This window comes from Streptomyces sp. NPDC005878 (assembly GCF_040629815.1).
In the GTDB taxonomy this organism is placed as follows: domain Bacteria; phylum Actinomycetota; class Actinomycetes; order Streptomycetales; family Streptomycetaceae; genus Streptomyces.
Map to the genome: position 1 here is coordinate 1 of NZ_JBEXWK010000026.1, position 56,387 is coordinate 56,387.

Genomic DNA, 56,387 nt, shown 5'->3' on the forward strand with positions numbered 1-56,387 from the left:
ACTGCAGGGGGGACCCTGTGGGAGAGTAGGACGCCGCCGAACAAATTTTGGGAAAAGCCCCGTACCGGTCTCCGGTACGGGGCTTTTCTGCGTTTACCGGCGCTTAGGGTCGAACCATGCGCTATGACCTCGTCATCTTTGACAACGACGGTGTACTCGTCGACAGCGAACCGATCTCGAACACCATCCTCGCCGGGTACCTCACCGAACTCGGTCACCCGACCTCGTACGAGGACTCCATTCGCGACTACATGGGCTCCGCCATGCACCGCATCCACGATCTCGTCCAGGAGCGGACCGGGCAGGTGCTGCCGGCCGACTTCGACGACGTCTTCCACTCCCGCGTCTTCGCCGCCTTCGAGCGCGAGCTGAAGCCGGTGGCCGGGGCCACCGACGTCCTCGCGCACTTGGTGGCCGACGGTGTGCCGTACTGCGTCGCCTCCTCCGGCAGTCACGAGCGGATCCGGGTCGGACACCGTGCGACCGGGCTGGACGAGTGGTTCGAGGAGGAGTGGGTGTTCTCCTCGCAGGACGTCGGGCGCGGGAAGCCGGCGCCCGACCTCTTCCTGTACGCCGCCGAGCGCATGGGCTTCGCGCCCGAGCGGTGTGCCGTCGTCGAGGACAGTCCGCTCGGCGTGGAGGCCGCGCTGGCCGCCGGGATGGACGTGTACGGGTTCACCGCCATGACGCCCGAGGAGCGGCTCCAGGGCTGCACGGCCCTCTTCTCGGACATGGCACACCTGCGCGAACTGCTCAGGTGATTCATCTACCCAGGAGTAGGGCACGGCCCTAGGCTGTGCGGCCATGACGGACGCGGCCATGAGCGACCCCCGCCTGCGGCACGGGCGGGCGGCTCTCACCTTCAGTTTCTTCGTGCAAGGCGTGGCCTTCGCGCTCCTGGTGACCCGTATCCCCGCGATCCAGGACCGGTACGGGATATCCGACGGCCTGCTTCCCGCCTTTCTCGCCGGGGTGCCGATCCTGGCCGGGGTCGGGAGCGTGGCCACCGAGCACCTGGTGAAGCGGGTCGCGCCGAGCGTCGCCCTGAGATGGGTGCAGCCTGTCGTCATGCTTGCGCTGCTCGGAGTCGCCGCGGGGGACCAGCTGGGCCAGGCGGCTGCCTCGTTCGCGCTGTTCGGGCTCGCCATCGGCGGCCTCGACGCGTCCATGAACATGTTGGGGATCAGCCTTCAGCACGCGTACGGCCGCAGCATCATCCTGGGCTTCCACGCCTCCTTCAGCCTCGGCGGGATCGTCGGTTCCTCGCTGGCGTGGTCGGGTGCGCACTGGCATCTGTCGCTGCTGGTCCTGTACCTGCCGGCCGTCCTGGTGCTGGTGCCGCTGTGCCTGGCGGGCAGCCGGTGGTACGTGGACGCGCCGCGCGGTGGCGAGAAGGCGCCCACCGAGGCGGGCCCTGCGGGCGACGAACGCCGGCCCGTCGTCTTTCGGTTGCTGCTGCCCCTCTGTCTCGTCATGGCCTTCGCCTACATCGGCGAGTCGACGGTCGCCAACTGGAGCGCGAAGTACCTCCAGGACGTCCTCGGCAGCTCCGAGCAGCTGTCCACGGTCCCGTACAACGTCTATGTGGTCTCGGCGCTGCTCGGGCGGACCGTCGGGGATCGGGTGGTGCGGCGGTTCGGCCCGGTCACGGTGGTGCGGGCCGGCAGCGTGCTCGCGGGCGCCGGGTTCGCGGTGCTCGCGGTGGCACCGGGGCCGTGGGTGGGGATGCTGGGGTTGCCGCTGCTCGGGTTCGGGCTGTGCGTGATCGTGCCGCAGACCTTCGCGGCGGCCGGACGGCTCTTCCCGGGTGCCTCTGACGGCGCGATCGCGCGGATCAACATCTTCAACTACGTGGGGTATCTGGTCGGGGCGCCGCTCGTCGGTGGGCTCGGCGAGGCGTGGACCTATCGGGGCGCCATGCTGGTGCCGATGGTGCTGGTCCTGCTGACCCTCGTGTACGCCCGGTCGTTCGGGGCGGAGGGGGCCCGATACGGTGGCGGGCATGACCGGCCGCGCACTGTTGATGTGGGATGACGCCGTCACGGCGTACGACTTCGGACCGAGCCACCCTATGGACCCGGTGCGGCTCTCGCTGACCATGGGGTTGGTGCGGGCGTACGGCCTGGACAAGGCGGTGGACGTGGTGGCCGCGCCGGCGGCGGGGGACTCGACGCTGCGGCTCGTCCACCGGGAGGACTACGTGGCAGCCGTGCGGGCCGCTTCGGCGGACCCGGACCGCGCGGACCAGGCGTACGGGCTGGGGACGGTCGACGATCCCGCGTTCGCCGGGATGCACGAGGCGTCCGCGCTCATCGCGGGGCAGTCCGTGGGGGCCGCGGAGGCGGTGTGGCGCGGGGACGCGGCGCACGCGGTGAACTTCGCGGGCGGGCTGCACCATGCGATGCCGGGCGGGGCCTCGGGGTTCTGCGTCTACAACGACGCGGCGCTGGCGATCGCGCGGCTCCTCGAACTGGGGGCGGAGCGGGTCGCGTACGTGGATGTGGACGTGCATCACGGGGACGGGGTGCAGGCGGCGTTCTGGGACGACCCCCGGGTGCTGACGATCTCCCTGCATGAGCATCCGCGGCTGCTGTTCCCCGGGACGGGGTGGCCGGAGGAGACCGGGGGCGCGGAGGGGACGGCCGTCAACGTGGCGCTGCCGGCCGGGACCGGGGACGAGGGGTGGCTGCGGGCCTTCCACTCCGTGGTGCCGGAGCTCCTGGCCGAGTTCCGTCCCCAGGTGCTGGTGTCGCAGCACGGGGCCGACACGCACTTCGAGGACCCGCTGGCGCATCTGGCCGTCTCGCTCGACGCGCAGCGGGCGGTGCAGGAGGCCTGTCACGCGCTGGCGCACGAGCATGTGGCGGGTGGGAAGTGGGTGGCGCTCGGGGGCGGGGGGTACGCCGTGGTGGACGTCGTGCCCCGGTCCTGGACGCATCTGGTGGGGGTGGCCGCGCATGCGCCGGTGCCGCCGGAGTCGGTGATTCCCGCGTCGTGGCGGGACGAGGTGTTCGCTCGTACGCGGCAGGTGGGGCCGGGGCGGATGACGGATGGGCGGGGGGTGTTGTGGCGGGGGTGGGAGTCGGGGTATGACCCTGCGGATCGGCTGGATCAGGCGATTTTGGCTACGCGGCGGGCGGTTTATCCGTTGCGGGGGTTGTTGGCTTAGGGGGTTTTCCCCTACCCGCCCCTTCCCGTAACCCTCCGGGGGTGGGGGTGGTTGAGGTGGTCTGCCGGGGGCTGCGCCCCCGGGCCCCCGTGCGGGGCCTGCGGCCCCTGTGCCCCGCTGGGGGTGTTTGTCTGCGGGTGGGTGGGGGCTGGTCGCGCAGTTCCCCGCGCCCCTTGGGGCACGGGGCCTGCGGCCTCCTGTGCCCCGTTGGGTCGTGTTTGTCTGCGGGCGGTGGGGGCTGGTCGCGCAGTTCCCCGCGCCCCTTTGTGGCACGGGGCCTGCGGCCCCTGGGCCCCGTTGGGGGCGTGCCGTAGGTCTGCCCCGGGCCGCGTGTCGCGGGGGCGTTACGCCAACTGTGCGGTCTCCGGGGCGTTTTGGTCCACGGGTGTGGGCGGTGCGGGAGCATCGGGGGGTGTTGAGTACCGGGGCGCTGCGGGCGCATCTGTTGGCTGCTCGGTTGGCCGGGACCGTGGCCACCTCGCGGGAGGCGAGCCTGCGCAGTTATCGGCTCTTCGCCGCCCGGGATCCGCGCGTCACGCTCGGGCTCGATCCCGCGTGGGGGTGGGGCGAGCGGGACCTGCTGCGGCTGATGGCGGACAAGTGCGGGGTGAGCCCGGACCCGGAGCACGTGTCGGGGCCCGATGTGATCGACCCCGAGCGGACCCTCGCCGGGCTCGACGCGCTGGCCGCCAGGATCCGCGACGTGGCCGCGCGGCGCGGAGCCGTACTCTTCGGAACCGGGCATCCGCACCGGCTGCTGGCCTTCTACGCCGCTCTCGCGGACGCCTTGTCGGCGGCGGGATGTGATGTCCTCACCCCCGCGCAGGGGAGATGTGTCGACATAACGACCCGGTTCGGGGTACGCACGTACAACCTTGACTACGTACGAGGAGTCGCGCTGGTGCGGGAACCCGGCGCGCGGAGCGCCGGGAGTGCGACCGGCGCACATACCCATTCCCCGCTGCCCGTTCGGGTCGCTCTGGGGGCCGCCGCGACCCTCCGCGGGCGGCTGCCGGACCTGGTCGTGGGAGATCATGGATGGGTCTGCGGGGCAGGTCAGCTGGGTATCGAGGCGGTCGGTCTGGCCGATACGGATGACCCCGCGCTGTTCGTCGGGGAGGCCGAGGGGCGCGTGTCCGTAGCCGTTCCGCTTGATGACGCTGTGCGGTCTGATTACTACCGGCCGCTTACGCGCTATGTACTCAATCGGGCGTGTCTGTCCCGGTAGGCGGCCGTACGCAGCTCCTCTTCCCCACTCGCACCACCCGCCCCTAGTCTGGGGAGTGAGCGCACAACGACGAAGAGTCACCGGAGGGGAAGCCGGTGCGCGTCGGGTGCGGAAGGTACAGGTGGGTCATGGCTGCTGATCAGAGGCCTCTGAACGAGGTCGTGTTCCTGACCGTGGCGGAAGTCGCCGCGGTGATGCGCGTGTCCAAGATGACCGTGTACCGCTTGGTGCACAGCGGTCATCTGCCGGCGATCCGGGTGGGCAGGTCGTTCCGGGTCCCCGAACAGGCGGTGCAGGAGTACCTCCGAGAGTCCTTCGTGGGGGTGGAGACAGCCTGACGGATCCCTCGGTTACGACCTCTGCGCTCGGGCGGGTAGGCTAGCCCCTCGTAGGTCGTGTGGGCCCAGACGCCCCGCACCGAGTGAAGAGAAGTGAGCGAGGGTAGTCGTGGGCTCTGTTATCAAGAAGCGGCGCAAGCGGATGGCTAAGAAGAAGCACCGCAAGCTGCTCAAGCGCACCCGCGTTCAGCGTCGCAACAAGAAGTAAGCGACAGCTGTACGTGAACCCGCAGCCCTTCCGCCGTCCTGGTGGGAGGGCTGCGGTGCGTTTACCGGCCGCGTGTCCCGCGCCCTTTTCCGGTGGGCCGTACGCCCGTGCCTGGTGCTCTCCGGCGGGCTTTTCGCCCGGGCTTTCGCCGGGCTGTCCCGGCCATGGGCGACCACGCGGTCGTCCCTTCCCGACCTTCAGCCGCTACCGTGGCGCCCAGGGTGCAACTCAGGCCAAAGGAAGGCGCTGATCTTGGGGAAGGTCGTGCTCGTCACCGGAGTGGCCCGGCAGCTCGGAGGCCGTCTCGTACGGCGCATCCAGCGTGATCCGGAGGTGGACCGGGTGATCGGCGTGGACGCCGTGCCGCCCGGCCACCATCTCGGCGGAGCCGATTTCGTACGGGCGGACATACGGCAGCCCGCCATCGCGCGCGTGCTGGCCGAGCACGCCGTGGACACCGTGGTGCACATGGACGTCACCGGGACGCCGCTGGGGGCCGGCGGGCGGACGTCCGTGAAGGAGACGAACGTCATCGGCACCATGCAGCTGCTCGGCGCGTGCCAGAAGTCGCCGTCGGTGCGGCGGCTGGTGGTGAAGTCGAGCACCAGCGTGTACGGGTCGGCGCCGCGCGATCCGGCCGTCTTCACCGAGACGACGATGCCGAAGTCGCTGCCCAGCGGCGGCTTCGCGAAGGACGCCGTCGAGGTCGAGGGGTATGTGCGCGGCTTCGCCCGGCGCCGGCCCGACGTGGCGGTGTGCGTGCTGCGGTTCGCGAACATCCTGGGGCCGGGCGCGGACTCGCCGCTCGCCGAGTACTTCTCGCTGCCGGTGCTGCCGACCGTCCTCGGCTATGACCCCCGGCTCCAGTTCGTCCACGAGGACGACGTGATCGACGTCCTGCGCATCGCCGCGCACGAGCCCCGGCGCGGGACGCTCAACAGCGGCACCTTCAACGTGGCCGGCGACGGGGTGCTGCTGCTCTCGCAGTGCTCGCGGCGGCTGGGCAGACCGACCGTGCCGGTGCTGCTCCCGGCGGTGCGCTGGGTGGGTTCGGCGCTGCGCTCGGTCGGTGTGAGCGACTTCTCGCCCGAGCAGATCCGCCTGCTCACCCACGGCCGGGTGGTGAGCACCGCGCAGATGCGGGAGACCCTGGGGTTCGAGCCGAAGTACTCGACGGCGCAGACGTTCGCCGACTTCGCGCGCAGCCGGGGCCCCGGGCTGCTGCCGCCGGACGCGCTGGCGCGGGCCGTCGACGGGGTGGCGGCGCTGCCCTTCCGGCCGTTCGCCGGCGGCGCCCCCGCCCCTTCCCCCTTGTCCACTCCCGGCGCGGAATGAGGAGATCGACCACGATGGCGGACGCCAAGGTCATTCCGTTCGACGACGACCGCTCGCGCGGCGGCGCGCAGCGCCCGGCCCGCCGCCGCCCCGGCGGCCCGCGGGGTGCTGCCCCGGACGCGTCTCCCGCCCCGGTGAGCGCCCTCCCGGGCCAGCAGGCCGTCTCCCAGGGCCCGCGGGGCGGCCAGGACCCACAGCAGGGCCGCCAGGACGCGCAGGGGGCCGCTGAGGCCGCCGCGCCGCGTCCGGACGGCGCGGAGGTGCGGGAGCGGCCGGGGGCCCAGTGGGACCGCAGGATCGCGGGCGGGCTCGCCTTCCTGCGGCGGCGCATCACGGGCGAGTACGAGGTCGACGAGTTCGGCTACGACGAGGAGCTCACCGACCAGGTCCTGATGTCCCTGCTCCGCCCGTTCTACGAGAAGTACTTCCGGGTGGAGGTGAAGGGCGTCGAGAACATCCCGGCCGAGGGCGGGGCGCTGGTCGTCGCCAACCACTCCGGGACGCTGCCGCTGGACGGGCTGATGATGCAGGTGGCGGTCCACGACCACCATCCGGCGGGGCGGCATCTGCGGCTGCTCGCGGCGGACCTGGTGTTCATGCTGCCGGTCGTCAACGAGCTGGCCCGCAAGGCCGGGCACACGCTGGCCTGCGCGGAGGACGCCCAGGCGCTGCTGGAGCGCGGCGAGGTCGTCGGGGTGATGCCGGAGGGCTTCAAGGGCATCGGCAAGCCGTTCAGCGAGCGGTACAAGCTCCAGCGGTTCGGGCGGGGCGGGTTCGTGTCGACCGCGCTGCGGACGGGCACGCCGATCGTGCCCTGCTCGATCGTCGGGGCCGAGGAGATCTACCCGATGATCGGCAACGCCAAGACGCTGGCGCGGCTGCTGGGCTTTCCGTACTTCCCGATCACGCCCACGTTCCCGTGGCTGGGGCCGGCCGGTCTGGTGCCGCTGCCGACGAAGTGGACGATCCAGTTCGGTGAGCCGATCCCGACCGACGGCTATCCGCCGGAGGCGGCGGAGGATCCGATGCTGATGTTCAACCTGACGGACCAGGTGCGGGAGCAGATCCAGCACACGCTCTACAAGCTGCTGGTGCAGCGGCGGTCGGTGTTCTTCTAGCCGCTGGTCTCCGAGGCAGTCGCTGGTCGAGGTGGTCGCTGGTTCTACGGGTGTGGGGCGGTTCTACGGGTGTGGGGCGCGCCTTTCGCGAAGGCGCGCCCCACACCCGTGTCCGGCCGGGCTACTTCACTTCTTCGCCGTCGATGCCGAGGCCCGGGAGCAGGCCGGGGAGCAGCGGGGGCAGGGTGACGTCCGGGACCGGCGGTTTGGCCGGGGTGGTGCCGGAGGTCGGCGGGGCGCTCTTGGCGGGCGGGTCGAGCAGGCCGCCGGTGTTGCCGCCGATCAGGCCCTCGTCGGGCTTGGTGCCGGGGGTGGTGGGCTGCTGCGACTTGGTGCCGCCGCCGCTCGCCGTGCCATGCGTCGGGGACGAGGGGGTGGGGGCCGGACGGGCCGTGTGGCTCGCCTGGCCGGGGTGCGTCGTGTCCGTACGCCCATGGGTGCGGGTCTTGGGCGGGGGGAGCATCGAACGCAGGGGCTCGACCTCTTGGTCTATGGCGACGAAGACCGAGGTGACCTGGTCGCCCACGTCGGTGAGCTGGGCGGGCAGCTTGTCGCGCAGCCTGCTCCAGCTGTCGCGGTGCGCCGAGGCGAACGACGACAGGGCGGCGATGGCGCCGAGCGAGCCGTCCTTGGCATAGGCGGCGTGGAGGAGGCGGTGGCCTTCGGTCACGTCGTGCTGCATGCCGCTCAGGGCGCGGCGGACCTCGCTCAGCTGCTCGTGGTCGAGGTCGCCCGCGCGGCCGCGCTCCATCAGGCGGCGGGCCTCGCTGAGCCGGGTGGAGGCCTGGTCGAGGTAGATCCGGCCGCGGTCGGCGTCGTCGTCCGCCAGGTTGAGCTTGAGGTCCTCCATGCCGCGCTTCAGCCCGTAGAGCGAGTCACCGGGGAGGGCGTCGGAGCTGGCAGCGGCCACGCCGCTGAACGCGCCCGCGGCCACACCGATGCTGAGGCCGCCCGCGGCGATGCCCTTCGACCAGCGGGAGCGGGGGCGCAATTTCCGGAGCGGGGCCGCCCGGTGGGCGCCCCGGCCGGCCCGCTGCTCGGGCACCTGAGGGTCGGCGGCGCCGCCGGAAGCGAACATCTGCTCCATGGCGGCCACGAGCAGCGCCCGCTGCTCCACCTTCACCTGCGGGTCCAGTTCCGGTTTCGGCAGTTCGCCGAGGACGGTCGCCAGGGTCAACAGGTCGGCTTCCGCCGCCTGTTCGGCCTGGGCGGCCGGGGTGGCGGGTGGCTGCTGGGCCGCCGAGGCTTCTTCCAGGGCCTGGGCGAAGGCGTTCGCCCGCCGGTGCGCCGATACGTTCGCGATCACTGGCGGCACCTCCTCTCGTCATCACGGTCGACTCCCCAAGGGGCCTGGAAGGTTGCACGTCTTGAGCACATCCACACGATCGAGTGAGCGGCAGTGAACATGACGTGACCACAGGGAGCCTGCATCCGGCACAACGAGGGACGCGGCACTTGGGTTACGGACGAAGGATGATCGGACCACACTGTGACCGTGCAGCACTGAGCGCTCACCGACGGTGAGTTGAAGGGGCGCCCTGGAGCTGCGGTCCGGGGGTACCGGAGGCGCCGCTGCCCCGTGGGGACGGGGAGCGGCCCGGCGGGGCGGCGGGGGTGCGTCAGCGGGCGTCTTCGGGGAGGAGCCGGGCGAGAGTACGCACGGCGCGGTACTGGAGGGTCTTGATGGCGCCCTCGTTCTTGCCCATGACGCGGGCGGTCTCGGCGACCGAGAGGCCCTGGAGGAAGCGCAGGGTGACGCACTCCTGCTGCTGCGGGTTCAGTTTGCGCACGGCTTCGAGGAGCGCGGCGTTGGAGAGCGACTCCAGGACGGAGTCCTCGGGTGAGCGCTCCACTTCGTTGGCATCGAGCATTTCGCCTGTGGTCACTTCCAGGCGGAAACGGCTCGACTTGAAGTGGTCCGCGACCAGGTTGCGCGCGATCGTGACCAGCCACGCGCCGAAATCGCGCCCCTGCCAGGTGAAGGTGGAGATCCTGCGGAGCGCGCGCAGGAAGGTCTCGCTGGTGAGGTCCTCGGCGGTGGCCTTGCCGCCGACGCGGTAGTAGATGTACCGGTACACCGTGTCGCTGTACTGGTCGTACAGCCGGCCGAAGGCGTCGGCCTCGCCGGCCTGGGCGCGCTCGACGAGATCCATCATGCGGGCGCTGTCGCTGTCCGCGCTGGGGCGGCGGGCGGTCGGCGTCGCGGACGTGCCCGTGCTGCGGCCGCCGCTCCGTCTTCCGACCGCGGCACCGCCCTCGGCCAGCGCGTAGCAGGCACCGAGGGGTGAGGCGGTGGCGGTGGCGAAGGCGGGGGCGGTGGCGTACGCGGTGGGGACGAAGCCGCGCAGACGGTCGACGACCGCTGCGCGCAGCGTAGCCAGGCCCGAGGCGTCAACCCCGACGTGTGGGTACACGGGACTCCCAGAGGCAGAGCTTCCATCACGTGCAGTGCGGGACCGTTCACCCGCCGTGGCGATGTGTGGGTTCCGGTATGCGTCTGAGGAGAATAACGCTTCGTGCAGGGAGCGCTACACCCAGTTGCTCAAATCGTCGATTCCGTCGCTTCTGTTACCTCTATGGGGCGGAATGGGTAGCGGAGTGTGAGCGGGTGGGGGCGCGGTTGTGATCGATGTTGATCGGTTGGGGGGTGGGATGTGGCCGAGTGGGGGGTGGGGGACTGGTGGGGGGTGGGGGCGGGTATGTGGTCCCGGATCGGGGCCCCCGCCCCGCCCGATCCCTGAACCCTCCGGGGGTGGGGGCGCGGTTCACCCAGGGGGCTCCGCCCCCTGCACCCCTGGGCGGGGCTGCGTCCCGGGCCTGTTGGCTGCGGGTTGTCTGTGGCTGGTCGCGCAGTTCCCCGCGCCCCTGGGCAACTCCCCTTCCACGGGAAGGCGCACTGAACCCCGGCAGGCAAACGACGACAGGTACGACTGCCCGGCCCGGGACCCCCTGAAGGGCCCACCCAGAGGAAAGCCGGCCGCTACTCAAGTTCCGGGGCATACCCACCCCCCCCCAGGGGCGCGGGGAACTGCGCGACCAGCCACCCACCACCCGCAGACGAGCAAACCGCAGGCGGCCGCTACTCACGCCCTGGGCGCACCCGACCCCCCGGGGGCGCGGGGAACTGCGCGCTCAGCCACCCACCACCCGCAGACAGGCAACCCGCGGACAGGCAAAAACCAACCTCGGCCCGGCCTCGGCCCGGTGCGTTCTCAGCGCCTTCGGCGGTGGAGGGCGATCGCCGCCGCCGTGCCGCCCGCCAGGGCACCCACGCCGGCCGCCGCCGGGATCCCCACCTTCGCCGCCTTGCGGCCCGTGCGGTAGTCGCGCAGGCGCCACTCCCGCGCCCTCGCGTGCTTGCGCAGCTTCGCGTCGGGGTTGATCGCGTAGGGGTGGCCCACCAGGGACAGCATGGGGATGTCGTTGTGGGAGTCGCTGTACGCCGCGCAGCGCGAGAGGTCCAGGCCCTCCGCCGCCGCCAGCGCGCGTACCGCCTCCGCCTTGGCGGGGCCGTGCAGCGGCTCGCCCACCAGGCGGCCGGTGTACACGCCGTTCACCGACTCCGCGACCGTGCCCAGCGCGCCCGTCAGCCCCAGCCGGCGCGCGATGATCGTCGCGGTCTCCACCGGCGCCGCCGTCACCAGCCACACCTTCTGGCCCGCGTCCAGGTGCGCCTGGGCCAGCGCGCGCGTGCCGGGCCAGATGCGGTCCGCCATGTACTCGTCGTAGATCTCCTCGCCGATGGTCATCAGCTCGGAGACCCGGTGGCCCTTGACGATCGACAGGGCGCTCTCGCGGGCGTCCTGCATGTGCTCCGGGTCCTCGACCCCGGCCAGCCGGAACCATGCCTGCTGCCAGGCGAAGCGCACCAGGTCGCGGCGCTGGAAGAACTTCCGCTTGTACAGGCCCCGCCCGAAGTGGAAGATCGCCGCGCCCTGCATGACCGTGTTGTCGAGGTCGAAGAAGGCCGCCGCCAGGTCGTCCCCGACCACGGGGAAGTCCGGTTCGGCGGGGGAGGAGGGAGAAGAAGGGGAAGCGGAGGATGTCGGCTTCGCCTTCTCCCTGGCTTCCGCTTCCGCCAGTTCCGCCAGCTCCTGCTCGGACTTGCGGGCTGCCTCGGCTGCGGCCTCGCCGGCCAGCACGCTGCGTGCTGTCGCCGAGCGCCTGCGCGGGGTGAGCCATCCCAGTACGGCCATGCCGTGAGCATAGCCAGTCTGTTCGGTCCCGCCCGACACGCCGGGATGCCGGGGCGTGAACTCTGGGATACGGGGGCGGACAGCCGCCTTCACGTGGGCGGAGAATGGATGCATGAGTCCTCTCTTCCGGCGCGGGAAGTCCCCGCGCAGCGCCGACCCCTCCTCCCCGCCGCTCGTCACGCTCATCGGCAAGCCGGGCTGCCACCTCTGCGACGACGCCCGTGCGGTGATCGAGAGCGTCTGCGCCGAGACCGGTGCCGTGTGGGAGGAGAAGGACATCACTCAGGACGAGGCGCTGCACCGCGCGTACTGGGAGCAGATTCCGGTTGTGCTCGTCGACGGCGCGCAGCACACCTTCTGGCGGGTGGACCCCGCGCGGCTCAGGAGTGCCCTGGGCGCCTGAGGGGGGTGGGGCGCGCGTGCCCCGTCCCGTGGTCCCGGGGGCCGGTGATCGAGTGGGTGATCAGCGGTAGTTGTGGTTACCATCGAGGTCGTTTTGTCGCGTTCGGGGGTGACATCGTGGAGAGGTGTGTACGGTTTTGCCCCCTTCGGGTCTTCAACGGGTCGACTTCGCTGTCGGTTCCCGGAAATCGGCACCGGTTCGCGTGAGCCCGGTCACTTTGCTCGGACAAAGCGGACACCATCTTTGTGCACGCGTTCACAAAGACATAGCCTGCATTCGACGGGGCGGTCCTGGGACACATGGCCGCCTGCCTCGCTCATCCCGCAGGAGCACCGTGGCAACTGGCCGAACTCACCGACCGGCGACCCGTAGCCGAGGAATCCCCGAGGCCACCGTCGCCAGGCTTCCGCTGTATCTGCGTGCGCTGACCGGACTGTCGGAGCGCTCCGTACCCACGGTCTCCTCCGAGGAGCTGGCCGCGGCCGCGGGGGTCAACTCCGCCAAGCTGCGCAAGGACTTCTCGTACCTCGGCTCCTACGGGACCAGGGGTGTGGGCTACGACGTCGAGTACCTCGTCTACCAGATCTCCCGCGAGCTGGGCCTCACCCAGGACTGGCCCGTCGTCATCGTCGGCATCGGCAACCTCGGCGCGGCCCTCGCCAACTACGGCGGCTTCGCCTCCCGCGGCTTCCGGGTCGCCGCGCTGATCGACGCGGACCCCGCGATGGCGGGCAAGCCCGTCGCCGGGATCCCGGTGCAGCACTCCGACGACCTGGAGAAGATCATCAGCGACAACGGTGTCTCCATCGGCGTCATCGCGACGCCGGCGGGCGCCGCGCAGCCGGTCTGCGACCGCCTGGTCGCCGCCGGGGTCACCTCCATCCTGAACTTCGCGCCGACGGTCCTGTCGGTGCCCGAGGGCGTCGACGTACGCAAGGTCGACCTCTCCATCGAGCTCCAGATCCTCGCCTTCCACGAGCAGCGCAAGGCCGGTGAGGACGCCGCCGCCGCGGAGGCCGCGGACATGGTGGCGCCCGTGGCGCCCGTGGTGCGCGGCGGCGCGGCCGTGGACCGGAAGGGACCCGACGGGGACATGCCCGCCGTGATGCCGGCATGAGCCTCCTGGTCGTCGGCCTCAGCCACCGCAGCGCACCCGTCAGCATCCTGGAGCGGGCCTCGCTCCCCACGGACACGCAGGTCAAGCTCCTCCAGGACACCCTCGCCGCGGAGCCCGCGGCCGAGGCCGCGGTGCTCGCCACCTGCAACCGCATCGAGCTGTACGCGGACGTGGACAAGTTCCACGCGGGCGTCGCCGAGCTCTCCACGCTGCTCGCCCAGCACAGCGGCGTCGGTCTGGAGGAGCTCACTCCGTATCTCTATGTGCACTACGAGGACCGGGCCGTCCACCACCTCTTCTCGGTGGCGTGCGGGCTGGACTCGATGGTCGTGGGCGAGGGCCAGATCCTCGGCCAGATCAAGGACACCCTGGCGCAGGGGCAGGAGCTCCACACCGCCGGGCGCCTCCTCAACGACCTCTTCCAGCAGGCCCTGCGCGTCGGCAAGCGCGCCCACAGCGAGACCGGGATCGACCGGGCCGGGCAGTCCCTGGTCACCTTCGGCCTGGAGCAGCTCGCCCAGGGCACGCCGGTGGAGACCTGGGCCAAGGACAAGCGCGCCCTGGTGATCGGCGCCGGCTCGATGTCCTCGCTGGCCGCGGCCACCCTGGCGCGCGCCGGCGTGCGCGAGGTCGTCGTCGCCAACCGCACGTCCGCCCGCGCCGAGCGCCTGGTGGAGATCCTCACGGAGTCCGGCACGCCCGCCCGCGCGGTCGCGATGGCCGACGTGGCGCGCGAGCTGGCACGCGTCGACGTGGCCGTGTCCTGCACCGGCGCGACCGGTCTGGTCCTGGACGCCCAGACCGTCGGCGAGGCCGTCGGCGCCCAGGCCGCCCCCGCGAGCCAGGCGCCCGCCGTCTCCGGCGGCTGCCCCGCCGACTTCGCCGCGACGGCCGCCGCGGGTGCCTCGCTCGCCGCGTACAGCGCGGTCGCCGAGGCCGACGCCGCGACCGGACACGGCGATTCCGTCGACGCCGACTCCCTGGAGCTGCACGGCAGCTGGGCCGAGAACGCCACCGGCGCCCGGCCCGCCGCCCGCACCCGCATCCCCGCGCAGACCGGCCCCGTCCGGCTCGCGCTGCTCGACCTCGCCATGCCGCGCGACATCGACGCCGCCGTCCACCGCATCCCCGGGGTGCGGCTGGTCGACATCGAGTCGCTCGCCGAGGCCTCGGCCGACGCGCCGATGGCCGCCGACGTCGACCAGGTGCGGTCGATCGTCTCCGACGAGGTCGCCGCCTTCGGCGCCGCCCAGCGCGCCGCCCACATCACGCCGACCGTCGTCGCGCTGCGCGCGATGGCCGCCGACGTGGTGGCCGGCGAGGTGGCCCGGCTCGAGGGACGGCTGCCCGACCTGGACGAGCGCCAGCGCGCGGAGGTCACCCAGACCGTGCGCCGGGTCGTCGACAAGCTCCTGCACGCGCCGACCGTGCGGATCAAGCAGCTCGCGGCCGAGCCCGGCGGCGCCGGATACGCGGACGCGCTGCGCACTCTCTTCGACCTCGACCCGGAGACGGTCGCCGCCGTGTCACGGGCCGACCTGAACGACGTCGACGTCAAGAACCGAGACGCGAAGAACCGAGGGCGGTCATGACCCAGAAAGCACTGAGGCTGGGGACCAGGCGGAGCATGCTCGCCATGGCCCAGTCCGGCCAGGTGGCCGACGCCGTACGGAGGTTGACCGGGCGTCCGGTCGAGCTGGTGGAGATCACCACGTACGGCGACACCTCGCGCGAGCACCTGGCGCAGATCGGCGGTACGGGCGTCTTCGTGACCGCGCTGCGCGACGCGCTGCTGCGCGGCGACGTCGACTTCGCCGTCCACTCGCTCAAGGACCTGCCCACCGCGCAGCCCGACGACCTCGTCCTGGCCGCCGTACCGGTCCGCGAGGACCCGCGCGACGTGCTGGTGGCGCGCGACGGGCTCACCCTGACCGAGCTGGCCGCCGCCTGCGAGGGCCGTCCGGCCCGCATAGGCACCGGCTCGCCCCGGCGCATGGCCCAGCTGAACGCCTACGCGCGCAGCCACGGCCTCGCCGTCGAAACCGTGCCGATCCGGGGGAACATCGACACCCGGATCGGATTCGCGCACAGCGGGGAGCTCGACGCGGTGGTACTCGCCGCCGCCGGGCTCAGCCGCATCGGCAGGACCGGTGAGGTGACCGACTTCCTTCCGGTCGACACCATGCTGCCCGCCCCCGGCCAGGGGGCACTGGCGATCGAGTGCACGGCAGCCGATGCCGAGCTCGCCGCCGCGCTCGCCGAGCTCGACGACCCGTACACCCGGGTCGCCGTGACCGCCGAGCGGTCCCTGCTCGCCGCCCTGGAGGCCGGCTGTTCCGCACCCGTGGGTGCCTACGCCGACCTTCTGGCCGACGGACAGATTGTTCATGAGATGCGCCTGCGCGGCGTCGTCGGTACCACCGACGGCTCGACGCTGGTGCAGTTGTCCATCACCGGTCCCGTACCTGCGTCGCACGACGAAGCCGTGGCGCTCGGTCGCGAACTCGCGGTCGAGATGCTTGCCAAGGGTGCGGCCGGTCTTATGGGGGAGCGAGCACTTTGAACCCCACCACGTCCTCTAACCTTCCCGCCGTCTCCGCGCACGGGTGCGTCACCTTCCTCGGTGCCGGCCCCGGGGACCCGGGGCTGCTGACGCTGCGCGCCGTGGAAGCGCTGGCGTCGGCCGATGTCCTGATCGCCGAGCCGGCTGTGCTCGACGTGGTTCGCGCGCATGCGCGGGCAGGTGTGGACACGCCTCAGCTGACGGTTGTTGACGACACGTCAGCGACCGGCAGCACGTTCGATGTCCCCGTGTTGCGGGACGCGGCCAATCTTGTCATGGAGGCCGCGCGCTCCGGCAGGCGGGTCGTCCGTGCCGTCTCCGGTGACCCCGGGCTCGACGGCAGCGCGGGCGAGGAGATGCTCGCCTGCGCGGCGGCGGGCATCCCCTTCGAGGTCGTGCCCGGTGTGGCGACGGCGGTGGGCGTACCCGCGTACGCCGGTGTCCCGCTCAGCGACTCCGGCGGCGCCGACGTCCGCTTCGTCGACGCGCGCAGCGCGGGCGAGCGCTGCTGGACCGAGGTCGGCGCGAGCGACGGCACGGTCGTCGTCTCCGCGACCCTGGAGACGGTGGCGGCGGCGGCCGGTGAACTCGTCGCGGCGGGCCGCAAGCCCGACACCCCGATGACGGTCACCGTCGCCGGCACCACCACGCGCCAGCGCACCTGGAACGCCACCCTCGGCTCCCTCGCGCAGGTCCTCAAGCAGGCGAAGGTGCTGCCGTCCCCGGACGGGCACCAGCCCGTCATAGCCGTGGTCGGGGAGCGCACCGCCGCGGCCCAGCGCGACCGGCTGTCGTGGTTCGAGTCCAAGCCGCTGTTCGGCTGGCGGGTGCTCGTACCGCGGACGAAGGAGCAGGCCGCGTCCCTCTCCGACCAGCTGCGCTCCTACGGCGCGGTGCCGCACGAGGTGCCGACGATCGCCGTCGAACCGCCGCGCACCCCGCAGCAGATGGAGCGGGCGGTCAAGGGCCTGGTGACGGGCCGCTACGAGTGGATCGCCTTCACCTCGGTCAACGCCGTGAAGGCGGTGCGCGAGAAGTTCGAGGAGTACGGGCTCGACGCGCGGGCGTTCGCGGGGATCAAGGTCGCGGCGGTCGGTGAGCAGACCGCGGCGTCGCTGGTGGAGTTCGGCGTGAAGCCGGACCTCGTCCCGAGCGGCGAGCAGTCGGCGGCCGGCCTCCTGGAGGACTGGCCCCCCTACGACCCGGTCTTCGACCCGATCGACCGCGTCTTCCTGCCGCGCGCCGACATCGCCACCGAGACGCTGGTGGCGGGGCTGATCGAGCTGGGCTGGGAGGTGGACGACGTCACGGCGTACCGGACGGTACGGGCGTCGCCGCCGCCGGCGGACACGCGCGAGGCGATCAAGGGCGGCGGTTTCGACGCGGTGCTCTTCACCTCCTCGTCCACGGTCCGCAACCTGGTCGGGATCGCGGGCAAGCCGCACAACGTGACGGTGATCGCGTGCATCGGCCCGGCCACGGCGAAGACGGCCGAGGAGCACGGTCTGCGGGTGGACGTCATGGCTCCCGAGCCGTCGGTGCTGAAGCTGGCGGAGGCGCTGGCGCAGTTCGGGGCGGCGCGCCGCGATGCGGCGGTGGAGGCGGGGGAGCATGTGACCCGCCCGAGCGAGCGCCGCCCCGGGGCGCGCCGCCGCCGCACGACGTGAGGTCCCCCGCCCCGCCCCTTCCCTAAACCCTCCGGGGGGGTGGACTCTCCGGAGGCCGGGAGGGGGCGGAGGCGCCTTCCCCGGGGGATGTGCCCCCGGGCCCCCGTGCGGGGCTGGGCCCCGGGCCCCCGTGCGGGGATGTGCCCCCGGGCCCCCGTGCGGGGCTGAGCCCCCGGCCCCCGTGCGGGGCTGAGGCCCCGGGCCCGGTGCGGGCTGCGCCCCGCCCCCCTGCGGGGCTGCGCCCCCCGGCTCCGTTTTTGTCTGCGGATCGTGCCTGGCTGGTCGCGCAGTTCCCCGCGCCCCTTCGGGTACTTCGGAGTCAGCCGGATGGCCGTGCTCGGCCACTGCCCCTTTTCTTCGTCTGCGGACCGTGCTGGGTTGCTCGCGCAGTTCCCCGCGCCCCCAACTGCCTAGGGGCGCGGGGAACTGCGCGACCAGCCCTCCACCGGTCCGCAGGCGAAGTCCGGGCGGAAAAGGGGCGCGGGGAACTGCGCGATCAGCCCTCCACCGGTCCGCAGGCGAATCCCCGGTCGAACAGGGGCGCGGGGAACTGCGCGAGTGGCCCTCCTCCGGCTGCGGCCATCGGGCAGGTGCCCGTCGCAGGGGTTTCGGGGAGGGGCGGGGTGGGGCGAAAACAACCCCGTCCGGCGGCGTAGCGTGGGGGCATGAGCTACGGATCCTTCCCCGGCACCCGCCCCCGCCGGCTCCGCACCACGCCCGCCATGCGCCGCATGGTCGCCGAGTACCGGCTCCACCCGTCCGACCTGATCCTCCCCGCCTTCGTGCGCGAGGGCGTCGACCGGCCCGTACCCATCCAGGCCATGCCCGGTGTCGTCCAGCACACGCTCGACACCCTGCGCAAGGCCGCCGTGGAGGCCGTCGAGACCGGCGTCGCCGGGATCATGCTCTTCGGGGTGCCGGAGGACGAGAAGAAGGACGCCCTCGGGACCGCCGGGACGGACCCGGACGGGATCCTCCAGGTCGCCATCCGGGCCGTGAAGGAGGAGGTGGGCGACGACCTCGTCATCATGTCCGACCTCTGCCTCGACGAGTACACCGACCACGGCCACTGCGGCGTCCTCGACGACGAGGGCCGCGTCGACAACGACGCCACCCTGGAGCGGTACGCCGAGATGGCCCAGGTCCAGGCCGACGCCGGCGTCCACGTCGTCGGCCCCAGCGGCATGATGGACGGTCAGGTCGGCGTGGTCCGCGACGCGTTGGACCAGACCGGCCACGAGGACGTCTCCATCCTCGCCTACACCGCCAAGTACTCCTCCGCCTTCTACGGCCCGTTCCGGGAAGCCGTGGGCTCCTCCCTGCGCGGGGACCGCAAGACCTATCAGCAGGACCCCGCCAACGCCCGCGAGTCCCTGCGCGAGCTCGCCCTCGACCTGGAGGAGGGCGCCGACATGGTCATGGTGAAGCCGGCCGGACCGTACCTCGACATCCTCGCCAAGGTCGCCGAGTCCGTGGACGTGCCCGTCGCCGCCTACCAGATCAGCGGGGAGTACGCGATGGTCGAGGCCGCCGCCGAGAAGGGCTGGATCGACCGCGACCGGGCGATCCTCGAAACTCTGACGGGAATCAAGCGGGCCGGTGCGAACATGATCCTGACGTACTGGGCGACGGAGGTCGCCCGCGGGCTGTAGACGGCGACGACGGGGGCGGGCGATGGGTGAACAGGCTTTGGACGTACGGGACTTCGCCGATGTCACGGACTATCTCACCCCCGTCGACCACGTCTTCGTCCGCGCCCATCTCGGCGTGCCCGACGTGGACGCCGACTCCTGGAGCCTGTCCGTGGAAGGACTCGTCGAGCGGCCGCTGCGGCTGACCCTCGACGACGTCCTCGCGCTGCCCGCGCGCCGCTTCACCGCGTTCCACGAGTGCTTCGGCAACCCCTTCCGGCCGGACGTCCCGACCCGGGCGGTGGCCAACCTCCGCTGGACCGGGTTCGATCTGTCCGCCCTCCTCGACCGGGCCGTGCCGCTCGCCTCCGCGCGGCACGTCTGGTTCGAGGGCGTGGACACCGGCTCGTTCGCCGGTGAGGACGGGCTGTCGTACGTGAAGGACCTGCCTCTGGAGACCGCCCGGCGGGACGTCTTCCTCGCGTACGAGATGAACGGCGAGCCGCTCACCGCCCGGCACGGGCACCCGCTGCGGACCGTCGTGCCCCGGATGTTCGGCACCAACTCGGTGAAGTGGCTGACCCGGATCGTCCTGGCCGAGGAGCGGCCGGACCACATGTTCACCACGCGCTTCTACACCCGTGTCCACCCGGGCGAGTCCACGGCCCGTCCCGTACGCGCGGTGGACGTCGGCAGCAAGATCCTCAGCCCGGGGGACGGGGAACGGCTGCCCGGGGAGTACGTGGAGGTGGTGGGGCGGGCGTGGAGCGTCGGGGAGGTCGTCTCGCTCGACGTGAGCGTGGACGACGGGCCCTGGCGGCCCGCCGCGCTCGAACCCCTCGGGCCCGAACCCGCCTGGCAGCCCTTCACCCTCACCCTGCGGCTGCCGCCCGGCCCGCACCGGATCCGCGCCCGTGCCACCGACCGCGACGGGCGCGTCCAGCCGCCGCCCGGGGTGCGCAACTCGGTGCACGAGATCACCGTCACGGTCGGTGGCGCGGCAGCGGAAGCGTGACCGGGCGCCCCGCCGGACGGCCCGTGCGCGGGTCCAGCGCCGTCACGGCGAGCGTGACCGTGGCGGAGGCGTAGAGGTACGTGCCCCGGGGGTGCACCGCGACGCCCGTGCAGTGCGGGGCCGTGAGGCCCGGCAGCCGCTCGGGGCCGGCGTCCGGGTCGGGCAGGCCGTCGGGGGCGAGGGCGGCGCGGTGCAGCGCGCCCGTCTCGCGGTCCGCGAAGTAGAGGCAGGCCGCCGCCGGGTGGACCGCGAGCGGGCCCGGGGCGGACGGCACCTGGAGGGTGAGGGTGCGGGCCGGGCCGTCGGAGTCGGCTCGGCCGTCCGGGCGGAGCGCGACGACGTTCAGGGCGCGTTCATCCGGGTCGCTCACGTAGAGGCGGGTGCCGGCCGGGTGGACGGCGAGGCCTTGGTGGAGCGGGGCGGTGCCGCGTACCCGGAGGGCCGCCGTGCCCTCGTCGTCGGGTCGGCCGCCGTGGCCCAGGGGCAGGAGGGTGGCGGCCGACGTCCCCTCGCGGTCGGCGACGTAGAGGAGGGGGAGGAAGGGGTGGGCGGCGACCGCGGCGGCGGGGTCCGGGCCGGCGGGGGTGTACACCTGCCAGCCGACGCCGCGTACGGGGCGTCCTGCGGGGTCGAGGGCGTGCCACAGCAGGCGTCTGCCGGGCGGGTCGGTGACGTACAGGCAGGCGCCGGTCGCGTCCACGGCGAGCCCGTACGGGCGGATGCCGGGGGTCCACTCGGCGGGGGCCTCCGGGCGGCCGTCCGCGCCGAGGGGGATGCGGAGGATGCCGTGCGGTTCGCCGACGTACAGCCAGGTGGCGGCGGGGTGCACGGCCAACTCCGCCCGCACGGCTCCCTCGCCGTCCCCCCACGGATCCTCGTCCCGGTGCACAGCAACTCCTACGGTTGATCTTTTCCGGGATAACGAGGGGGGAGGGGGGTTGGGGGTGCGGCCTTTTGGGTCCGGTCTTTGTCCGCGGGCCGGTGGTGGGTCGCTCGCGCAGTTCCCCGCGCCCCTTCAGGGCCCGGTCTTTGTCTGCGGGTCGGCTTCGGTTGCTCGCGCAGTTCCCCGCGCCCCTAGGGGGGTTGCCCGCAGCCGGAACAGTTGGCTCAGCCACAGGCTTTCAGGGGCGCGGGGAACTGCGCGAGCAACCCGGCACGGTCCGCAGACGAAAGCGGGGTTGGGGGCGCGGGGAACTGCGCGAGTGAGCCTCCACGGTCCCGCAGACGAAGCGGGGTGGGGCGCATGGCCGTAAGGGGGTTACCAGGCGCTGATCGCGCTCAGGTCCGTCTGCCAGTACGTGGCCATCGCCTGCGCATCCACCACCCCCACCGGCTTCGGCAGCGACGCGTACGCCGAGCGGCCCACGGACTCCATGCCCGTCGCGCCCCGGAAGTACACGACGACCTGGCTCGTCATGTACGGGTCGGTGCCGTCGGGCTCCCCCTGCGTACGCACCATCGCGTACGCCGACCGGCCCGGCGCCAGCGAGACCACCGCCTGCGGGATGGTGTCCTTGTCGACCGCGATCGGCGACTGGGCGTTGGAGAACTTCACCGCCGGAGCGTCGTACGCGTCGCAGACCGTCTTGCCGATGTTGGTGGCCGTCAGCAGGACGTGGTTGATCGGGCGGGAGACCGGCGTCGCCGTCAGCTTCACGTTGGAGCCGGTGCAGGTGACGCGCTTGGACGAACCGGAACCGGAACCGGAGCCGGACGTACCGGACGTGGACTGGCCGCCCGTGTGCTTGCCGGTGGACTTGGCCGGCTTGGCCGTCCCCTGGCCGCCGCCCGTGGAGCCGGACCCGCCGGCCGAACCCGTACCACCGGTCCCGGCCGTCCCGGCCGACCCGGCCGCGTCCCCGCCGGTCGAAGAAGCCGGCGTGGAGGCGGGCGCCGAGGCCGTCGGCGTGGACGCCTTGTCCGCCGCCTTGGGCCCGGAGTCGCTGCCGCAGGCGGTGAGGGACAGTGCGGCGATCAGCGCGGTGGTCGCGGCGGCGGTGATGCGGAGGTTGGTGCGCATGGTGGATCGGCTCCCCGTTGCTAGGTGCGTGAGTCGTACGTGAGTGGTGCGTGGTGACGAGCGGTGTGTGGCCGCGGTCAGTTCTGGAGACTGAGGACCAGCGCGATCACCGTGGCCACCGAGGCGGCCAGCATCGCGGCGGCCATCGAGTCCGCCAGGTTGACCCGGATACGGAATCGCATTGCCTGCTCCCCCCGGTGGGCCGGTTTGGCTGGTTGCTGCACTCACCTTGCGGGCCGGTCGGCGCCGACCGCAATCAGCAAGGGACAATGGGGGAAGCTGGAACGCGGGAACACGCTCTGACCTGGGGAAACTGCCTTCCCCTGGAACGCGTTCCCGGGACGGACAGGGGAGGGAAACGGCTCGTGGCTACGGCTGAGTCCGAGGATTTCGCGGCATTGCTCAGGGAGTTGAAGGACCGTTCGGGACGGAGTTACGGCGTCCTCGCGGGCAAGCTCCACGTGAGCACGTCGACGCTCCACCGGTACTGCAACGGTGACGCCGTGCCCAACGAGTACGCCCCCGTCGACCGGCTCGCCCGGCTCTGCGGGGCCACCCGGGAGGAGTCGGTCGAGCTTCACCGCCGCTGGATCCTGGCCGACGAGGCCCGGCGCAAAGCACGCGGCGCGGCAGCGGCGGAGGCGGCTCGTCCGCCCGCGCCGGTGCCGGCGACCACACCCGAACCGGAATCGAAAACGGAACCGGAGGTAGAGGTTCCGGTCAAGCCCGCCGGGGCCGGCCCCGCCCTCGTGCCCGCCCCCGCGCCCGTCTCCGGGGCGGGCGGATCCGAGGCGGCCGAATCCGAGGTCCGTTCCTCCGAGTCCCCCCTCGTCCGCACGGTCACCGGCGCGTCCACCGCCCCGCTCCGCAAGCGGCTCACCAAGCGCACCCGGCTCGCGCTCATCGGGGCCGCCGCCGTCACGGCCCTCGCCGTCCCGGCCGTGGCCGTGGCGAACCTGTCCGGCGGCTCCGGGGACGACGACAAGGACACCAAGAGCGCGGCCGTCGCCGACGCACGGGAGACCAAAAGGCGCACCACGCCGAGCGTCACACCCCCCACGTCCGGTTCCCCGAGCCCGAAGGCCTCCTCGCCGAGCCCGTCGGGCCGCGCCACCCGCTCCGGCAGCCCCACCCCGTCGGCGCCGGCCGTCCGCAAGCCCGTTCCGGCGGCCCAGGCCCCGGTCGGCGTCGGCATCAGCTCGTACCAGTGGGACGGGCCGTGCGGGAAGTTCTATCTGATGGACCAGAAGCCGAACGCGGTGCCGAAGCCGCCCGATCCGTACGAGAGCCGTCCCTGGGCCTCGGTGCTCGGCGGGGTCGACGGCGGGCATCTCACCCTCCAGCTCACCGCGACCGGCAAGACCCGTGAGTCGGTCGTCATCAACGCCGTGAACGTGAAGGTCGTCGAGCGCGACGCGCCGCTCGACTGGACCGCGTACTCGATGGGTTCGGGGTGCGGCGGCGCGGTTACCCCGGGCTTCTTCGACATCGACCTGGACAAGGCGCAGCCGCGCACCAGGCCGGTCGGCGGCACGCAGGGCGAGAACCACGTGCCCGCCACGGACTTCCCGTACAAGGTGTCCACGACGGACCCGCAGGTGCTCAACCTCGATGTGCACACCGACGCGCACGAGGTGACCTGGTACCTGGAGGTGGAGTGGAGCAGCGGCGACCGCTTCGGGAAGATCCCGGTCTACGACGAGAGCGGCAGGCCGTTCCACAGCAGTGCCGTCAAGGGCCGTCCGGCGTACGAGTACCGGGGGGACACCAACGTGTGGGAGCGGCTCACCACGTGAGCCGCTCCCCGCACGGGGCCGGTCAGAGGCGCTCGGGCGTCCGGATGCCGAGCAGGGCCATGCCCTGGTGGAGCGTCCGGGCGGTCAGGTCGCACAGGAACAGGCGGTTCTCCACCAGCTCGGGCGACTCGGCCTTGAGGACCGGGCACTGGTCGTAGAACGTCGTGTACAGCGACGCCAGCTGGTACAGGTACGCGGCCAGCTTGTGCGGCGCGTAGTCCGCCGTCGCCTCCGCCAGCAGCTCCCCGAACGCGTCCAGGTGCAGACCGAGGGCCCGCTCCGCCGGGGCGAGTTCCAGCTCCGGGTGGGCGGCGGGCTTCTTGTCGTCGGCCTTGCGCAGGATCGACCTGATCCGGGCGTAGGCGTACTGGAGGTAGACGGACGTGTCGCCGTTGAGCGACACCATCTGGTCCAGGTCGAACTTGTAGTCACGGTTGGCCGAGGTCGACAGGTCCGCGTACTTCACGGCGCCGATGCCGACGTACCGGCCGTTCTCGACGATCTCCTCCTCGGTCAGGCCCACCTTCTCGGCCTTCTCGCGCACGACCGCGGTGGCCCGCTCGACGGCCTCGTCGAGGAGGTCCTCCAGCTTGACCGTCTCGCCCTCACGGGTCTTGAACGGCTTGCCGTCCGCGCCGAGCACCGTGCCGTAGCCCATGTTGTGCGCGGTGACGTCGTCGGTCAGCCAGCCCGCGCGCCGCGCGGCCTCGAAGACCATCTTGAAGTGCAGCGACTGGCGTACGTCCACGACGTAGATCAGTGAGGTCGCGTGCAGGTCCGCGACGCGGTTGCGGATCGCGGTCAGGTCGGAGGCCGCGTAGCCGAAGCCGCCGTCGGCCTTCTGGACGATCAGCGGGACGGGCTGGTCGTCCTTGCCGCGGATCTCGTCGAAGAACACCACGAGCGCGCCCTCGGAGCGCACCGCGACGCCCATCTCCTCCAGGAGGCGGGCGGTCTCGGGCATGCCCTCGTTGTACGCGGACTCGCCGACGATCTCGTCGTCGCGGATCTCCATGTCGAGCTTCTCGAAGACCGAGTAGAAGTAGACCTTCGACTCGTCGACGAACCGCTGCCACAGCTCCAGCGTCTCCTTGTCACCGGACTGGAGGTCCACGACCCGCCGGCGGGCGCGCTCCTTGAACTCCTCGTCGGTGTCGAAGACCGCGCGGGAGGCCTTGTAGACCCGGTTCAGGTTGGACATGGCCTGCTCGCCGTCGACCTCGTCCGCGGGGGCGAGCGCGTCCGGGTGCTCGATCAGGTACTGGATGAGCATGCCGAACTGGGTGCCCCAGTCGCCGATGTGGTGGCGGCCGATCGTCTTCTCGCCGGTGAAGTCGAGCATGCCGCGCAGCGCGTCGCCGATGACCGCCGAGCGCAGATGGCCGACGTGCATCTCCTTCGCCACGTTCGGCTGGGCGTAGTCGACGACCGTGATGCCCGGGTTCTCCTTCAGCGGCACGCCGAGCCGGTCGTCGCCGGCGCGCGCGGCCAGCGTCCTCGTGATCGCCGCGTCGGTGAGCGTGATGTTGAGGAAGCCGGGGCCCGAGACCTCGACGTCCTTCAGGAGGTCGCCGGAGTCCAGCGCGCCGGTGACCTTCGCCGCCAGCTCACGCGGGTTGCCCTTGAGCTTCTTGGCGAGCGCCAGGATGCCGTTGGCCTGGAAGTCGGCCCGGTCGCTTCGTCGCAGCAGCGGGTCGGTGGAGCCGGCCTCCGGCAGGGCTGCCGAGAGGGCGTCCGCCAGGCGCTGCTGGACAGTGGAAGCGAGGGAAGGGACCGAAGCCATGGGTTCCGTTTCCTGTCGGTCGGCCGCCCGCGAAAGGGTTTGCGGACGGGATGTGTACAGGGGGATTCTCCCATGGGAGCGTCTCCCGCTTCTCCGGGAATACGCGCAACCCCGGAGGGGGTGGTTCCGTCTGGGACAATGGGCGGGCCAAGCCCTTCAAGGCGTACGAGAAAGAAGGACGTGCCGACCGTGGCTCAGAGCAGCACCGAGACCGACTGGGTCTCCCGTTTCGCGGACGAGGTCATTGCCGACTCGGAGCGTCGTGCGCCTGGCAAACCGGTCGTCGTCGCGTCCGGCCTGTCCCCGTCCGGCCCCATCCACCTGGGCAACCTCCGCGAGGTCATGACCCCGCACCTGGTCGCGGACGAGATCCGCCGGCGCGGGTACGAGGTGCGCCACCTGATCTCCTGGGACGACTACGACCGGTACCGCAAGGTGCCGGGCGGCGTCCCCGGGGTCGACGAGTCGTGGGCCGAGCACATCGGCCGCCCGCTCACCTCGGTCCCGGCCCCGGCCGGCTCGGCGTACCCGAACTGGGCCGAGCACTTCAAGGCCGCGATGACCGAGGCCCTGGCCGACCTCGGCGTCGAGTACGACGGGATCAGCCAGACCGAGCAGTACACCTCGGGCGCCTACCGCGAGCAGGTCCTGCACGCGATGCGCCACCGCGGCGACATCGACGCCATCCTGGAGCAGTACCGCACCAAGAAGGCGCCCGCCAAGAAGCAGCAGGGCCAGAAGCCGGTGGACGAGGCCGAGCTGGAGGCCGCCGAGGGCTCCGGCGCCGCCGCCGAGGACGACGGCACCGGCTCCGCCGGCTACTTCCCGTACAAGCCCTACTGCGGCGGCTGCAACAAGGACCTCACGGTCGTCTCGGCCTACGACGACGACACCACCGAGCTCACCTACACCTGCTCGGCGTGCGGCTTCTCCGAGACGGTCCGGCTGAGCGAGTTCAACCGCGGCAAGCTGGTCTGGAAGGTCGACTGGCCGATGCGCTGGGCGTACGAGGGCGTGATCTTCGAGCCGTCCGGCGTCGACCACTCGTCCCCGGGCTCCTCGTTCCAGGTCGGCGGCCAGATCGTGTCGATCTTCGGCGGCGAGCAGCCGATCGGCCCGATGTACGCGTTCGTCGGCATCAGCGGCATGGCCAAGATGTCCTCGTCCAAGGGCGGCGTGCCGACCCCCGGTGACGCGCTGAAGATCATGGAGCCGCAACTGCTGCGCTGGCTGTACGCGCGCCGCAGGCCCAACCAGTCCTTCAAGATCGCCTTCGACCAGGAGATCCAGCGGCTCTACGACGAGTGGGACAAGCTGGAGGCCAAGGTCGCCGACGGCAGCGCGCTGCCCGCCGACGCCGCGGCCCACGCGCGCGCCGCCCGCACCGCCGCCGGTGAACTGCCGCGCACCCCGCGCCCCATGGCGTACCGCACGCTCGCCTCGGTCGCCGACATCACCGCCGGCCACGACGAGCAGACCCTGCGCATCCTGAGCGACCTGGACCCGGCGAACCCGCTGTCCTCCCTGGACGAGGTGCGCCCCCGGCTCGACCGGGCCGAGGCCTGGATCAACACCCAGGTCCCCGCCGACCAGCGGACCGTGGTGCGCGAGGAGCCCGACACCGAGCTGCTCGCCACGCTCGACGACCAGGCCCGCGAGTCGCTGCGCCTGCTCGTGGACGGCCTCGACGACCACTGGTCGCTCGACGGTCTGACCCACCTGGTCTACGGCGTGCCGAAGGTCCAGGCCGGGTTCTCGGCGGACGCCACGCCCAAGGAGCTGCCGCCGGAGATCAAGACGGCTCAGCGGACGTTCTTCGCGCTCCTGTACCACCTGCTGGTGGGGCGTGACACGGGCCCGCGTCTGCCCACGCTGCTGCTCGCCGTGGGCGCGGACCGAGTCCGCAAACTCCTGGCGGCGTAGCCGCCACGCCGAGGGGGCCCGGGGCTTTCGCCCTGGGCCCCTTTTGGCGTGGCGTGGGGCCCCCCTTATTGGCCCGGTCTTTGTCTGCGGGCCGGTGGTGGGCCGGCTGCGCAGTTCCCCGCGCCCCTTATCGGGCCGGTTTTTGTCTGCGGGTGGGTGGTGGGCTGGTCGCGCAGTTCCCCGCGCCCCTAAAAGCTTCGTGGCTGAGCTGATTCTCTGGCTGCGGCGCAGTACCTAGGGGCGCGGGGAACTGCGCGATCAGCCCCCACCGGCCCGCAGGTGAGGTCAGGCCCGATAAGGGGCGCGGGGAACTGCGCGGCGAGCCCGCCACCGGCCCGCAGGTGAGGTCAGGCCCGATAAGGGGCGCGGGGAACTGCGCGAGCAACCCGCCACCGGCCCGCAGGTGAAGTCAGGCCCTCCAGGGGCGCGGGGAACTGCGCGGCCAGTCCGCCACCGGCCCACGCGAAACAACCGCCCCCGGCGGAGCCCTACGCGATGTGGTCCGCCTCCAGCTCCGCGTGGTAGCGCTGCTTGAACTCCGGCATCAGCCGCCGCAGCAGCCCCGCCCCGCGCGGGTGCGACACGCCCTGCCCGTCCGCGAGGTGTATCTCCAGCGCCTCGACCGTCGGATAGTCGCTGCGCTCGTTCACGTACTCGACGAAGACCTTGTACGCCATGTCCGCGAACGCCACGTCCTCCGGCGTCGCCTCCTCCGCGTACACCGGCGCCTGCTGCTCCGGCGCGCTGCCCAGCGGCCGGGTACGGCCCGGACCCGCCGGGACCATCACCGGGGTGGGCTCCAGACCCTCGACGTACTGGGGGTCGTACGTGCCCTCGTACGCCTCCTGGGACAGCTGCTGCGCCGCGAACCAGGGGCTCTCCACCGGAACGACCTCTTCCGGAACGACCTCTTCCGGAGCCGGAGCCGGAGCCGCACCCGAAGCGGGCTGGGCCTGCTGCTCCGGGGCGTACCCCTGCTGCGGCCCGGGCGCGGGCCCGCCCTGGGCCTGGGCCTGGGCCCGTGCCTGAGCCGGTACCTGGCTCTGGGCCGGGGCCGGGGCCGGGCCCTGCGGGCCCGCAGGCAGCTCGACCGGCTGCGGCGTCGCGCTCACCACCGGCGTCACCGGCGGCGCCGTCGGCAGCAGCGTCGGCTCGATCCCGGCGGCGGCGAGCCCCGCAGGTCCCGTCTCGGCCAGCGGGACGCCGAAGCGGGCGAGCCGCAGCGGCATCAGCGACTCCACGGGCGCCTTGCGGCGCCACCCGCGGCCGTACCGTGCCTGGAGCCGGGCACGGTAGACGAGCCGGTCCTGCTCCAGCTTGATGACCTGCTCGTACGAGCGCAGCTCCCACAGCTTCATCCGGCGCCACAGACGGAACGTCGGTACGGGCGAGAGCAGCCAGCGCGTGAGGCGCACGCCCTCCATGTGCTTGTCGGCGGTGATGTCCGCGATCCGCCCGACCGCGTGGCGGGCCGCCTCGACGGCGACGACGAACAGCACCGGGATCACCGCGTGCATCCCGACGCCGAGCGGGTCGGGCCAGGCGGCGGCGCCGTTGAAGGCGATCGTGGCGGCGGTGAGCAGCCACGCCGTCTGCCGCAGCAGCGGGAACGGGATGCGGATCCAGGTCAGCAGCAGGTCGAGCGCGAGGAGTACACAGATCCCCGCGTCGATGCCGATCGGGAAGACGAGGGAGAAGTTCCCGAAACCTTTCTTCTCCGCGAGGGCGCGCACCGCCGCGTAAGAACCCGCGAACCCGATCCCGGCAATGACCACCGCACCCGCGACCACCACCCCGATGAGTATGCGATGCGTGCGCGTCAGCTCCGTCGCGGCCACCCGCGATCCCCCTCCGTTGTCGACAACCGGCGCGCAAAGCCTGGCACATGGATACGGAGTCCCACCCACAGGGGAGGGCAGGACTCCGTATCGAGCCCGGCTCGTTACCGGCCGCTTCCGCTCTGGCGGTCGCTCCTGGCAGTCCCTACCAACGGTTGTTACCGGCGGTTTCCGCCAGCAGTTTCACCGGCGGTTGCCATCGGCAGTTTCCACCGGCGGTCGTTACCGGCCCGCGCCGTTGGCGGTGGCGACCGACGCCACCGCCTCCTTGGCCGCGCTCTGCGCGTCCTTCATCAGATCATCGGCGTCCGGCGCGTCCGCGCCCTGGTAGCCCGCGCCGTTGTAGTCGAGCACGACCGCCACGTTCGCCGTCCGCACCACGACCACCGCGTACTTGAAGTCCTCGTCGGTCTTGTGCAGGTCGTAGCTGACGGCCGTCGCCTCGTCGCCGATACCGCTGACCGGCGCGGCCTTCACGTTCTTGGCGCCGTCCGTCGCCTTCGTCGAGGCCAGCAGCCGGGCGTACTCCTTCGCCGCGCGCTGGTCGCCGCTGCCGATCGCCGCGTCCGAGCCGTACCGCTTGAAGGAGACGTCCAGCCAGCGGTACTGCGAGCCCTTCACGCCCTTGTCGTCCAGGCCGTTCCACGAGCAGGTGCCCTGCGAGGTCGCATCCGTCGACTTGCCCGCCGTGCCCGACTTCGACTTCGCCTTCGGCACCAGGTTGTCGATGGTCTTTTCCGACAGTGCCTTGCACGGGTCGGGCAGCTTGGCGTACTTGGCCGGGGCCACCGACGGCGACGCGGACTGCTTGCCGCTCGGCGTCGCCGCCGAGGACGAGGCCCCCGCGTCCTTCTTCTTCCCGTCGCCGGAGTCCGAGGAGCAGCCGACGGCGACGAGCATCACGGGGACGGCGGCGCAGGCGAGCACACGGGCGAGCCGCGTGCGCGGGGCGGTGGCGGGGGCGGGTCGGTGCATGGTTCTACGCGTTCCTTCGCTGGTCGCTGCTGGCTGGTCGCTGCTGGCTGTTCGCATGTCGGGGCCGCTCGGGCGGCCCTGCGGCTCACTCGCCGAAGAGCTCGGCGAGCTTGGCGGCCAGGGCCTGGGTCTTCTCCTGGAGTTCCTGGCTGTCGGGGAGGTCGGCGTTCGAGCCGGTGGGCTGTTCCGTGTACTCGACAGTCACGATCACATTGGACGTACGGAAGACGACGGTGACGGTACGGCGCTGGACGGCCGACCCGCTCGCCGTCAGCGCGTCGTCCAGATACGCGGCGTCGCCGAGCCCGGTGAGGATACGCGGCTGGAGCCCGGCGGGGGTGGAGGCGGGCGGGGTGGCGGAGGCCGACGGGCCGGACGAGGCCGGCGGGGTGGCGGGGGAGGCGGCCTGGTTCTGGACGCGCAGCCCGGCGGAGGGCTGGGTGGAGGGCTTGGCCGAAGGGCTCCCCGGCGCGGTTCCTCCCGGTGTGTTCCCTCCCGGCGTCGCCCCCGGCTTGGTCTGCGGCTTGCCGGCACCGGAACCGGAACCGGAACCGGAACTGGAACCGGACCCGGGGCTCGTGCTGCCGCCGGCGCCGCCGGGACGGCCGGCGTCCCTGCCGCCGTCCCTCGGGCCGGTGAGCTTGGCGGCCGACTCCTTCTTCCCGTAGACGGCCTTCGCGCGGTCGTCGTCGCTGACGGCCGGGTCGTACGACACGACCCGCTCGAAGTCGACGTACAGCCGGTGCACCCCTTCGGACGCCTCGTCCTTCCAGCGGCAGCCCACCCGCCGGTCCGTGTCGTACGTGAGCTCCGCCGCCCCGGCGTACGCCTTCGCCCGCAGATCGTCCGGCAGCTCGGCGGCGCCCGGCAGCATGTCCTTCAGGAGGCTCTTGTTCACGGCCCGGCACGGTTCGGGCAGCGTGCGGTAGCGCCCCGGCGGCGCGGCGGCCGCCTTGGGCACGCCCGCCTTGGAGTCCGTGGTGGTGCCGTCGGTGCCGGAGCCCGAGGAGCAGCCCGCGACCAGCGCCACGAGGAGCGCCACACCGGGCACGTACGCCTTTCGCTGCACGGTTCCCAGGCTCCTTTCGGGAGAAAAGCGTTTGCCGCCGCAGTGCGGCGGCTGGACACAATGTCTATCGCACGCGCTGCCGTGAACGCCGGTCCACTGTCCTGTTTGTGGTCTTTGGCGACGGTTTTTGCGCACCAGGCGCATGATGGCGCAAAGAGATGTTTCGGGGAAACCGGTCAAATCGCTCAACGTGGGTGCCTGTGGAGACACGGGAGTCACGCGAGACACGGGAGATACGGGAGACTCGGGGGAACGAGGAATCATGTCGTACGTAGAGGTACCGGGCGCGCAGGTCCCGATCCGGATGTGGGCGGACCCGGCGGCGGTCGACCAGGGCGCGATGCAGCAGCTGCGCAACACCGCCACGCTGCCCTGGATCAAGGGTCTGGCCGTGATGCCGGACGTCCACTACGGCAAGGGTGCGACGGTCGGCTCGGTCATCGCGATGCACGGGGCGGTCTGCCCGGCCGCGGTCGGCGTCGACATCGGCTGCGGGATGTCCGCGGTCAAGACGTCCCTGACCGCGAACGACCTCCCGGGCGACCTCTCCCGCCTGCGCTCCAAGGTCGAGGCGGCGATCCCGGTCGGCCGCGCGATGCACGACGACGCGGTGGACCCCACCCGCCTCCATGGCTTCGCCACGGCGGGCTGGGACGACTTCTGGCGCCGGTTCGGAGGCGTGGCGGACGCGGTGAAGTTCCGGGAGGAGCGGGCGGTCAAGCAGATGGGAACGCTTGGCTCGGGCAACCACTATGTCGAAATCCTGCTCGATTCAGAGGGGTCGGTGTGGCTCACGCTGCACTCCGGATCGCGGAACATCGGCAAGGAGCTGGCGGAGCACCACATCGGTGTGGCGCAGACGCTCGCGCACAACCAGGGCCTGGTCGATCGCGACCTCGCGGTCTTCGTGAGCCAGACCCCGCAGATGGCGGCCTACCGCAACGATCTCTTCTGGGCCCAGGAGTACGCGAAGTACAACCGCGCGATCATGATGGCGCTCCTGATGGATGTGGTGCGCAAGGAATTCAGGAAGGCCAAGCCGACCTTCGAGCCGGAGATCTCCTGCCACCACAACTACGTGGCGGAGGAGCGGTACGAGGGCATGGACCTACTGGTCACCCGCAAGGGCGCGATCCGCGCGGGCGCCGGCGAGTACGGGATCATTCCTGGCTCCATGGGGACGAGTTCCTACATCGTGAAGGGGCTGGGCAACGAGCTGGCCTTCAATTCGGCTTCGCACGGAGCGGGTCGGCGCATGAGCCGTAACGCGGCGAAGCGCCGTTTCACCGCCAAGGACCTGGAAGAGCAGACACGGGGCGTGGAGTGCCGCAAGGACTCCGGCGTCGTGGACGAGATCCCGGCCGCCTACAAGCCGATCGAACAGGTCATCGACCAGCAGCGGGACCTCGTGGAGGTCGTGGCGAAGCTGAAGCAGGTCGTCTGCGTGAAGGGCTGAAGGGTGCCCGGGGGCAGGGCAGGGCAGGGGCAGCGGCGGGTCGGGCGGCGCCCACCTCTCGACCCGCCTGACCCGCCTGACCCGCCTGACCGTCCCTCGGCCCCTGGCCCCTCGGCCCTGACCTCGCGGGCTACAGCTCGCGGTGGACCTTCGTGTTGGAGGCCTGGGCGCGGGGGCGGACCACCAGGAGGTCGATGTTGACGTGCGGCGGGCGGGTGACCGCCCAGGTGATCGTCTCCGCCACGTCGTCGGCCGTCAGGGGCTCGGCCACGCCCGCGTAGACCTTCGCCGCCTTCTCGGTGTCACCGCCGAAGCGGGTCGTGGCGAACTCCTCCGTCTTCACCATCCCGGGCGCGATCTCGATCACCCGGACCGGGCGGCCCACGATCTCCAGGCGCAGGGTCTCGGCGATGACCCGGGCGCCGTTCTTCGCGGCGACATAGCCCGCGCCGCCCTCGTACGTGCCGTGGCCGGCGGTGGAGGACAGGACGACCACCGTGCCGTCGCCGGACGCGTCGAGGGCGGGGAGCAGGGCCTGGGTGACGTTGAGCGTGCCGATGACGTTCGTCTCGTACATCTGGCGCCAGTCGGCCGGGTCGCCGGTGGCGACGGGGTCGGCGCCGAGTGCGCCGCCCGCGTTGTTGACGAGGACGCCGATGGTGCGGAAGGCGCCCGCGAAGGCGTCGACGGCCGCGCGGTCGGTGACGTCGAGGGCGTACGCCGTGGCCTGGTGGCCGGCCTCGTTGATCTCGGCGGCCAGCGCCTCGATGCGGTCCTTGCGGCGCGCGGTGAGCACCACGCGGTAGCCGGCGGCGGCGAGCTGCCGCGCGGTGGCGGCGCCGATACCGCTGCTCGCGCCCGTGACGACGGCGATGGGGGTCCCGGTGGCGGTCATGGCGTACTCCTCGCGCGAATGATCGGAATGCGGTCAGGATAGGCGGGACGGGGTGCGGGGCCGGGTGCCGGGGCCCGGGCGGCGGACGGCCGGGCGTGCTGCCGCGTCGGCCGTGGCGGTGGCCGTGGCGCGGGCCGTGGCGCGGGTGTCGCGTGGGTCGCGTGGGTTGTCCGGCAGGTCGTCCTGGTGGCCGTTCGCTCGGTCTCAGCGGCCGCGCGGGGCGTACATGATGACCGCCATCCCGGCCAGGCAGACCAGCGCGCCGATGATGTCCCAGCGGTCCGGCCGGTAGCCGTCGGCGACCGCGCCCCAGGCCAGGGAGCCCGCGACGAACACCCCGCCGTACGCGGCCAGCACCCGTCCGAACTCGGCGTCCGGCTGGAGCGTCGCCACGAAGCCGTACACGCCGAGCGCGAGGACCCCCGCGCCGATCCAGAGCCAGCCCCGGTGTTCCTTGACGCCTTGCCAGACGAGCCAGGCTCCGCCGATCTCAAGGAGGGCGGCGAGGAGGAACAGGAGTACGGAGCGGGCGACGAGCATGCGGACAGCGTCGCACGCCTCGGGGTGGCAACCCGGGAACATAAGCCGCTAAAGGTATCTTCCGGTCATGGCTGCGATGCGTAGGGGGTTCAAGCGGTTCGGCGGGTTCGGTATGCCCCGCGGGTTCGGTGGGGTGTCGGCGGGGGGCGGCGCCTTGCTGGTGGCGGCCGTGTGCGGGCTGTCGCTGTCGGCGGGAGTGGCGCATGGCGGGGTGGCCCAGGGAGGCGTGGGCGATCCCGTGGCCCGCCCGGGCGCCGGGGTCGCGCCCACCGGCCCGAGGGTTGCGGCGGGTTCGGGGGTGGCCACGGGGTCGGTGGCCGCGCGGGCCACTCCCGGCTCCTCGGCTCCAGGCGGGGCGGCGGGATCGACGAGTTCACCGGGCTCGCCGGGATCTCCGGGCTCGGCGGGATCGGCGGCTCCGGCCGCTCTGGACCCGGGCGCCGTCGCCCCGGCCGCGTCCGGTGCCGAGGCCGATATCTCGTACCACGGGCACATCTCCCTCTGGTCCGGGCGCGTCGGCGTCTGGGTCGAGCCGTCGAACCACGGGCCGACCGCCGTCCCGGACGCCACGCTCCGGCTGCGGTTCTCCTCGCCGCTCGCCGGCGCCGAGCCGCTGCCGCCGGGGTGTCTGCGCGGCAGTACGGAGACGGTGCTGTGCTCCACGGGTGCGATGCGGGCGGCCGGGGCGGGGCGGCCGATCGCGCTGGACCTGCGGATCGCGGGCAGTCCGGCCGAGGTCGTGGTGAACATCAACACCTCCTGGAGCGGCGGGGTGGGCGACCGCAACCCGGGCAACAACACCCACCGGGTCCTGGCACCCGCCACCGGGGACAAGTACGCGTACTGAACAGGGCTCCGCGTCCGCCTCACGGGCGGGCGCCGCGTCCGCCTCACGGGCGGGGCTCCGCGTTCGACTCATGGCGTGCCGTGGCGCGGGCGGGACGTGGCTCGGGCGGGCCGTCGCGTCGGCGTACTGGTTACGCCCGGCGCGCCGTCAGCGGCCCCGCGGCGTGCCCTCGCGCCCGGCGCACCGGTTACGCCTGGCGTGCCCCCACCGGCTCCCGCTCGCCCGTCCAGCGGTACAGCGCCTCGGCGAGCGCGGCCGGGGACGGGTTCTCGTCCGCCCAGGCCACGTAGCCGTCGGGGCGGACCAGGAGCGTGGTGCGGCGGTCGCCGCGCCAGTGCGCCCGTATGAGCCGTCGCGCGGGCGCCGGATCCGCCGCGAGCGTCTTCGCTCCCCGCGCGTCCGCGAACGTCTTCGCTCCCCGCGCGTCCTCGGGCGTCACCAGCACGAACTCGCCCTCGCGCAGCAGCTCGTACAGTCGGGCCTCCGTCAGCGCCAGGTCCGGGACGCGCGTCCCCGTGAGGCGGTGGGCGCCGGGCCCCGCCGGGTAGGCGATCCCGATGCCGCTGATCCGCCCCATGGCCTTGTCCCGTGCGGGGCGGACCGCGTTCAGGAGGCGGGTCACGAGGGAACGGGCCGCGTGCTGGACGGGGGTGTGGGCCATGGCGAGGCGGACGATCGCGCCGCTGGTGCGCAGCACCGCCGCGCCGACCGGGTGCCGCTCCTCGTGGTAGCTGTCGAGCACCGCCTCGGGGTCGGGGGCGTCGCCGCGCAATACGCGGGCGAGCTTCCAGGAGAGGTTGGCGGCGTCCTGGATGCCGGTGTTGAGGCCCTGTCCGCCCGCGGGCGAGTGGACGTGTGCGGCGTCGCCCGCGAGGAAGACGCGGCCCGTCCGGTACCGGGGGACCTGGCGTTCGTCGCTGTGGAAGCGGGAGAGCCATCGGGCGTCGTGCATGCCCAGATCCGTACCGAGGGCCTGGCGGGTGATCTCGCGGACGTCCTCGAGGCCTATCGGGGCGCTGTCGGGGACCTGGTGCTTCCGGTTCCACCCCATCACCCGGTAATAGCCGTCGCCGAAGGGGACGACGAAGGCGAACGCCTCGTCCGAGCCCGCCACGCTGAGCGATCCGCTCGGCTTCTCGGCGAGCTTCACATCGGCCAGCACGATGGAGCGGATGACCGAGGTGCCGGGGAAGGGCAGGCCGAGGGCGTGGCGCACCGCGCTGCGGACGCCGTCGGCGCCGACGAGGTAGCGGGCGCGCAGGGTGAGGTCCGGCCCGGTGCCGCCCGCTCCCTCCTCGGCCCCCGCTCCCGCTCCCGCCCCGGCCCCCGTCCCCGTTTCGTCCCCCGTGCCGACCGGCCCGACGTGGGCGGTGACCCCGTGCTCGTCCTGTCGCAGGCCGCGCAGCTCCGTCCCGTGGCGGAAGTCCACCCCGGCCTCGCGCGCCCGGCGTTCGAGGAGGCGCTCCACCTCGTACTGCGGGGTTACCAGGAGGTACGGGAAGCGTGAGCGCAGCCGGTTCAGGTCCAGGGAGAGGCGGCGGAACAGGCTCATCGTCCCGACCGTCGTGCCGGTGGCGACCAGTTCGTCCGCCAGGCCGCGGGCGTCGAGCAGCTCCAGGGTGCGGGCGTGGACGCCGAAGGCGCGCGTCATCGTGCTCGTACCTCGCGGGCGGCGGTCCACGACAGTCACGCGCAGGCCCGCCGCCGCGAGGTCCCCCGAGAGCAGCAGCCCGGTCGGGCCCGCGCCCACGACGAGGACATCGGCGGTGCGGGTGATCTCGGCGGAGCCGGAGCCGGAGCCGGAGCCGGAGCCGGAGCCGGTGTCGGTGGTGCTGTTCATGGCGACCTCCTCGATGCCAACGCTTGTTGGTCAACGCTTGTTGGCAAATGTAGGGCCGCCGGGTCTGGCGTGTCAACACCTGTTGGCCTACAGTTGTTGGCATGACGACCGACGCCCCCGCCGCCGGACCCCGCCGCTCCGACGCCACCAAGGCCGCGATCCTCGAAGCCGCCCGCGAGCGCTTCGCGGCGGACGGCTACGAGCGCGCCACCATCCGCGCCATAGCCCGTGACGCGGGCATCGACCCGTCGATGGTGATGCGCTACTACGGGAACAAGGAGGGCCTGTTCGCCGCCGCCTCCGAACTCGACCTGCGCTTCCCGGACCTGGGCGCACTGCCCGGCAAGCACATCGGCGCCGTGCTCGTCACCCACTTCCTCGACCGGTGGGAGGGCGACGACGTGCTGACCGCCATGCTGCGCGTCGGCGTCACCAACGCCGCCGGGGCCGAGCGGCTGCGGTCCGTCCTCGCCGAGCAGCTGGGACCGATCGCGGTCGGCCTCTGCCCCGACCCCGCCGCCGCGCCCCGCCGCGCCGCGCTGGTCGCCTCGCAGATTCTCGGAATGGCGCTCGCGCGGTACGTGCTGAAGTTCCCGCCCGCCGTGGAGATGACCCGGGAGGAGGTGATCGCCTGGCTGGCGCCCACCGTGCAGCGCTACCTCACGGCCGAGACGCCCTGACGCCGCGCCGCGGCCCGCGCCCCCGCGCGCGAGCCATCCCGTGAACCCGGCGCCTACAGGCCCTCCGGGGCGACGCCTCTGCGTCGTACAATTGCTGCATGCCGCAGAAGAACGAGGACCGGGCCCGCCTCATGGCCGAGCTCGGTGTCGCGTCACGCCGATACATGGCCTCGTACGCCCTGTTCAACCAGGCTCTCGCGGACCATCTGGGCCTGCACCCCACCGATCTCCAGTGCCTCAACCTGCTGGGTCTGGAGCCCGGGCCCGTCACCACGGGGCGGATCGCGGAGCTGACCGGGCTGACCACCGGTTCGGCCACCCGGCTCGTCGACCGGCTGGAGCGGGCCGGATACGTCACGCGGCGCCGCGACACCGAGGACCGGCGCAAGGTGCTGGTCGAGGCGGTGCCCGAGCGGATGGCGGAGTTCGGGGCGGTGTGGGGCAAGCTGAACGGCGCGTGGTTCGAGATGTTCGACGCGTACCAGGACAGCGAGATCCGGCTGCTCATCGCCCATATGCGGCGGACGGTCGAGCTCTCCGGGGCGCAGATCGAGCGGCTCCGGGGCGGCCGTCTCTGAACGGCCGTACGCCACAAGCTCTCTGACGGAACGAACGGGACGGGACTGGACGGGACTGGACGGGACTGGACTGGACTCGACGTCCGGCCGGGCGCCTGACCGGACGTCCGGCGGGTGTCAGGGGCCGGGGGTCGTCGCCGCCCCGCCGAACTCCGCCATCGCCTCCTCGACGATCGCCTCCAGCCGGGCGTGGTGGGCGCCGCGCCAGTACACGCGCTCGCACGCCGTGCACTGCGCGAAGGCGTCGTACGCGCTGCGCGTGCCGTGCTCCAGGAGTTCGCGCACGGAGTCCTTGTCCGCTTCCCGCAGGGGCGCGTTGCAGGCGGTGCAGCGGGTCCACGGGGCGAGTACGGGAGCGAACCGCTCCAGTACGTCGCGGAGTTGGTCCTCGGGGCGGTGGCTGTAGACGTACGCGCCGGCCCACAGTTCGCGGCGCCGCAGCAGCCCCCGGTCCCGGGAGAGCAGCACCCGCTGTTCGGTCGCGGAGAGCGTGGCGAGCGCGGGGTCGCCGATGTCCTCGCTCTCGTACGCCGCGTCGACGCCGAGGAGCCGCAACCGGCGGGCCAGCGTGCCGAGATGGACGTCGAGGAGGAAGCGGAGCGGGGCGCCGGACACCTGCTGGGGGCGGTCGACGGCGCACACCTCGACGCTCTCGCCCGCGCGCGGGACGTGGGAGACCGGCGCCTCGTGGCCGTCCACGAGCAGCCGTCCGACCTCGGTCAGCGGGACGCCGAGCGACTCCACGACGTGGCCGAGCGTGGAGGAGCCGTCCGTGACCACGGCCGTACGCCCGGCGCGGCGCGGCGCCGGGACGAAGAGGTGCAGCTCGGCGGCGAATCGACAGTGGATCTCCGGTCCGTTCACGAGGTCAGGATGCCATCGGGGGGAGGGCCGGAGCCACGTATTTGGCCGGGCCGGGCGGGGCCGGGCTGCCCGAGCCTCTTGGTCCCGGGTTCAGCCCCACATGTCCCTCGGCGTGGCCCCCCGCTCTACGGCCGGAACGCCTCGGCGTTCTCCTCCGCCCAGCTCGCGAACGTACGGGCCGGGCGGGCCGTCAGCTCCTCGACGCCGCGCGTGACGGTGTCGGGGCGCCCGTCGTGGGCGGCGAAGTAGGCGAGCAGCGCGTCGGCGACGGCGCCGTCCATGTATGCGGCCATCGACTCCTTCCACGCCTCGGGACTCACCGTCCCGACGGTGATCTCGCGGCCGGTCGCGGTGGAGATCAGGGCGATCTGTTCGGCGGCGCTGAGGGAGTCCGGGCCGGTCAGGTGGTACGCGGCGCCGCGCAGCCGGGGCTCGGCGAGCACCGCGTGGGCGGCGTCGGCCACGTCCGCCTCGTGGATGGGGCTGGCCTGGGTGCCGGGGTAGGGGAGGGCGACGGTGCCGGTGGCCTTGACCGACCAGGCCCAGCCCATCGCGTTCCCCGCGAAGGCGCCCGGCCGCAGCAGCGTGGCGTCGATGCCCGAGGCCTTCAGCGCCTGTTCGACGGCGAGGTGGCGGAGCGCGATCGGGTTGTCCCGCGCGCCCGCGTACAGCACGGAGCTGGAGGAGAGCAGCACGATGTGCTCGACTCCGGCGGCCCTGGCCTCCTCCAGGAAGGCGTCGATGTGGGCGGGGTTGGCGTAGAGGAAGACCTGGGTGGCCCCGGCGAGTGCGGCCCGGAAGGTGGCGGGGTCGTCGAGATCGAGTCGTACGGTCGCGATGTCCGGGGGCAGATCGAGCTTTTCGGGGGCGGCGGAGGCGGCGCGCACGGGGGTGCCGGCGGCGTGGAGGAGGGAGACGAGGGCGGAGCCGACGGTGCCGCGGCTGCCGGTGACGAGGACGGTCATGGGGTTCTCCTTCGAGGGCGCTGGTGGGGAGGCCGTGTGGTGAGGGGTGGGGAGGCCTTGCGGGGTGGGGTGGGGTGGGGAGGCCCTGCGGGGCGGGGTGGTCCGTGACGGCGGAGGGCGGACGCCATGGGATGAGCTGCGTCCCGCAATCTCTGCGCTACGCAGATAAATATCCGTGAAGAAGGCCCACCGGTCAAGTGCGTTCCGGTGGGCCCTTCGTGGCCGTCTACGCGGTGTGGTGGTCGTCCGGGTGCTCCACGACCCGGAAGTGCGTCATGATCCGTCGGTCCTCGTCGAGGAAGTGGAAGGCGACGCCGGGCGGCGAGACGATGTTGACCAGCCCTTCGCCGGCCTCCCACGGCATCCGCAGGGTCGACGTCACACCCGGCGCGATGAGCAGGGGCAGCCCGGCGAAGGTGGTCGCGCCGGAGGTGTGGGCGTGGCCGACGAGGAGGGCGGGGACGGGGGGCGCGGCAGGTGTGGCGGGCGCGTCGTCGTGGGCTCGGGTGTGCCCCGCCAGGAGCTCGGCCAGCCGGTCCGCGTTGCCGAGGTTGATCGAGTCCAGGTACTCGTGGTGGATCACGGTCGGCGGGTGGTGGAAGGCGATCAGCGCCGGGGTGTCGCCGAGCCCGTCGAGCGTCCGGGCGATCCACTCCAGGGTGGTGTCCTCCAGGACGCCCCCGTCCTCGCCGGGGATCGTCGAGTCGCACATCAGGATCGCGTAACCGCCCACCCGGTGCAGACGGTTGACCGGCGCGTACGGGTCCTGGGTCGTGCCGCCCGGTCCGCCCGGCAGGTCGAGCAGGCCCTTGCGGTACGCGGCGCGGTCGTCGTGGTTGCCGGGGCAGGTCAGGACCGGCGCTTCGATACGGGCGAGCAGCTCGGCCGCCTCGGCGTACTCGGCCGCGGTGCCGTGGTCCGCGATGTCGCCGGTGACGAGGACGGCGTCCGGACGGCGTGCCATCGCGTTGATGTACGTGACGACCCGCGCGGCGCGCTCCGCGGCTCGCGCGCCCCCGTCGAGATGCAGATCGCTGATCTGGGCAAGCAGCACGGAATCCCCCTGGACTGGCCGGTGTTCGACTCTTGGCTGTGCGTACGGATCCCCTGAGGCCGCTAGGACTCTAGGACGTGCCGGGCGGCGGGGACAAGAGCCGATCATGGGTGCGTGGCCCGGTCGCCGACGACTCCGTGCGGGCGCCCCGGGCGGCGTCGGCCGCCCGGGCAGCCGGGGTGCCTACAGTGCCCTGATGGAGATCATCGACCTTGAGCCCGGCGATCCGCGCCTGACGGACGACCTGCTGCCGGTCCTGCGTGAACTGCGCCCGCACCTCACGGAGGACCTGTTCCGCGAGATCTACGCCGAGGGGTACGGGCAGGGGCTGCGCTTCTCCGCCGCGTACTCCCCGGCGAACGGCGAGGACAAGGGCAGGAGCGAGGGCGGGGTGTGCGTGGGCGCGGCCGGATGGCGGATCGTCGCCACCACGGTCGCGGTGCGCAAGCTGTACGTGGACGACCTCGTGACGGCCGAGGCGGCGCGCTCACAGGGGGTCGGCCACGCGCTCCTCGCCCATCTGGAGGCGATCGCGCGCGCCGCCGGCTGCACGTCCCTGAACCTGGACTCCGGGACGCACCGGACGGACGCGCACCGCTTCTACTTCCGGGAGCGGATGGCGGTCACGGCGTTCAACTTCGACAAGAAGCTGGGCTGAGGGACGCGCGGCGCTGCTCCGTGCGCGCGGCGCTGCTCCGTGCACGGGGCGCCGCTTCACGCGCGCGGAGTGGCTTACGCGCGCGGCGTCGCTTTACGCGTTACGCGCGCGGTGTCGCAGTACGCCCGGGGCGTCGTTCTACGCGCGGGGCGCCGCCAGGTCCAGGCACCAGTCCTGGGACCTCATCAGGTGGCCCGGCGGGTACTCGAACTCGACCTCCCCCAGGAGATGGAAGCCCGCCCTGCGCAGGACGCCGTTCGAGGCGGCGTTGTCGACGGAGGGGTACGCGTGCAGCTCCCTCGGGCCGCCGGCCTCGCGGGCGGCCTGGGCCACGGCCACCAGGGCGGCCAGGGCGAGCCCGCGCCCCTGGAACTCGGGCAGGATCCCGTACCCCGTCTCGTAGACCTCCTTGCCCTGCCACGCGCGCGGCCAGTAGCCGATGGACCCGACCGCCTCGCCGCTCTCCTTGAGCGAGATCCGGAACATGCGGCCCTCGGTGGCGTCGCGCGCGCTGAGCGCGACGTACCGCTGCTGGCGGGCCGTCAGCTTCTCCTCGTCCTCCGGGCCGCCGGTGTGGGCGGTCATGGCGGGGGAGTTGGAGTGGTGGAGGAGGGGGAGGTCGTCGGGGGACCAGGGGGTGAGGGTGATGGGGGAGAGGGGGGTGTCCATGAAACGACTGTAGGTGGTGGGTCCGACAGGGGGTCGGGGGTGCCTTGTCCTGGGGCCCGGGGGCAGGCGGCCTGTCCAGGGGCGGCCACTGACACCGCCGCTGAGCCGGGCCGGGGCCCTGCCGTCCGCGGGCTAGAGCGGGACGAGGGTGACCTCGGTCGCCTTCACGCTCGACCAGACCGCCACGCCCTCCGCCAGCCGCAGCTCGGCCGCCGCCTGCGGGGTGATCTCCGCGACCAGGTCGGGGGCCTCCGGCGAGCCGATCAGGACGCGCAGCCGGCTGCCGGACGCGGTGATCTCGCGGACCGTGCCGGGCCAGGTGTTGCGGGGGCTGCCGCTCGGCCGGTCGCGGTGGACCGAGACCGACTCCGGAGCGATGATCGCCAACGCGCGGCTGCCGGCGGGCAGCTGCTCGGCCGCCACGATCCGGCCGCCGCCGGGCAGCGTGAGACCGTCCGCCCCGGCCTCGCCCGGCCAGGCGTTGCGGCCCAGCATCCGTGCCACCCACGGCGAGCGGGGATGGCGGGTCACCTCGGCGGGCGGCGCGTCCTGGAGGGCGCGGCCGGCCTCCAGGACGAGGACGCGGTCCGCCAACGACACCGCCTCGACCGGATCGTGGGTGACGATCAGACAGACCCCGCCGAAGCCGTCGAGATGGGTGCGCAGGGTGTGCCGGACGTGGGCGCGGGTCGTCTGGTCGAGGGCCGCGAGCGGCTCGTCGAGCAGGAGCAGGCGGGGCCGGGCCGCTAGTGCGCGGGCCAACGCGACCCGCTGGGCCTGGCCCCCGGAGAGCTGGCCCGGCCTGCGGTGGGCGAGGCGGCCCACACCGAGCCGGTCGAGCCACGCCTGCGCCTGCCGCCGGGCCTCGGCGCGCGCGACGCCCTGGGCGCGCAGCCCGTACGCCGTGTTGGCGAGGGCCGTCAGGTGCGGGAACAGCGCCCCGTCCTGCGGCACCCAGGCGACCCCGCGCCGGTGCGGGGGGAGGCCGGTGACGTCCTGGTCGCCCAGGCGCAGTGCGGCACGCGCGCGTGGCGTCAGGCCGAGCAGGGCGCGCAGGAGGGTGGTCTTGCCCGCGCCGTTCTCGCCGACGACGGCGATGGTGGTGCCGGGCGCGGCGTCCAGGGTCAGCGCGGTGAACCCGGTGATCTCGGCGTGCAGCGGCCACGTCGCCGAGGGGCCCGGGGACGCGGGGGCGGCGGCGGTCACGGGCTGCTCGGGCTCGTACGCGTAGGGGTCAGCATCCGCCCGGTCCCCGTCGCCACTCCGTACGGAGGCGGGAGGCACGGAAGCGGAGGGGACGCCGACGGAACGGACGGCCCCGGAACGGGTCCCCCCGCCCGTCCAGCGGCCCCGCAGCGCGACCAGTACCGCCATCGCGATCGCGAGGAGCAGCAGGGAGACGGAGGTCGCGGCCTCGGGGGAGTTCTGGAGCAGCAGATACACCTGGAGGGGCAGGGTCTGGGTGGTGCCGGGGAGGTTGCCCGCGAAGGTGATCGTGGCGCCGAACTCGCCCAGCGCGCGCGCCCACGTCAGCGCGGCTCCGGCCGCCAGACCGGGCGCGACCATCGGCAGGGTGACGGTGAGGAAGACCCGGAACGGGGAGGCGCCGAGCGAGGCCGCCGTCTCCTCGTAGCCGGGGCGGAGGCCGACGAGCGCGCCCTCCAGGCTGATGACGAGGAACGGCATGGCCACGAAGGTGGCGGCCACCACCGCGCCGGAGGTGTGGAAGGGCAGCGTGATGCCGAACGTGTCCTCCAGCCATGGCCCGAGCAGCCCGCGCCGCCCGAAGGAGAGCAGCAGCGCCACCCCGCCGACGGTCGGCGGCAGCACCATCGGCAGCAGCACCAGCGAGCGCACCAGCGACTTGCCGGGGAAGTCCACGCGCGCGAGGAGCCACGCGAGCGGCACCCCGAGCACGAGGGACAGGCCGAGCGCCCAGAACGAGACGAGCAGCGACAGCCGCAGCGCCTCGGTGACGCCCGGGCTGCCCAGATGCGTACCGAGGTCGCTCCAGGAGGTACGGGCCAGGACGCCGACGAGCGGCAGCAGCAGGAACGCCACGGCGAGCAGCGCGGGCACCAGGAGCGTCACGGGGGCGCGCAGCCCGCCGGGGCGGGCGCCTCTGCTCCAGCGGTGCGGCCGGCTGCTGCTCTTCATGGCGATGGCGGATTCCTGGGTTCGGGGGCGGGGCCGGGGGTGGTGCGGGGCCGCGCGTCGCGCCCCCCGCGCGCGACGGGCTGCCCCGGCGCGGGCGTCACGGCTTCTGGAAGCCCGCGTCCCCAAGGATCTTCCGCGCCTCCGGGCCGCTGAGCCACCGCACGAAGGCGTCTGCCGCGGTGGCGTTCCGGGTGGACTTCAAGGTGGCGGCCGGGTACTGGGCGACCGCGTTCTGGGCGTCCGGGATCTCCACGGCGTCGACCTTGCCGGAGGCCGAGGCGGAGACCGCGTCCGTGCGGTAGACGATGCCCGCGTCGGCCTCGCCGAGCTCGACCTTGGTCAGGACGGCCCGGACGTTCGGCTCCTGCGAGACCGGCCTGACCGTGATCCTCTGTGCCTTCAGGACCTTCTCGCTGTAGCGCCCGACCGGCACCTCGGGCGCCGCGAGCACGACCTTCAGCCCGGTGTCGGCCAGGTCTTTCAGCGCGCCGATCTTCTTCGGGTTGCCCTTGCCGGTCGCGATCACGAGCCGGTTCCTGGCGATGACGGTCGGGGCGCCGGTGTCCGCCTTGAGGCCGTCCATGGTCCTGGTGTCGGCGGTGACCAGGGCGTCGGCGGGGGCGCCCTGCCTGACCTGGGCGGCGAGCTCCTGCGACCCGGCGAAGGAGAAGGTCACGCGGGTGCCCGGGTGCTCCTTCTCGTACGCGGCGCCCGCCTGCTTGAACACGTCGGTGAGCGAGGCGGCGGTGAGGACGGTCAGCTTCACCGCGGACGTCTCGGCGGCGCCGGAATCACTCTTGCCGTCGTCCTTGCCGCAGGCGGCGAGGGGGACGAGCAGGGCGGCGGCGAGGACGGCGGCCGCGGCCCGGCGGCGGGTGCGGAAGGGGGCCATGGGACGAACTCCTTCGGTGTCGAGCCGCGCCGGTGACGGCGACGCCGCTGGGAGACGGACGTGCGGGGATTTCGGCGGATGTGCACGGACGCGCGGGCGCGTACGAGCGGGTGGCTAGACGCGGTCGATGTGCACGCTGGTCGACTTCACGCGGGCGGTGGCCTCCACGCCGACCTCCAGCCCCAGCTCCTCGACGGCCTCCCGGGTGAGCAGCGAGACCAGCCGGTGGGGCCCGGCCTGGATCTCGACCTGGGCGGCGACGTCGCCGAGCTTCACGGCGGTGACGATGCCGGGGAAGGCGTTGCGGGCGGAGGTGTACGGGGCGTCGTCCTCGTCGGTGCCGCTCTGGGCGACCTCGACGGAGAACGCGGCCAGGTCGCGGCCGTCGATGAGCCGGCGACCGCTCTCGTCGCGGTGGGTGGCGAGGCGCCCGGCGTCCGCCCAGCGCCGGGCGGTGTCGGGACTGACCCCGAGCAGACGGGCGGCCCGGCCGATCGTGTAGGACTGCATGTGCGACAAGATAGGCCAGTTCAGGCCGCGGATACAGGGGCTTTGGGGCTACCTACGGCGCAGATGCGGCCACGGGTGGAGGAAGCTCCAGGGGAGTCTCCGGGGCATGCGGAAGCGGTGCGCGCACGGCGCCCGGCGCCGTACGGCATGCGAAAGAGGGACTAGCGGGGGCCGGCGGTGCCGCTCACGGCCACACCAGGCAATAAGGCTGATGCCCCGCCTCATGGAGCCGTACCGAGAAGTCCTGCCACTCGTGGAGCAGCTGGTAGACGTTGAAGGCGTCGCGTGGGCCGCCGCGGTCGGGGACCGTGGACCAGATGAAGGCCGCCGCGCCCACCGTCTCCTCGCCGACGCCCCGCAGCGGGTCCACCACCGTCATCGGGAGCTTGACCACCGCGTAGTCGGGGTGGAGGACGACGAGTTCCAGCGGGGGGACCTTGTGCAGCGGTATGCCCTGGATGCCCGTGAGGACCATCGCCGCCACCGTCTCCGGCTTGATCTTGGTGAACATGCCGCCCATGCCGAGCTCGTCGCCGCCGAGCTCCTCGGGGCGCATCGAGATGGGCACCCGGGCCGCGGTGGCTCCGTCGGGCGCGCCGAAGTACTTGTAGGTCACCCCCACTCGGCCACTCCCGTTTCCCGGAACCGTGACGCGGTCGATGCGTTCGATCCGTTCGACCCGTTCCTCCGCGTCGCGCCGGTGCCGTCCCCGCCGACGGGCGCGGTCGGGACCCCGGTCATCGGTCCCCTCGCCCAGTCCGCCACCGCGATGCATATCTTTCACCCGATTGCTTGTAGCCCGACTGCTTTGTAGACGGCGCGACCCCCGCCGCGCAACCCGATCATCGTGTCAGTGACCTCCCCCACCGGGGTGCGGTGAAACACCTGTCCGCAAGAACGTCCGGGCCTCTGCCACCATGGCTGTGTGAGCTATCCGTACGAATACGACGCCCCAGTTTCGCAGACGCTATTCGACCGCGCGTCCCTTGTGACGCCCGGCGGCGTGAACTCCCCCGTCCGTGCCTTCCGCGCCGTGGGCGGTACGCCCCGGTTCATGGTGTCGGGTACGGGGCCCTATCTGACCGACGCCGACGGGCGCGAGTACGTCGACCTGGTGTGTTCGTGGGGTCCGATGATCCTCGGCCACGCGCACCCCGAGGTGGTCGGGGCCGTGCAGGCCGCGGTCGCGCGCGGCACCTCCTTCGGTACGCCGGGGGAGGGCGAGGTCGCGCTCGCCGAGGAGATCGTCGAGCGGATCGAGCCCGTCGAGCAGGTCCGCCTGGTGTCGTCCGGCACCGAGGCGACCATGTCCGCGATCCGGCTCGCCCGCGGCTTCACCGGCCGCGCCAAGGTGATCAAGTTCGCCGGTTGCTACCACGGTCATGTCGACGCGCTGCTGGCCGCCGCCGGTTCCGGTCTGGCCACGTTCGCCCTGCCGGACACCCCGGGCGTCACCGGCGCCCAGGCCGGCGACACGATCGTCCTGCCCTACAACGACCTGGACGCGGTGCACGCGGCCTTCCACGCCCACCCGGGCGAGATCGCCTGTGTGATCACCGAGGCATCGCCCGGCAACATGGGCGTCGTCCCGCCCGCCGAGGGCTTCAACGCGGGGCTCAAGGCAGCCTGTGCCAAGAACGGCGCGCTCTACATCTCCGACGAGGTGATGACCGGCTTCCGCACCAGCAGGGCGGGCTGGTACGGCGTCGACGGCGTGAAGCCGGACCTGATGACCTTCGGCAAGGTCATGGGCGGCGGCTTCCCGGCCGCGGCCTTCGGCGGGCGCGCGGACGTGATGGCCCACCTCGCCCCGGCCGGCCCCGTCTACCAGGCGGGCACCCTCTCCGGGAACCCGGTCGCCACCGCCGCGGGCCTCGCCCAGCTGCGGCTGCTCGACGACGCCGCGTACGAGAAGGTCGACGCGGTGTCGAAGGAGATCCAGGGACTGGTGACGGACGCGCTCACCAAGGAGGGCGTCGCCCACCGGCTCCAGACGGCGAGCAACATGTTCTCCGTCTTCTTCACCCCCGACGAGGTCCGCGACTACGAGGACGCGAAGAAGCAGGAAGCGTTCCGCTTCACCGCGTTCTTCCACGCGATGCTGGCGAACGGCGTCTACCTGCCGCCGTCCGCCTTCGAGTCCTGGTTCGTCTCGACCGCCCACGACGAGCGCGCGATCGAGCGCGTCGCGGCCGCGCTGCCCGCCGCCGCCCGTGCCGCCGCGGAGGCCACCGCATGAGTGACAGCACCCACGACAGCGAGTTCACCGTCGTCCACCTGATGCGCCACGGCGAGGTGCACAACCCCGACGGCGTGCTCTACGGCCGCCGCTCCGGTTTCCACCTCTCCGAGCTCGGCCGGCAGATGGCCGACCGGGTCGCGGAGCACCTGGCGGCGCGGGACATCACGCACGTCGCGGCGTCCCCGCTGGAGCGCGCCCAGGAGACGGCCACCCCGATCGCCAAGGCGCACGGGCTCGACCTCGGCACGGACGCGCGGCTGATCGAGGCGGGCAACGTCTTCGAGGGCAAGACGTTCGGCGTCGGCGACGGCGCCCTGCGCAAGCCCGCGAACTGGAAGCACCTCACCAACCCGTTCCGCCCGTCCTGGGGTGAGCCGTACGTCGAGCAGGTCGTGCGGATGATGGGCGCCCTGGACGCGGCCCGCGACGCGGCCCGCGGCCACGAGGCGGTGCTGGTGAGCCATCAGCTGCCGATCTGGACCGTGCGCTCGTTCGTGGAGCGGCGGCGGCTGTGGCACGACCCGCGCAAGCGGCAGTGCACGCTCGCCTCGCTCACCTCGTTCACGTACCGCGGCGACAAGATCGTCTCGGTGGGCTACAGCGAGCCCGCCCGCGACCTGGTCCCGGCGCACCTGCTGGCGGGTGCCAAGCCGGCGAAGGGGAAGTCGAAGGGGTTCGGGGCGTAGGGCTTCGGCCCGGGGGCTGTTTTCTGGCTGCGGGGCCGGTGGGGGCTGGTCGCGCGGTTCCCCGCGCCCCTGGGTATCCGGGGGCGCGGGGGGACGGCTGACGGGCGGGAGCAACGTCGCTTTCCCGCCCCGCCCTCTCGTCGCGCTGCGTGCAGCAGAATTGACGAAGCGTACGATTTGCGAAGTTTTGTGCGACTGTACGGAACCATCGTGGGTCCCCGGGCATCTCATCTGATGTCCACAGGGGCTGTGGCCGGTGTGGACACCGGGGACGACGATGCGATGGGGACGAACGGTATGCGTGGGATCAGTCGAAGGGGAATGCTCGGGCTGGGACTGGGGGCCGCGGCCGCGGTCGGTGTGGCCGGTTGCGGTGGCGGTGACGGCTCGGACAGCGGCAAGGCCGGCACCGGGAACGGCAACGGCACCCAGGGCTCCGGCAAGAAGCCGGACGTCAAGCTCATCGGCGACGGCTCCACCGCCGACACCGGCAAGCAGCCGCACCAGCCCCCCAAGCCCGTCCCCCTCGAACCCGGTCAGACCCCGCCGCAGTTCGTGGTCTTCTCCTGGGACGGCGCCGGCGAGGTCGGCAACGGCCTCTTCCCGCGCTTCCTCGACCTCGCCAAGGACCACGGCGCGTCGATGACCTTCTTCCTCTCCGGGCTGTATCTGCTGCCCGAGTCCAAGAAGCGGCTCTACCACCCGCCGAACAACAAGGTCGGCGCCTCGGACATCGGCTACCTCAGCGACGACCACGTCAAGGCGACGCTGACCAACGTGCGCCGGGCCTGGAACGAGGGCCACGAGATAGGCACGCACTTCAACGGGCACTTCTGCTCCGGCCGCGGCGACGTCGCCAACTGGACCCCGGCCCAGTGGCAGAGCGAGACCGACCAGGCCATGTCGTTCGTCACCAACTGGAAGACGAACACCGGCTGGACCGACGAGGCCCCGCTGCCGTTCGACTACAAGCGCGAGCTCATCGGCGGGCGCACCCCCTGTCTGCGCGGCCAGGACCACCTGCTGCCCACCGCGCAGAAGCTCGGCTGGCGCTACGACGCCTCCTCGCCCGGCGGCACCCAGGTCTGGCCCGTCAAGCGCCACGGCCTGTGGGACCTGCCGCTCCAGGCGATCCCGTTCCCCGGGCACTCCTTCGAGGTGCTGTCGATGGACTACAACATCCTCGCCAACCAGTCGAAGAACTCCACGAAGGCGCCGCCGGCGAACTACCCGGGCTGGCGCAAGCAGGCCACCCAGGCGTACCTCAAGGGCTTCACCCGCGCCTACGAGACCAACCGGGCGCCCTTCTACATAGGCAACCACTTCGAGCAGTGGAACGGCGGCATCTACATGGACGCCGTCGAGGAGGCGCTCAAGGGGATGGCCGGCAAGAAGGACGTACGCCTGGTCTCCTTCCGGCAGTACTGCGACTGGCTCGACGTCCAGGACCCCAAGGTCCTCGCCAAGCTGCGCACGCTGGGCGTCGGCGAGAAGCCCGCGGGCGGCTGGAACGCGTTCCTCCAGCAGGCGTGAGGACGCGGCGGGGCGGCTTTTTAGGCGGCCTTGACAAGGGTCTTTACGGGCACCCAGGGGGGTGCCCAAGATCCCCCAAACGGTCATGCGAAACTTTTCACATGTCCGTGAGTCCTGCCCTTCCACGCCGCCGCGCCTTCCTGCTGGTCACGGCAGTCGCGGCCGCCGGTGCGCTGACCCTCACCTCGTGCGGCTCCGGAGGTACGTCCGGCGGCTCGGGCGACACCAAGTTCGTCACCGGCACCGGCGGCATCTCCACCGTCGCCAAGAGCGGTCGGCACGCCGCGCCCAAGCTGTCCGGCGAGACCGTCGACGGCAAGCGGCTCGACGTCGCCGACCTCAAGGGCAAGGTCGTCGTGCTGAACGTCTGGGGCTCGTGGTGCGCGCCCTGCCGGGCCGAGGCGCCCTACCTCAGCAAGGTCGCCAAGGAGACCCGGGCCAAGGGCGTCGAGTTCGTGGGGATAAACACCCGCGACACGGACAAGGGCCCGGCTGTCGCGTTCGAGAAGCAGTTCGAGGCGGACTACCCGAGCCTGTACGACCCGATCGGCAAGCTCATTCTGCGCTTCCCCAAGGGAAGCCTGAATCCGCAGGCCATCCCCTCGACGATCGTGCTCGACCGGGACGGGAAGATCGCGGCCCGCGCGCTGATGGCGCTCGACGACAAGAAGCTCCACCAGATGATCGACCCGCTGATCGCGGAGAAGTGATGTCGTGGACGCGACCCTGACCGTGACCGCCGCGCACCCGGCTCTGGCCGCCGCCCAGTCGACGCCCGGCGTGAACGACACGGTCCTCAGCGGTGCCCTGCTCGTGGCCCTCCCGGTGGCCGTGCTCGGCGGGCTGATCTCCTTCTTCTCGCCCTGCGTCCTGCCGCTGGTGCCCGGCTACCTCAGTTACGTGACGGGCGTCACCGGCACCGACCTCGCCGAAGCCAGGCGCGGCCGGATGGTCGCCGGGGCGAGCCTGTTCGTCCTCGGGTTCACCGCCGTCTTCGTCTCCGGCGGGGCCCTGTTCGGCTTCTTCGGCCAGACGCTCCAGGACTACAACGGCACGCTCTCCAAGATCCTGGGCGTGCTGATGATCCTGATGGGCGTCTTCTTCATGGGCCTGATGCCCTGGCTCACCCAGCGCGAGTTCCGGTTCCACAAGCGGCCGGTGACCGGGCTCGCGGGGGCGCCGGTGCTGGGCGCGCTCTTCGGCGTCGGCTGGACGCCGTGTCTGGGCCCGACGCTCACCTCGGTGAACGTCCTGGCGATGGACCAGGCGAGCGCGGGCCGCGGGGCCATACTGACCGTCGCCTACTGCGTCGGTCTCGGACTGCCGTTCGTGCTGGCGGCGGTCGCCTTCCGCAAGGCCCTCGGCGCCTTCGGCTGGGTGAAGCGGCACTACGCGTGGGTGATGCGCACCGGAGGCGTGATGATGATCGCGACCGGTCTGCTGCTGCTCACCGGGGCCTGGGCGGAGCTCATCCAGCAGGTGCAGGTGTGGTCCAACGGCTTCCAGGTGGGTGTCTGAACATGAGCAAGACCGAAGCGGCCCCCGAAGAGGCGCCGCGGACGGCGGCGGAACGCTCCGCCGAAGAGCGGGACCTCGGCGCGGCCGGCTCCCAGCTCTCCACGGCTCCGGCCGAGGACCTCTCGAACGGCCCCGTCGGCATCGGTGTGCTCGGCTGGGTGCGCTGGTTCTGGCGCCAGCTGACCTCGATGCGGGTCGCGCTCGTCCTGCTGCTGCTGCTCTCCCTCGGCTCGATCCCCGGCTCGCTGATCCCGCAGACCAATGTGGACGAGCTGAAGGTCGCCGACTTCCAGAAGCGGCACGACACGATCTCTCCGCTGTACGAGAAGCTCGGCATGTTCCACGTGTACAGCTCGGTGTGGTTCTCCGCGATCTACATCCTGCTGTTCGTCTCCCTGATCGGCTGCATCGTCCCGCGCACCTGGCAGTTCGTCGGCCAGCTGCGCGGCCGCCCGCCGGCCGCGCCCCGGCTGCTGACCCGGCTGCCCGCGTACACCACCTGGCGTACCGAGGCCGAGCCCGAGCAGGTGCGCGAGGCCGCGGCGGCGATGCTGCGCAAGCGCCGCTTCCGTACGCACGTGGTGGGCGACGCGGTCGCCGCGGAGAAGGGCTACCTCCGCGAGGCCGGAAACCTGATCTTCCATGTCTCGCTGATCCTGATCCTGGTGGCGTTCGCCGTCGGCCAGCTCTTCAAGTCCGAGGGCGGCAAGCTGATCGTCCAGGGCGACGGGTTCTCCAACACCCTCACCCAGTACGACGACTTCAAGTCCGGCTCGCTCTTCAAGACGGACGACCTGGCCCCCTTCAGCTTCACCCTGGACCGGTTCGACGCCACGTACGAGCGCAGCGGGCCCAACCGCGGCACCGCCCGCGAGTTCACCGCGCACGTCACCTACTCCGAGGGCGCCGACGGCAAGCCGCGGAAGAAGGCCATCGAGGTCAACAAGCCGCTGGTGGTGGACGGCTCCAAGGTCTACCTCCTGGCCCACGGCTACGCGCCGAGCGTCACCGTCAAGGACGGCCGCGGCAAGGTCGTCTTCCACGGCGCGGTGCCGCTGCTGCCCATCGACAACAACATCTCCTCCAGCGGCGCGATCAAGGTGTACGACGGCTACACCGACGCCAAGGGCAAGTGGGACCAGCTCGGCTTCGCCGCGTTCTTCGTGCCGACCTACGGCGGCAAGGGCAACGGGACGATGTTCTCCCAGTTCCCGGCGCTGGACTTCCCCGTCCTCAACGTCGGCGCGTACCACGGCAGCCTCGGGGTCAACTCCGGGCTGCCGCAGAACGTGTACCAGCTCGACACCGACAAGATGAAGCCGTTCAAGGACGACCAGGGCAAGGTCCTCAAGAAGACCCTGCTGCCGGGCGAGACGCTGGACCTTCCCGAGGGCGCCGGGTCGATCACCTTCGACAAGGACATCAAGCAGTGGGCGAGCTTCCAGATCTCCCAGCAGCCGGGCAACGACCTGGCCCTGACCGGCTCGGTCCTGGCCATCGCGGGCCTGGCCGGATCGCTGTTCATCCAGCGGCGCCGGGTGTGGGTCCGCGCCGTGCCCGGTAAGGACGGCGTCACCGTCGTCGAGATGGCGGGGCTTGGGCGGAGCGAGTCCGCGAAGCTCCCCGAGGAGCTGGCCGATCTCGCGGTCACGCTCATCCCGCGGGCGCCGACCGCGCCCGATCCCGCACCTGAACCCGCCGGGGACCAGGTGGCAGAACCCGCCGAAGCCGAAGGGGCCGAGAAGTGATCCTCGCCGCCACGACCAACGAGAGCCTGGCGCACACCAGCAACTACCTGATCTATTCGGCGATGGCGGTCTATCTGCTGGCCTTCTTCGCGCACATGGCCGAGTGGATCCTCGGCAGTCGCAGCAAGGTCGCCCGCACCGCGGCGGCCCTGACCGCCGACGCCGCCGGGCAGGACGGCGCGGGCACGGTGAAGGTGCGGGTCGCCAAGAAGGGCGGCGGCACCGCCGTCCTGGAGCGGCCCAAGGTCGTCACCCGCTCCTCCGCCGGCAACCGTGACGTGCCGGACGGCCCGGGCGCGGCGGCCGGCGACGTGAAGGGCGACCTCTACGGCCGTATCGCCGTGTCCTTCACGGTCCTCGCCTTCCTCGTCGAGGCCGGCGGGGTGCTCACCCGCGCGCTGTCCGTGCAGCGGGCGCCGTGGGGCAACATGTACGAGTTCAACATCACCTTCTCCACGGTCGCCGTGGGCGTGTACGTCACGCTCCTGGCGCTGAAGAAGAACGTGCGCTGGCTCGGCCTGCCGCTGGTCACCTCGGTCCTCCTCGACCTCGGCCTCGCGGTCACGGTCCTCTACACCGCCAGCGACCAGCTGGTGCCGGCCCTGCACTCGTACTGGCTGTGGATCCACGTCTCCACCGCGATCTTCTGCGGCGCGGTCTTCTACGTGGGCGCCGTCGCCACCGTGCTCTACCTCTTCCGCGACCGCTACGAGGCGAAGCTGGCCGAGGGCGGCAAGCCCGGCAGCTTCGCCACCTCGGTCCTGGAGCGGCTGCCCGCCGCGGCCTCGCTGGACAAGTTCGCCTACCGGGTCAACGCGGCGGTCTTCCCGCTCTGGACGTTCACGATCATCGCGGGCGCGATCTGGGCCGGCGACGCGTGGGGCCGGTACTGGGGCTGGGACCCCAAGGAGGTCTGGTCCTTCATCACCTGGGTCGCCTACGCCTGCTACCTGCACGCGCGCGCCACGGCCGGCTGGAAGGGCCGCAAGGCCGCCACGCTGGCGCTGCTGGCCTTCGGCTGCTGGCTCTTCAACTACTACGGCGTCAACATCTTCGTGAACGGCAAGCACTCGTACGCGGGCGTGTAGCCCCCGTACCGGGCGTGCGCGGGCGCGGCGCGCCCGTTCGGGTGACACTGGTGCCATGACGGATGATGTGATCCCTCATGGCACCAGTGAGCCCCACGACGACGCCTGGCTGCTCCGCTACGAGCTGCGCCTTCCCCACCCGCCGGAAGCGGTCTGGGCGGCCGTGGCCACCCCCGAGGGCCTGCCCGGCTGGCTGTGCGCGGCCGATGTCCTGGAGCCCCGGCTCGGCGGCGCGGTGACGCTGCGCTGGCTGAACGCGGGGCCGGAGGGGATCCACCACGGCCATGTCACGGCCTGGGACACCGACCGGGTCGCCGAGTACACGGTGGACCTGCACGGCCGGATCCGCTTCCACCTGGAGGCCGCGGGCCCCTCGGCCACGGTGCTGCGCTTCACCAACGAGTTCCCCGGCGACGACGCCCTGCGCCTGGACTGCCTGGCGGGCTGGCACAACCACTTCGAGTTCCTGGGCGAGGCGCTGCGGGGGCGCCCGAAGGACTGGTCGACGTGGTCACCGGGGCGGTGGTCGGAGCTCCGCAAGGAGTACGCGGACGCGTAGGCCCGGCCCGCGCCGCCGGAAGGGGGCCCGCTCCCGTCCCTCCGGGTCCTGCTCCGCCCTTCCGGGAGACCTACTCCCGCCCCTCCGGGTCCTCCTTCGGCTTCGGCCGGTTCAGGCCCGCCAGGAATTCCGGGTTGTCGTCCGGGGCCGTCCAGCCGCCCCGGCGGCCGGCCACGCGGCGCGGGCGGCCCGCGAAGAACCAGGCGACCGGTCCGAGCAGCACCTCGCCGAAGAGCAGGATCACGATGACCCACACCACCTTCGGCAGGCCGCGGACCTCCTCCTCCGGGGTGTTCAGGCAGTCGATGAAGGCGTAGATCCACAGCGCCAGGACCAGCAGGAACGGCAGATACCTGAGCATGTTCGGGTGGTCCCCCCAGGGAACGGCGGCGGGGTGTGTGGCAGCCCCGGTGACGGGCCCAGGGTAACCGGTGCCCGATACTTGACCCCATGGCTTATGACGATCTTCGCTCGCTCCTGAGGGCGCTGGAGCGTGAGGGCGACCTCATCCGCATCAAGGCCGAAGTCGACCCGTACCTGGAGGTCGGGGAGATCGTCGACCGCGTCAACAAGGCCGGCGGGCCCGCGCTGCTCTTCGAGAACGTCAAGGGCGCGGCCATGCCGCTGGCCATGAACGTGTACGGCACCGACCGGCGTCTGCTGAAGGCGCTCGGCCTCGCCTCGTACGACGAGATCAGCGAGAAGATCGGCGGGCTGCTCAAGCCCGAGCTGCCGCACGGCTTCGTCGGGGTGCGCGAGGCGTTCGGCAAGCTCGGCTCGATGGTCCACGTCCCGCCGAAGAAGGTGAAGGACGCCCCGGTCCAGGAGGTGGTCCTGACCGGCGACGACGTCGACCTCGACCGGCTTCCGGCGCTGTTCACCTGGCCGGAGGACGGCGGCTCCTTCTTCAACCTGGGCCTCACCCACACCAAGCACCCCGAGACGGGTGTGCGCAACCTCGGGCTCTACCGCCTCCAGCGCCACGACAAGCGCACCATCGGGATGCACTGGCAGAT

At 72.2% G+C, this 56,387-nt stretch carries 52 protein-coding genes (1 of these 52 running past the window's edge); 31 read left to right on the top strand and 21 right to left on the bottom strand.

All coding sequences use genetic code 11. The features are described 5' to 3' along the window. Positions 1–116: 116 nt before the first annotated feature. The 8 genes from ABZ404_RS29465 (at position 117) to ABZ404_RS29500 (ending at position 7,396) form a co-directional block, all read left to right on the top strand. Positions 117–761 (top strand): HAD family hydrolase, encoded by a 645-nt coding sequence (locus ABZ404_RS29465; RefSeq protein WP_358837106.1) that lies wholly within the window; start codon positions 117–119, stop codon positions 759–761. A 58-nt stretch (positions 762–819) separates the two neighbouring features. After that, complete coding sequence (locus tag ABZ404_RS29470) at positions 820–2,034, top strand: MFS transporter (protein ID WP_358837110.1); 1,215 nt, start codon at positions 820–822, stop codon at positions 2,032–2,034. Next, positions 2,003–3,169, top strand: a complete 1,167-nt coding sequence (locus ABZ404_RS29475) for an acetoin utilization protein AcuC (RefSeq protein ID WP_358837107.1) — start codon at positions 2,003–2,005, stop codon at positions 3,167–3,169. The genes ABZ404_RS29470 and ABZ404_RS29475 overlap by 32 nt, the downstream gene beginning before the upstream one ends. A gap of 412 nt (positions 3,170–3,581) precedes the next feature. Then, a complete protein-coding gene (locus ABZ404_RS29480; protein ID WP_358837108.1) occupies positions 3,582–4,397 on the top strand; it encodes a phosphatase in 816 nt (271 codons plus the stop codon). Positions 4,398–4,525: 128 nt separating this feature from the next. Continuing rightward, positions 4,526–4,735, top strand: a complete 210-nt coding sequence (locus ABZ404_RS29485; protein ID WP_344078925.1) for a helix-turn-helix domain-containing protein — start codon at positions 4,526–4,528, stop codon at positions 4,733–4,735. A 109-nt stretch (positions 4,736–4,844) separates the two neighbouring features. Beyond that, positions 4,845–4,943, top strand: a complete 99-nt coding sequence (locus tag ABZ404_RS29490; protein WP_003948845.1) for an AURKAIP1/COX24 domain-containing protein — start codon at positions 4,845–4,847, stop codon at positions 4,941–4,943. Positions 4,944–5,195: 252 nt separating this feature from the next. Next, positions 5,196–6,278, top strand: a complete 1,083-nt coding sequence (locus ABZ404_RS29495) for an NAD-dependent epimerase/dehydratase family protein (RefSeq protein WP_358837109.1) — start codon at positions 5,196–5,198, stop codon at positions 6,276–6,278. Positions 6,279–6,292: 14 nt separating this feature from the next. Then, positions 6,293–7,396: a 1-acyl-sn-glycerol-3-phosphate acyltransferase gene (locus ABZ404_RS29500; RefSeq protein ID WP_358991064.1), complete on the top strand. Its 1,104-nt coding sequence runs from the start codon at positions 6,293–6,295 to the stop codon at positions 7,394–7,396. Between the two features lie 121 nt (positions 7,397–7,517). Here ABZ404_RS29500 and ABZ404_RS29505 read toward each other — a convergent pair whose 3' ends face one another. The 3 genes from ABZ404_RS29505 to ABZ404_RS29515 all read right to left on the bottom strand — a co-directional run bounded on the left by ABZ404_RS29505 (position 7,518) and on the right by ABZ404_RS29515 (position 11,592). Further along, positions 7,518–8,702 carry a DUF5667 domain-containing protein gene (locus tag ABZ404_RS29505; protein WP_358836242.1) on the bottom strand — a complete coding sequence of 395 codons (1,185 nt, stop codon included), beginning with the start codon at positions 8,700–8,702 and terminating at the stop codon, positions 7,518–7,520. 313 nt (positions 8,703–9,015) lie between these two features. Then, positions 9,016–9,810 carry an ECF subfamily RNA polymerase sigma factor, BldN family gene (locus ABZ404_RS29510; protein ID WP_358836241.1) on the bottom strand — a complete coding sequence of 265 codons (795 nt, stop codon included), beginning with the start codon at positions 9,808–9,810 and terminating at the stop codon, positions 9,016–9,018. 798 nt (positions 9,811–10,608) lie between these two features. After that, the gene (locus tag ABZ404_RS29515) at positions 10,609–11,592 is read right to left on the bottom strand and encodes an HAD-IB family hydrolase (protein WP_358836240.1); all 984 of its coding nucleotides are present in this window, start codon (positions 11,590–11,592) and stop codon (positions 10,609–10,611) included. Positions 11,593–11,704: 112 nt separating this feature from the next. On the opposite strand from ABZ404_RS29515, the gene ABZ404_RS29520 reads away from it, so the two are divergent. The 7 genes from ABZ404_RS29520 (at position 11,705) to ABZ404_RS29550 (ending at position 19,988) form a co-directional block, all read left to right on the top strand. Further along, positions 11,705–11,995 carry a glutaredoxin family protein gene (locus ABZ404_RS29520; protein WP_358836239.1) on the top strand — a complete coding sequence of 97 codons (291 nt, stop codon included), beginning with the start codon at positions 11,705–11,707 and terminating at the stop codon, positions 11,993–11,995. Between the two features lie 334 nt (positions 11,996–12,329). Next, on the top strand, positions 12,330–13,112 hold the full coding sequence (locus ABZ404_RS29525; RefSeq protein WP_358836238.1) for a redox-sensing transcriptional repressor Rex: 783 nt from the start codon (positions 12,330–12,332) through the stop codon (positions 13,110–13,112). Further along, complete coding sequence (locus ABZ404_RS29530; RefSeq protein ID WP_358836237.1) at positions 13,109–14,704, top strand: glutamyl-tRNA reductase; 1,596 nt, start codon at positions 13,109–13,111, stop codon at positions 14,702–14,704. The genes ABZ404_RS29525 and ABZ404_RS29530 overlap by 4 nt, the downstream gene beginning before the upstream one ends. Continuing rightward, on the top strand, positions 14,701–15,675 hold the full coding sequence (gene hemC / locus ABZ404_RS29535) for a hydroxymethylbilane synthase (protein WP_358836236.1): 975 nt from the start codon (positions 14,701–14,703) through the stop codon (positions 15,673–15,675). The genes ABZ404_RS29530 and hemC overlap by 4 nt, the downstream gene beginning before the upstream one ends. Further along, a complete protein-coding gene (locus ABZ404_RS29540; protein ID WP_358836235.1) occupies positions 15,672–17,342 on the top strand; it encodes a bifunctional uroporphyrinogen-III C-methyltransferase/uroporphyrinogen-III synthase in 1,671 nt (556 codons plus the stop codon). The genes hemC and ABZ404_RS29540 overlap by 4 nt, the downstream gene beginning before the upstream one ends. A gap of 665 nt (positions 17,343–18,007) precedes the next feature. Then, positions 18,008–18,994 carry a porphobilinogen synthase gene (gene hemB, locus ABZ404_RS29545; RefSeq protein ID WP_358833763.1) on the top strand — a complete coding sequence of 329 codons (987 nt, stop codon included), beginning with the start codon at positions 18,008–18,010 and terminating at the stop codon, positions 18,992–18,994. Between the two features lie 22 nt (positions 18,995–19,016). Further along, positions 19,017–19,988, top strand: coding sequence for a molybdopterin-dependent oxidoreductase (locus ABZ404_RS29550; RefSeq protein ID WP_358833764.1), 972 nt, complete (start codon positions 19,017–19,019; stop codon positions 19,986–19,988). Here ABZ404_RS29550 and ABZ404_RS29555 read toward each other — a convergent pair. Both ABZ404_RS29555 and ABZ404_RS29560 read right to left on the bottom strand, forming a co-directional pair. Continuing rightward, positions 19,957–20,877, bottom strand: a complete 921-nt coding sequence (locus ABZ404_RS29555) for a hypothetical protein (RefSeq protein WP_358833765.1) — start codon at positions 20,875–20,877, stop codon at positions 19,957–19,959. The genes ABZ404_RS29550 and ABZ404_RS29555 overlap by 32 nt on opposite strands. Positions 20,878–21,246: 369 nt before the next feature. Then, positions 21,247–22,008 (bottom strand): DUF4232 domain-containing protein, encoded by a 762-nt coding sequence (locus tag ABZ404_RS29560; RefSeq protein WP_358833766.1) that lies wholly within the window; start codon positions 22,006–22,008, stop codon positions 21,247–21,249. 365 nt (positions 22,009–22,373) lie between these two features. On the opposite strand from ABZ404_RS29560, the gene ABZ404_RS29565 reads away from it, so the two are divergent. Continuing rightward, complete coding sequence (locus tag ABZ404_RS29565; RefSeq protein ID WP_358833767.1) at positions 22,374–23,804, top strand: helix-turn-helix transcriptional regulator; 1,431 nt, start codon at positions 22,374–22,376, stop codon at positions 23,802–23,804. Between the two features lie 22 nt (positions 23,805–23,826). Here the strand turns inward: ABZ404_RS29565 and argS are convergent, their stop codons facing one another. Next, positions 23,827–25,587 (bottom strand): arginine--tRNA ligase, encoded by a 1,761-nt coding sequence (gene argS / locus ABZ404_RS29570; RefSeq protein WP_358833768.1) that lies wholly within the window; start codon positions 25,585–25,587, stop codon positions 23,827–23,829. 180 nt (positions 25,588–25,767) lie between these two features. Between argS and lysS the strand changes: the two genes are divergently transcribed. Beyond that, the gene (gene lysS / locus ABZ404_RS29575; RefSeq protein WP_358833769.1) at positions 25,768–27,510 is read left to right on the top strand and encodes a lysine--tRNA ligase; all 1,743 of its coding nucleotides are present in this window, start codon (positions 25,768–25,770) and stop codon (positions 27,508–27,510) included. Between the two features lie 488 nt (positions 27,511–27,998). Here lysS and ABZ404_RS29580 read toward each other — a convergent pair whose 3' ends face one another. From ABZ404_RS29580 to ABZ404_RS29590, 3 genes are all read right to left on the bottom strand, one after another. Then, the gene (locus ABZ404_RS29580) at positions 27,999–29,348 is read right to left on the bottom strand and encodes a DUF2637 domain-containing protein (protein ID WP_358833770.1); all 1,350 of its coding nucleotides are present in this window, start codon (positions 29,346–29,348) and stop codon (positions 27,999–28,001) included. A gap of 222 nt (positions 29,349–29,570) precedes the next feature. Beyond that, complete coding sequence (locus ABZ404_RS29585) at positions 29,571–30,323, bottom strand: DUF3558 family protein (protein ID WP_358833771.1); 753 nt, start codon at positions 30,321–30,323, stop codon at positions 29,571–29,573. Positions 30,324–30,408: 85 nt separating this feature from the next. Next, complete coding sequence (locus ABZ404_RS29590; RefSeq protein WP_358833772.1) at positions 30,409–31,392, bottom strand: DUF3558 domain-containing protein; 984 nt, start codon at positions 31,390–31,392, stop codon at positions 30,409–30,411. Positions 31,393–31,654: 262 nt separating this feature from the next. On the opposite strand from ABZ404_RS29590, the gene ABZ404_RS29595 reads away from it, so the two are divergent. Continuing rightward, positions 31,655–32,848: an RtcB family protein gene (locus tag ABZ404_RS29595; protein ID WP_358833773.1), complete on the top strand. Its 1,194-nt coding sequence runs from the start codon at positions 31,655–31,657 to the stop codon at positions 32,846–32,848. 130 nt (positions 32,849–32,978) lie between these two features. Here the strand turns inward: ABZ404_RS29595 and ABZ404_RS29600 are convergent, their stop codons facing one another. Then, on the bottom strand, positions 32,979–33,743 hold the full coding sequence (locus ABZ404_RS29600; protein ID WP_358833774.1) for an SDR family NAD(P)-dependent oxidoreductase: 765 nt from the start codon (positions 33,741–33,743) through the stop codon (positions 32,979–32,981). 204 nt (positions 33,744–33,947) lie between these two features. Next, entirely contained in the window at positions 33,948–34,283 is a 336-nt protein-coding gene (locus ABZ404_RS29605; RefSeq protein WP_358833775.1) for a YnfA family protein, read from the bottom strand. A 67-nt stretch (positions 34,284–34,350) separates the two neighbouring features. Between ABZ404_RS29605 and ABZ404_RS29610 the strand changes: the two genes are divergently transcribed. Beyond that, positions 34,351–35,130, top strand: a complete 780-nt coding sequence (locus ABZ404_RS29610; protein WP_358833776.1) for a hypothetical protein — start codon at positions 34,351–34,353, stop codon at positions 35,128–35,130. A 187-nt stretch (positions 35,131–35,317) separates the two neighbouring features. Here the strand turns inward: ABZ404_RS29610 and ABZ404_RS29615 are convergent, their stop codons facing one another. Next, positions 35,318–36,970: an FAD-dependent monooxygenase gene (locus ABZ404_RS29615; protein WP_358833777.1), complete on the bottom strand. Its 1,653-nt coding sequence runs from the start codon at positions 36,968–36,970 to the stop codon at positions 35,318–35,320. A gap of 101 nt (positions 36,971–37,071) precedes the next feature. On the opposite strand from ABZ404_RS29615, the gene ABZ404_RS29620 reads away from it, so the two are divergent. After that, complete coding sequence (locus ABZ404_RS29620) at positions 37,072–37,650, top strand: TetR family transcriptional regulator (RefSeq protein ID WP_358833778.1); 579 nt, start codon at positions 37,072–37,074, stop codon at positions 37,648–37,650. A gap of 98 nt (positions 37,651–37,748) precedes the next feature. Next, positions 37,749–38,228 (top strand): MarR family transcriptional regulator, encoded by a 480-nt coding sequence (locus ABZ404_RS29625; protein ID WP_358833779.1) that lies wholly within the window; start codon positions 37,749–37,751, stop codon positions 38,226–38,228. A 117-nt stretch (positions 38,229–38,345) separates the two neighbouring features. On the opposite strand, the gene ABZ404_RS29630 is transcribed toward ABZ404_RS29625, so the two are convergent. The 3 genes from ABZ404_RS29630 to ABZ404_RS29640 all read right to left on the bottom strand — a co-directional run bounded on the left by ABZ404_RS29630 (position 38,346) and on the right by ABZ404_RS29640 (position 41,111). Further along, positions 38,346–39,092, bottom strand: a complete 747-nt coding sequence (locus tag ABZ404_RS29630; protein ID WP_358833780.1) for a Mut7-C RNAse domain-containing protein — start codon at positions 39,090–39,092, stop codon at positions 38,346–38,348. Positions 39,093–39,217: 125 nt separating this feature from the next. After that, positions 39,218–40,057, bottom strand: a complete 840-nt coding sequence (locus tag ABZ404_RS29635; protein WP_358833781.1) for an NAD(P)H-binding protein — start codon at positions 40,055–40,057, stop codon at positions 39,218–39,220. A gap of 226 nt (positions 40,058–40,283) precedes the next feature. Beyond that, positions 40,284–41,111, bottom strand: a complete 828-nt coding sequence (locus ABZ404_RS29640; RefSeq protein ID WP_358833782.1) for a metallophosphoesterase — start codon at positions 41,109–41,111, stop codon at positions 40,284–40,286. Positions 41,112–41,307: 196 nt separating this feature from the next. On the opposite strand from ABZ404_RS29640, the gene ABZ404_RS29645 reads away from it, so the two are divergent. Further along, on the top strand, positions 41,308–41,769 hold the full coding sequence (locus ABZ404_RS29645) for a GNAT family N-acetyltransferase (protein ID WP_358833783.1): 462 nt from the start codon (positions 41,308–41,310) through the stop codon (positions 41,767–41,769). 138 nt (positions 41,770–41,907) lie between these two features. On the opposite strand, the gene ABZ404_RS29650 is transcribed toward ABZ404_RS29645, so the two are convergent. The 5 genes from ABZ404_RS29650 to ABZ404_RS29670 form a co-directional block, all read right to left on the bottom strand. Continuing rightward, positions 41,908–42,438, bottom strand: coding sequence for a GNAT family N-acetyltransferase (locus ABZ404_RS29650; RefSeq protein WP_358833784.1), 531 nt, complete (start codon positions 42,436–42,438; stop codon positions 41,908–41,910). A gap of 132 nt (positions 42,439–42,570) precedes the next feature. Beyond that, complete coding sequence (locus ABZ404_RS29655) at positions 42,571–44,595, bottom strand: ABC transporter permease (RefSeq protein WP_358833785.1); 2,025 nt, start codon at positions 44,593–44,595, stop codon at positions 42,571–42,573. 97 nt (positions 44,596–44,692) lie between these two features. Beyond that, positions 44,693–45,487, bottom strand: a complete 795-nt coding sequence (gene modA, locus ABZ404_RS29660) for a molybdate ABC transporter substrate-binding protein (protein ID WP_358832724.1) — start codon at positions 45,485–45,487, stop codon at positions 44,693–44,695. Between the two features lie 114 nt (positions 45,488–45,601). Continuing rightward, positions 45,602–45,997, bottom strand: coding sequence for a helix-turn-helix transcriptional regulator (locus ABZ404_RS29665; RefSeq protein ID WP_358832723.1), 396 nt, complete (start codon positions 45,995–45,997; stop codon positions 45,602–45,604). A gap of 184 nt (positions 45,998–46,181) precedes the next feature. Beyond that, complete coding sequence (locus ABZ404_RS29670; protein WP_358832726.1) at positions 46,182–46,772, bottom strand: hypothetical protein; 591 nt, start codon at positions 46,770–46,772, stop codon at positions 46,182–46,184. 150 nt (positions 46,773–46,922) lie between these two features. On the opposite strand from ABZ404_RS29670, the gene hemL reads away from it, so the two are divergent. The 8 genes from hemL to ABZ404_RS29710 all read left to right on the top strand — a co-directional run bounded on the left by hemL (position 46,923) and on the right by ABZ404_RS29710 (position 55,371). Next, positions 46,923–48,236 carry a glutamate-1-semialdehyde 2,1-aminomutase gene (gene hemL, locus ABZ404_RS29675; RefSeq protein ID WP_358832722.1) on the top strand — a complete coding sequence of 438 codons (1,314 nt, stop codon included), beginning with the start codon at positions 46,923–46,925 and terminating at the stop codon, positions 48,234–48,236. Then, on the top strand, positions 48,233–48,925 hold the full coding sequence (locus ABZ404_RS29680) for a histidine phosphatase family protein (RefSeq protein ID WP_358832721.1): 693 nt from the start codon (positions 48,233–48,235) through the stop codon (positions 48,923–48,925). Before hemL ends, ABZ404_RS29680 begins: the two co-directional genes overlap by 4 nt. A gap of 297 nt (positions 48,926–49,222) precedes the next feature. Continuing rightward, positions 49,223–50,458 carry a hypothetical protein gene (locus ABZ404_RS29685; RefSeq protein WP_358832720.1) on the top strand — a complete coding sequence of 412 codons (1,236 nt, stop codon included), beginning with the start codon at positions 49,223–49,225 and terminating at the stop codon, positions 50,456–50,458. 101 nt (positions 50,459–50,559) lie between these two features. Continuing rightward, entirely contained in the window at positions 50,560–51,168 is a 609-nt protein-coding gene (locus ABZ404_RS29690) for a TlpA disulfide reductase family protein (RefSeq protein WP_358832719.1), read from the top strand. A gap of 43 nt (positions 51,169–51,211) precedes the next feature. After that, complete coding sequence (locus tag ABZ404_RS29695) at positions 51,212–51,976, top strand: cytochrome c biogenesis protein CcdA (protein WP_358832725.1); 765 nt, start codon at positions 51,212–51,214, stop codon at positions 51,974–51,976. Between the two features lie 2 nt (positions 51,977–51,978). Next, the gene (locus tag ABZ404_RS29700; protein WP_358832718.1) at positions 51,979–53,724 is read left to right on the top strand and encodes a cytochrome c biogenesis protein ResB; all 1,746 of its coding nucleotides are present in this window, start codon (positions 51,979–51,981) and stop codon (positions 53,722–53,724) included. Further along, positions 53,721–54,812 carry a c-type cytochrome biogenesis protein CcsB gene (ccsB, locus tag ABZ404_RS29705; RefSeq protein WP_358832717.1) on the top strand — a complete coding sequence of 364 codons (1,092 nt, stop codon included), beginning with the start codon at positions 53,721–53,723 and terminating at the stop codon, positions 54,810–54,812. The genes ABZ404_RS29700 and ccsB overlap by 4 nt, the downstream gene beginning before the upstream one ends. Positions 54,813–54,867: 55 nt before the next feature. Continuing rightward, complete coding sequence (locus tag ABZ404_RS29710) at positions 54,868–55,371, top strand: SRPBCC domain-containing protein (protein ID WP_358832716.1); 504 nt, start codon at positions 54,868–54,870, stop codon at positions 55,369–55,371. Between the two features lie 70 nt (positions 55,372–55,441). Here ABZ404_RS29710 and ABZ404_RS29715 read toward each other — a convergent pair whose 3' ends face one another. Continuing rightward, complete coding sequence (locus ABZ404_RS29715; RefSeq protein WP_358832715.1) at positions 55,442–55,732, bottom strand: PLD nuclease N-terminal domain-containing protein; 291 nt, start codon at positions 55,730–55,732, stop codon at positions 55,442–55,444. Between the two features lie 89 nt (positions 55,733–55,821). Here ABZ404_RS29715 and ABZ404_RS29720 point away from each other — a divergent pair, with 89 nt between their 5' ends. Beyond that, positions 55,822–56,387 carry the beginning of a menaquinone biosynthesis decarboxylase gene (locus ABZ404_RS29720; protein WP_358832714.1) on the top strand. It continues 886 nt past the right edge of the window, so only the first 566 of its 1,452 coding nucleotides appear in the window; the start codon lies at positions 55,822–55,824; its stop codon lies beyond the right edge, outside the window.

Bases quoted from the DNA above. Each gene is read 5' to 3' on its own strand.
- ABZ404_RS29465 (WP_358837106.1), top strand. From the start codon at position 117: ATGCGCTATGACCTCGTCATCTTTGACAACGACGGTGTACTCGTCGAC.
- ABZ404_RS29470 (WP_358837110.1), top strand. From the start codon at position 820: ATGAGCGACCCCCGCCTGCGGCACGGGCGGGCGGCTCTCACCTTCAGT.
- ABZ404_RS29475 (WP_358837107.1), top strand. From the start codon at position 2,003: ATGACCGGCCGCGCACTGTTGATGTGGGATGACGCCGTCACGGCGTAC.
- ABZ404_RS29485 (WP_344078925.1), top strand. From the start codon at position 4,526: ATGGCTGCTGATCAGAGGCCTCTGAACGAGGTCGTGTTCCTGACCGTG.
- ABZ404_RS29500 (WP_358991064.1), top strand. From the start codon at position 6,293: ATGGCGGACGCCAAGGTCATTCCGTTCGACGACGACCGCTCGCGCGGC.
- ABZ404_RS29515 (WP_358836240.1), bottom strand. From the start codon at position 11,592: ATGGCCGTACTGGGATGGCTCACCCCGCGCAGGCGCTCGGCGACAGCA.
- ABZ404_RS29520 (WP_358836239.1), top strand. From the start codon at position 11,705: ATGAGTCCTCTCTTCCGGCGCGGGAAGTCCCCGCGCAGCGCCGACCCC.
- ABZ404_RS29530 (WP_358836237.1), top strand. From the start codon at position 13,109: ATGAGCCTCCTGGTCGTCGGCCTCAGCCACCGCAGCGCACCCGTCAGC.
- hemC (WP_358836236.1), top strand. From the start codon at position 14,701: ATGACCCAGAAAGCACTGAGGCTGGGGACCAGGCGGAGCATGCTCGCC.
- hemB (WP_358833763.1), top strand. From the start codon at position 18,008: ATGAGCTACGGATCCTTCCCCGGCACCCGCCCCCGCCGGCTCCGCACC.
- ABZ404_RS29550 (WP_358833764.1), top strand. From the start codon at position 19,017: ATGGGTGAACAGGCTTTGGACGTACGGGACTTCGCCGATGTCACGGAC.
- ABZ404_RS29560 (WP_358833766.1), bottom strand. From the start codon at position 22,008: ATGCGCACCAACCTCCGCATCACCGCCGCCGCGACCACCGCGCTGATC.
- argS (WP_358833768.1), bottom strand. From the start codon at position 25,587: ATGGCTTCGGTCCCTTCCCTCGCTTCCACTGTCCAGCAGCGCCTGGCG.
- ABZ404_RS29585 (WP_358833771.1), bottom strand. From the start codon at position 30,323: ATGCACCGACCCGCCCCCGCCACCGCCCCGCGCACGCGGCTCGCCCGT.
- ABZ404_RS29595 (WP_358833773.1), top strand. From the start codon at position 31,655: ATGTCGTACGTAGAGGTACCGGGCGCGCAGGTCCCGATCCGGATGTGG.
- ABZ404_RS29600 (WP_358833774.1), bottom strand. From the start codon at position 33,743: ATGACCGCCACCGGGACCCCCATCGCCGTCGTCACGGGCGCGAGCAGC.
- ABZ404_RS29605 (WP_358833775.1), bottom strand. From the start codon at position 34,283: ATGCTCGTCGCCCGCTCCGTACTCCTGTTCCTCCTCGCCGCCCTCCTT.
- ABZ404_RS29610 (WP_358833776.1), top strand. From the start codon at position 34,351: ATGGCTGCGATGCGTAGGGGGTTCAAGCGGTTCGGCGGGTTCGGTATG.
- ABZ404_RS29615 (WP_358833777.1), bottom strand. From the start codon at position 36,970: ATGAACAGCACCACCGACACCGGCTCCGGCTCCGGCTCCGGCTCCGGC.
- ABZ404_RS29620 (WP_358833778.1), top strand. From the start codon at position 37,072: ATGACGACCGACGCCCCCGCCGCCGGACCCCGCCGCTCCGACGCCACC.
- ABZ404_RS29625 (WP_358833779.1), top strand. From the start codon at position 37,749: ATGCCGCAGAAGAACGAGGACCGGGCCCGCCTCATGGCCGAGCTCGGT.
- ABZ404_RS29635 (WP_358833781.1), bottom strand. From the start codon at position 40,057: ATGACCGTCCTCGTCACCGGCAGCCGCGGCACCGTCGGCTCCGCCCTC.
- ABZ404_RS29645 (WP_358833783.1), top strand. From the start codon at position 41,308: ATGGAGATCATCGACCTTGAGCCCGGCGATCCGCGCCTGACGGACGAC.
- ABZ404_RS29650 (WP_358833784.1), bottom strand. From the start codon at position 42,438: ATGGACACCCCCCTCTCCCCCATCACCCTCACCCCCTGGTCCCCCGAC.
- ABZ404_RS29655 (WP_358833785.1), bottom strand. From the start codon at position 44,595: ATGAAGAGCAGCAGCCGGCCGCACCGCTGGAGCAGAGGCGCCCGCCCC.
- modA (WP_358832724.1), bottom strand. From the start codon at position 45,487: ATGGCCCCCTTCCGCACCCGCCGCCGGGCCGCGGCCGCCGTCCTCGCC.
- ABZ404_RS29665 (WP_358832723.1), bottom strand. From the start codon at position 45,997: ATGCAGTCCTACACGATCGGCCGGGCCGCCCGTCTGCTCGGGGTCAGT.
- ABZ404_RS29670 (WP_358832726.1), bottom strand. From the start codon at position 46,772: ATGCATCGCGGTGGCGGACTGGGCGAGGGGACCGATGACCGGGGTCCC.
- ABZ404_RS29680 (WP_358832721.1), top strand. From the start codon at position 48,233: ATGAGTGACAGCACCCACGACAGCGAGTTCACCGTCGTCCACCTGATG.
- ABZ404_RS29685 (WP_358832720.1), top strand. From the start codon at position 49,223: ATGCGTGGGATCAGTCGAAGGGGAATGCTCGGGCTGGGACTGGGGGCC.
- ABZ404_RS29690 (WP_358832719.1), top strand. From the start codon at position 50,560: ATGTCCGTGAGTCCTGCCCTTCCACGCCGCCGCGCCTTCCTGCTGGTC.
- ABZ404_RS29700 (WP_358832718.1), top strand. From the start codon at position 51,979: ATGAGCAAGACCGAAGCGGCCCCCGAAGAGGCGCCGCGGACGGCGGCG.
- ABZ404_RS29710 (WP_358832716.1), top strand. From the start codon at position 54,868: ATGACGGATGATGTGATCCCTCATGGCACCAGTGAGCCCCACGACGAC.
- ABZ404_RS29715 (WP_358832715.1), bottom strand. From the start codon at position 55,732: ATGCTCAGGTATCTGCCGTTCCTGCTGGTCCTGGCGCTGTGGATCTAC.